Raw genomic sequence first — 48,157 nt, 5'->3', positions numbered from 1 at the left:
GCCGCCACCGACGCCGGCGATGTGATCATCGCCGAGAAGCCCGGCGTGGTGGAGGAGGTCTCGGCCGACTACATCACCGTGCTCAACGACGACGGCACCCGCATCACCTACCGGGTGGCCAAGTTCAAGCGCTCCAACCAGGGCACCTGCTTCAACCAAAAGCCCATCGTGGCCGAGGGCGACCGGGTGGAGACCGGCCAGGTCATCGCCGACGGCCCGTGCACCGACCAGGGCGAGATGGCGCTGGGCAAGAACCTGCTGGTGGCGTTCATGCCCTGGGAGGGCCACAACTACGAAGACGCCATCATCCTGTCCCAGCGGCTGGTCCAAGACGACGTGCTGTCCTCCATCCACATCGAGGAGCACGAGGTGGACGCCCGCGACACCAAGCTGGGCCCGGAGGAGATCACCCGGGACATCCCGAACGTGTCCGAGGAGGTGCTGGCCGACCTGGACGAGCGCGGCATCATCCGGATCGGCGCCGAGGTGGTGCCGGGCGACATCCTGGTGGGCAAGGTCACCCCCAAGGGGGAGACCGAGCTGACGCCGGAGGAGCGGCTGCTGCGGGCCATCTTCGGGGAGAAGGCCCGGGAGGTGCGCGACACCTCGCTGAAGGTGCCGCATGGGGAGTCCGGCAAGGTCATCGGGGTGCGGGTGTTCTCCCGGGAGGAGGGCGATGAGCTGCCCCCCGGTGTCAATGAGCTGGTGCGGGTGTATGTGGCGCAGAAGCGGAAGATCACCGATGGGGACAAGCTGGCCGGCCGGCACGGCAACAAGGGCGTGATCTCCAAGATCCTGCCGGTGGAGGACATGCCGTTCCTGGAGGACGGCACCCCCGTCGACATCATCCTCAACCCGCTGGGGGTGCCCGGCCGGATGAACGTCGGGCAGGTGCTGGAGACGCATCTGGGCTGGATCGCCGCCCAGGGCTGGGACATCAGCGAAGTGGAGGAAGCCTGGGCCGGCCGGCTGCGCGAGAAGGGCTTCGCCCAGGTCGACTCGCGCACCAACGTCGCCACCCCGGTCTTCGACGGCGCCGGCGAACAGGAGATCATCGGCCTTCTGGGCAACACCCTGCCCAACCGCGACGGCGACCGGCTGGTGCTGCCCAGCGGCAAGGCCATGCTGTTCGACGGCCGCACCGGCGATCCGTTCCCCTATCCGATCGCGGTCGGCTACATCTACATGCTCAAGCTCAACCATCTCGTGGAGGACAAGCTCCACGCCCGGTCGACCGGCCCGTACTCGATGATCACCCAGCAGCCGCTGGGCGGTAAGGCGCAGTTCGGCGGGCAGCGCTTCGGCGAGATGGAGGTGTGGGCGCTGGAGGCCTACGGCGCCGCGCACGCCCTGCAGGAGCTGCTGACCACCAAGTCCGACGACGTCATCGGCCGCGTGAAGGTCTACGAGGCCATCGTCAAGGGCGAGAACATCCCAGAGCCCGGCATTCCCGAGTCCTTCAAGGTGCTCATCAAGGAGATGCAGTCGCTGTGCCTCAACGTCGAGGTGCTCTCCAGCGACGGCATGTCCATCGAGATGCGCGACACCGACGAGGACGTCTTCCGCGCCGCGGAGGAGCTCGGCATCGACCTGTCCCGGCGTGAGCCGAGCAGCGTCGACGAGGTCTGACGTGCGGGCGCCGGCCCGCGCCGTCATCGGCCGCCGTCGTCGGCGTGGCCGGGACGGATGAGGCGCAGCGCCCGGTCCGGGTCTCCGGAGCGGGCCACGGCGCGGGACACCTCGGCCAGCGCCCACTCCCTCAGCTCCGGATCGGGCAGGGAGCGGGCCAGGCCGAGCGCCCGGGTGAGATCGCCGGCCCGGGCCAGGGAGACGGCGACGGCGGCCGTGGCCGCCACCTGTGAGTCGGCGCAGTCGGCGGCGAGGCCGAGGGCGTGGTCGTGCCGTCCCATCGCGGACAGCGCTTCGGCCACGTCCACCGCTGCCTGCCCGGGTAGGGGGACGCCTTCGGCGGCCAGCCGCTTGATCGTCCGGTCGGCCTGGCGGACGTCACCGGTCACGGCCCACGCCCGCGCCAACCGCGCCAGGAGCCGGATCCGCGGCTCGGGGCCGGTCACCGAGGCTGAGATCGCGTTGGCGTGGAGGAGCACCTGCGAGACGGTCTCCGGCCGGGCGCCCGCGGCGGCGTAGGCCTCCCCCACCGACGCCACCGTGCCGCACTGCTCCAGCGGATCGGCGACCTCCAGCGCCACCTGAAAGGCGCGGTCGAGCCGCCCGGACGCGACCAGGACCTCGGCCAGCGCGCCGGGGGTGCCCGAGGCCGCGGCCTCGGCCTGGCCGAGCACCTCGGCCGCCTGGTCGAGCCGCCCGACCGCGAGCAGCGACTCCACCAGGTCCCGCAGCAGCCGGTCGTGGTCACGGGAGTCGGCGACAGCGCGGGCGGCGGTCTCGGCCTGCCGCAGGAGCGCGAGGGCCCGGTTGAGGTCTCCCGCCCGCGTTCGCGCCTCGGCCACCGCCAGCAGCGCCTTCGCCCGCGGCGCCGCCTCCTCGATGGAGCGCGCGACGGATTCGGCCTCGTCGAGCCGCCCGGCCTGGGCGTGCCCGGCGGCCACCCGCTGCAGCGCCCATGCCCGCCGGTCCGGGTCCGGAATCATCGGGGCCCTCTCCTGCGCCTGGTCGAAGGCGCCGACGTCGCACAGCGCCCGCACCAGGTCCGGCCACGGCGACGGCCAGCGGCCCGCGGCGATCGCGTCGGCGCGGTCGAGCAGGCCCGCCCGCCCCAGCGCGCCGGCCAGGAGCCGCCAGGCCTCGTGGCGCTCCTGTTCCGCGTAGAGGGTGTGGACCAGCTGCTCGGCGCGGTGCAGCAGCTCGCCCGCCCGCTCCCGGCGGCCCGCGTGGACCATGGCGTCGGCGAGCTCCACCAGGCCGTAGATGTGCCGCATGTCGTCGGCGCCGTGGACGGCCAGAGCAGCGGCGGCGGCCTCGTCCAGAACCTCACCGGCGCGTACGGCATGCCCGGCCTCGGCCATCGATCGCGCCACCCGCGCCAGGGCCTGCTCGCGCCGGAAGCGGTCGGTGATCGCGCGGGCAAGGGCCACGGCGCGGTCAAGCCTGCCGGCCTGCGCCAGCGTGGCCGCGACATCGGCCGGCAGGTCGCTGTCCGGGTCCGCCGGGGCGGGGACGCCGTCGAGCACCTCCGCCGCCTGGTCGGATCTGCCCAGCTGGACCAGCAGCCGGGCCAGGGCCACGCGGGCGGCGCCACGCCAGCCGTTCCCCTCGATGGCGTCGACGGCGGCCAGGGCCCGGTCGAGCTCTCCGCGTTCGGCCCAGGCGAGGGCGAGGGCCCGCAGCTCGCCCTGGGGGGCGTTGGGGTAGGTGATGGCCCGGGCCACCGTCTGGGCGCGGTGGAGCAGCTCCGCCGCACGGTCGGGATCGTCCATCGCCAGGGCCGCCGCCCGCAACGCCCGGCTGCGGTCGGAGGGCTCGGCGATGTGCTCGGCGACCTCCAGGGCCTCGGCCCCGCGCCGGGACTCCGCCAGCGCCTCGGCGACGAGCAGCAGGGCGATGCCGCGCCGCAGCCGGTCGGTGACGAGGAAGCGGGCCGTGGCGCGGGCCTGGTCGAGCCGGCCGGCCCGGATGAGGCTCCGCACGAAGGCGTCCCATCCCCAGCTGGGATCGGGATCCCGGCCGGCCACCGTCACCGCGCGGTCGACGTCGCCGGCCATGACCAGCGCCCCGGCCAGTGCCCTCAGGCCCGTCGGGGACAGATCGCCGTCGTCGACGGAGGCCAGTACGGCTCGGCCCGGCCGCCCCGCTCGGGCCAGCGCGCCGGCCACCGATCCGAGCGCGCCGATGCGGTCCTCTGTCCGCCCGATGGCGTTCGCCGCCCGCAGCGCCTGATCGACCGGGCAGACCACGGCCATGCCCTCGGCCACCGCGATCAGGGAGCGGATCCGCTCCCGCGGGCCGGTCGTGCCGTGGGCGATCCGTAAGGCGCGGTCCATCGCCTCGGCGGCGCCGTCGATGTCGCCGTTCAGGGCCAGCACCTCGGCGGAGGCTCCCAGCGTGCGGATGCGCACGACCGATGGCGGGATCTCCACAACTTGAGCATAGTGACGACCGATGTGTCCGTCCCGGGCTGCTTTCCCCGGCCTCCTTTCCCGGGCCTCCGCCGTACGGCACGATGAGGTCGGGCCTGGCGGAGGCCGGTGTGTTCCGGCTTGGCGATGGATGGCGTTATGGCTGCGACCGAGATGGTGCTTGCCGGGTTGGCGGTCGGCGTCGCGGCGGCGGTCGTGGCGTGGCGCGGGCTGGCGAGGGCTCGGCTGCTGGCCGAGGCGCGGCGGCATCGCTCGGCGCTCCAGTCCTGGTCAGGTACGGCGCGCTACTGGTTCGATCGCGAGCGAGAGAGCTGGAGTCCGGAACCCGGCGCGGCGATGGCGGCCAAGCTGGAGGAGCTCGACCGGCGCAGGTCCGAGATCGTCGCGCTGCGGCCCGGCGACCCGGCCCTGGGCGAGGCCGCGAGCCGTCTGGGCCGCGCCTACGAGAGCTTCGGCGCCCTGGCCAGAGCGCTGTCGGAGTGCGAGACCGCCGCGTCCAAGCCGCGCCCGGACATCGACGATCTGCTCGCCGTACCCCCGGCCGATCCCGCATCGACGAGGCGGCCGCAGCCGCCGGGAAGGGCCGCGAAGCCGGGAAAGGCGGCCAGATCGAGCGGCGGCCGGTGTGGCGGCCGAGGCGGCGGCAACCCTCCGGGCCCGGCCGCCGTCGCCCGCCTCGGCGCCCGGCTGGAAGAGCTCGACGAGCGCCGCACCCGGCTGGTCCAGCGGATACGGGACTCCTCGCCGGACACCTGGGCGAAACTGGCCGGCAGCGCCACGGCGCTGGCCGCCGACTACAAGCGGCTGAGCGCGGACGCCACCCGGGCCTGGGAGCTGATGTTCCCCGACCGCGCCGCCGCCAGGGCCGCCGAGGACAGCGCGCTGTTCCAGCACATCCTGGACGACATCCGCCGCCGGAGCCAGGCCTCCCGGCGCGCCGCGCCCCCACGGCCGGACCGCACGCGCGGCCGTACTCCCCGGGAAGACCACATTCCTGGAGAAGACTCCGGCGATGACCGCCGTGGCGCGGACCTTTGACGTCCGTGCCTGATCAGGCGGTCCAGTCGGGCAGCCAGAAGTCGCGTGGGCCGTCGCTGCCGCGGATGAGGGCCTCGCAGAAGAGCCGGATCCTGAACTCGCCGCGGAAGCGTTCCATGGTGACGGCGATCGTGGTCTGCGCGGGCTCCCCGGTGGCGGGCAGGCGATGGCTGCGGTGGACGGGGCCGTCGACGGCGAACGACCGCCGGTCTCCCACGGTCGTGGTTTCTATGACGATATGTCCGGACATCGGCGGAAACGGGAGCGTCAGGTATTCGACGGTGGGCTCGGTGCCGGTGACGGTCGCCCGCCACGTCTCGCTCGCCGGCCGCCGAGGGGACAGGACGCGCAGGGCCTCCAGGCCGCGGCCCTGTGTCGCCTGGCGGACGTGGAGGTCGAAGCCGTGGGCGACGAGGAGTTCGCGGATCTCGGGCAGGGCGCTGGAGTCGTAGCAGTTCCAGCCGTCGTGATGGACCCGGTTGGGATCGGCGCCGCGGGAGAGGAGGAAACGGGCCACCTCGGCCTGCCCGGACTCGCAGGCCACCAGGAGCGCGGTCGTCCCGGTGCGGCCGCCGTCCTGGTCCACGTCCCATCCGGAGTCGGCGAGCTCGGCGAGGGCCGCCAGATCGCCGCGCCGCACCAGCCGGGCGATGGCGCCGAAGTCCATGCCGTCGTCCACGACGTCACGCTAGCCCCTGCGAGCCGTCCCGATACGAGACCCGATATGAGATTCGTCATGGGCGGACCGTGCGGAAGCGCATGCGAACTGGTGACCGCCCGCACTGCTGCGGAGCCGTACGGGACCGGACGCTGGACACATGACGAGATTCCCTCTGCTGTACGGCGTCGCGCTGGCGTCGGCGCTCGGGCTGGTCCTCGCCGCGGGTTCCGCGGCCGGGGCGACTGTGGCGCCTGTCCGGGCCGAGTCCGCAACCGGCCAGGCCCAGCCGGTCCGGCTCACGCTTCCGGCGCCGACCGGCCCGCACCGGATCGGCACGGTCGCCCTCCACCTGGTCGACCGTTCGCGCCGCGACCCGTGGAAGCCCGGCAAGCCCGTCCGGGAGCTCATGGTCCAGCTGTGGTACCCGGCCAAGGCGGTCGCCGGGTATCCCCGGGCGCCATGGCTCTCGCCGGGTGTGGCGGCGCTCGTCCTGCGCGGCCTTCCCGCCGGTGCCGTACGCCTGCCGGACACGCACGGACATGTCGGGGCACCGGTGGAGCGGCGGCGCGGCGGACGGCCGGTGGTGCTCTTCTCGCACGGGTTCGGCGCCGACCGCGCCTCCAGCACCGCGCTGGTGGAGGACCTGGCCAGCCACGGCTACGTGGTGGCGGCCGTCGACCACACCTACGACGCGGGCGCGGTGGAGTTCCCCGGCGGGCGGCTGGAGACCCATGCCGCGAGCCCGCCGCCGCCGAACTTCGACGATCCCTCGGACCCGGTCGCCACCAAGGCGGTGGCCGCCCGCCAGGCCGACGTCCGGTTCGTCCTGGACCGGCTGACCGCGCTCGACCGCGGGCACGACGCCGGCGTCGGCGAGCGGTCCCTGCCCAAAGGGATGAAGGGCGCGTTCGACCTGTCCCGGGTCGGCATGTTCGGGCACTCGCTGGGCGGCGCCACGAGCGCGGCCGCGATGCACGCCGACGCGCGGATCAAAGCCGGCGCCAACCTGGACGGCGGGATGTTCGGACCGGTCCTGCGGGCAGGGCTCGACCGCCCGTTCCTGCTGGTCGGCTCCTCGGAGCACGGGCGCCACAACGACCCCGGCTGGGCGGCCCTGTGGCCGCGGCTGCGCGGCTGGCGGCTGGAGCTGCGCCTGCAGGGGGCGGGACACTCCTCGTTCACCGACCTGCAGGTGCTGCTGCGGCAGCACCCGATGGGGCTGCCGCCCGAGCAGGTCGACGAGATGATCGGCGGCATCGGCGGGCCCCGTTCTGTCCTGGTCCAGCGCACCTACCTGCGGGCGTTCTTCGACCGGCACCTGTCGCACCGGCCGAGCCCGCTGCTCGACGGGCCGTCCCCGCGCTGGCCCGAGATGCGGTTCCCGGCGTAACGTCCCGGTGAGTGCGGATGAGGAGTCGGTTGCGGGAGTGGCGGCGGCGAGGTCAGGCGGAGCGCTTCGACCTGTGGATCCGCGTGTCCTCGTTCGGGATGTTCGCCGCGGAGCCGGTGCTCGCCGCCGCCATGGTCGGGCCCGAGGTCGGTACGCCGGCGCTGTGGGCGGTGGCGGCCGGCACCGCCGTACACGCCGGCGCGTGCCTGCTGCTGGTGCGCGCCGGGCTGGACCGCTGCCTGGCGCAAGACCGCGACGGGGCCGGACCCCCGCCGGTCGGGCTGATCGCCCTCGCCGCCGCGCTCACGGTGGCGGGGGCCGCGATCGGCGCGCTGGCGTATCCCGGCCCGACGCCCGGCCAGCCGGACGGCCCGGCCTCGGCCCTGCTGATCGTCCTGGTCGTCGCGTTCGTGACCGCACTGTCGGCGGCGGTGCCGCTCCCGGTGACCATGGGCGCCATCGTGGCGGGAGGCGCGGCCAAGCTCGCCGTGTCCGGCTTGGAGGGCGCGCCGGCGGACGCGGCGATCCCCGCAGCGACCGCGCTGTGCGGCCTCATGCTCGCCGTGGTGCTCGCCTTCCGCAGCTCGGTCAAGACGCTGCGGCTGGTCTGGGAGCTGGAGCGGGCCCGCAGGACCCAGGCGCGCCTCGCGGTCGCGGAGGAGCGCCTGCGCTTCGCCCGGGACCTGCACGATGTGATGGGGCGGAACCTGTCCATCGTGGCGCTCAAGAGCGAGCTCGCCGCCCAGCTGGTCAAGCGGGAGCGGCCCGGGGCGGCCGAGGAGATGCTCGAGGTGCGCCGGATCGCGCAGGACTCGCTCGCCGAGGTGCGTGCGGTCGTGCGCGGGTACCGCACCGCCGACCTGGACACGGAGCTCGCGGGCGCGCGTTCGGTGCTCGCCTCGGCGGGGATCCGGTGCGAGGTGCGCGGCGACGGGTACGGCCTGCCCGCCGACGTGCAGCGCACGCTCGGCTGGGTGGTGCGGGAGGGCACGACGAACGTGCTGCGGCACAGCGAGGCACGGGTGTGCACGGTGTCCCTGCGCCGCGTGCCGGACGGCGACGCCGGGCGGCTGATGCTGACCATGGAGAATGACGGGGTGGCCGGTCCGCGCGGGGAGCGGCGCGAGTGGACCGGCAACGGCCTGCCCGGGCTCGCCGAGCGGTTGGCGGCCGGCGGCGGCAGGATCGTCGCCGGGCACGAGCCGCCCGACCGGTTCCGGCTCACCGCCGAGCTGCCGCTGCCCGCCGTCGAGCAGGAGGACCTTCGATGACCGCCGAGGCGATCCGCGTCCTGCTCGCCGAGGACGAGCACCTCATCCGCGGCGCCCTCGCGGCGCTGCTGGCCCTCCAGGAGGATCTGCACGTGGTGGCCCAGGCGGCGACGGGCGCGGAGACGCTCGCGATGGCCCGCGCCGCCCGCCCCGACGTCGCCGTGCTCGATCTGCAGTTGCCCGACATGGACGGCGTGACCGTCGCCCGCATGCTCCACGAAGGGCTACCCGAGTGCCGCACGATGATCGTCACCAGCCACGGCCGTCCCGGGCACCTGAAGCGGGCGCTGTCCTCGGGGGTTCGCGGGTTCCTGTCCAAGACCGTCACCGCCGACGTTCTGGCCGAGGCCGTACGGACGATCCACGGCGGGGGCCGCTACGTCGACCCGCGGCTCGCCGCCGAGGCGATCAGCGCGGGCGACAGCCCGCTGACCCCGCGCGAGGCCGACGTGCTGGAGCTGGCCGCCGAGGGCATGCCGGTGGAGGAGGTGGCCCGGCGGGCGTCGCTGTCACCCGGCACGGTGCGCAACTACCTCCACTCGGCGGCCGGCAAGCTCGGGGCCGCGAACCGGCATGAAGCCGTGCGCATCGCCCGCCGTTACGGCTGGATCTGACCCCGCGGCCGTCTGTACTTCGCGCCGGGGCAAGGTAGTGCTGCGTGCGCCGATGAGTTTCGCCGCTCCCGCCGGTCTATAGGGCAGGCATTGACATCCTCCCCCGCTTGAAGGGCGGGGGATTCCAACCCATCCCCCTACGCGGGCAGGAGGACAGGTTGAGGTTCGCGGTTCACAGGCCCGGCAACCCGGTCGCCTCCCCGCGCATCCACCGCATGCCCTGCGGCGGCCATCCGGATGTTGCGGGCCGCGTTCACATCGGCGTTGCCGGCGTAGCCGCAGGACCGGCACCGGAAGCGCATTTGGCTCTCACGCGCCTGCCGGTCCACGGTCCCGCACGCCGAGCACCGCTGGCTCGTGAAACGCGGGTTGATCTTCACGATGCGGCCGGGAGCCTTGTGCTCCAGCCGCTCCACCAGCCGTCCCCACCCGGCCGCGAGGATGCCCCGGTTCAGGCCCGCCTTGGCGCGGACGCTCCGGCCGGGCGCATCCATCGTGCCCTTGGCCGAGCGGGTCATGGCCGGGATGTTGAGGTCTTCGACGGCGATCACGTCGAACTGCGACGCCAGGCGGGTGCTGGTCTTCTCGATCCAGTCCTTGCGCCGGTCGGCCTCGCGGGCCTTCAGCTTCGCGATGGCGGCCTTGACCTTCGCCCGCCGGTTGCTGCCGCGCTGGGCACGGGCCAGTTTCCGCTGCAGGCGGGCCAGCCGTACCGCCTCGGTCTCGCGCAGGCCGGGCACGGACAGCAACTCGCCGGTGGACAGCGCGGCCGAGACAGCGACGCCCCGGTCCACGCCCACGCTCTCGCCGGTCCCGGGTGCGCCGATCGGCGCCGGTGCGGCGGCGAAGGCGACATGCCAGCGGCCCGCCCGGTCGCGGGTGATCCGGTAGGACTTCACCCCCTCGGGTACGGCACGCGACCAGCGGAACCGCACCCACCCCACCTTGGGGACCTTCACCTCGCCGACGTTGCGGGACAGGCGGCGCACATCGGCCGGCTTGACGGCGACGATGCGGAAGCCCTCACCCCGCCCGGCCTTGCGCCACGTGGGGCGGCGGTGGGTGCCGTTGAAGAAGTTGGCCATGGCCTGGGCGAAGTCCTTGAGCGCCTGCTGCTGCACGATGATCGACCCGGCGCGCAGCCAGTCGAACTCGGCACGGGCTTCGGTCAGCTGGCGGCACTGCTCGGCGAACCCCGGCGCGCTTTTTCGTCCCGGCTTCCAATGCTGGTGCTGCTCGACGGCGAGGTTCCACACGAACCGGGCATGCCCGCAGTGCTCCAGCAACGCCTGCTCCTGGGCAGGCGTCGGCTGGAGACGGTAGCGGGACATGCCGATCAATCTACCGACCGGCACCGACAAAACCAGGAGATCAGCATGTCCGGCCGTTCCGGCTTTCCTCCCCGCCCTGAAGGACGGGGCCTCCAGCCTGCAGGTGCCCGGTGAGCAAGGAGCGATCATATGACCGAGCCCAAGACCTACACCCTCGAAGTGCCCGGGGCCGTCCTCACCTACGACGTCCGCGAGGCCGAGGCGACCACCGAGCCGGTCCTGCTGATGATCGGATCGCCGATGGACGCCGGCGGGTTCGCCAGCCTGGCCGGGCATTTCCAGGACCGTACGGTGGTGACCTACGACCCGCGCGGGGTCAGCCGGAGCAGGCGGACCGACGGTTCCATCGAGTCGACCCCCGAACAGCACGCCGACGACCTGCACCGGCTGATCGGCGCGCTCGGCGGCGGGCCGGTGGACATCTTCGCCAGCAGCGGAGGCGCCGTCAACGCGCTGGCGCTGGTGGCCCGGCACCCGGAGCAGGTGCGGACGCTCGTGGCGCACGAGCCGCCGGCCATCGAGGTCCTGCCGGATCGGGAGAACGCGCTGGCGGCGACCGTGGACATCCACCGGACATACCAGCGGGACGGCTTCGGGCCGGCGATGGCGAAGTTCATCGCGCTCACCAGCTGGCGGGGCGAGATCCCGGCCGACTTCGCCGATCGGCCCGTGCAGAGCCCGGCCGAGCTGGGCCTGCCGACGGAGGACGACGGCTCCCGCGACGATCCGCTGTTTGGCCAGAACATCACCGCGGGCACGCGCTACCAGCTCGACTTCGAGGCGCTCCGCGCGGCCTCGACGCGCGTCGTCGTCGGCGTCGGCGCCGAGTCGGAGGGAGAGCTGGCGCACCGCGCGGGAGTGGCGGTCGCCGAACGGCTCGGCATGAAGCCGGTCGTCTTCCCCAGCCACCACGGCGGCTTCCTCGGCGGTGAGTTCGGCTGGGCGGGCGACCCGGACGCCTTCGCCGTGACGCTGCGCCAGGTCCTCGCCGGCTAGGGCCGCCGCGGTTCCTGGACCTCGGAGGGCCGGTCGGGGGCCGGTCCTCCGGGCTTTTCCGTCAGAGAGACGGAGGTCACCGGTAGACGACGGTGTCTTTCCCCTTGCCGGGATACACCATGATCAGCAGCTCGACGGCGCCGTCCGGAGGATCGGGCTGCTGGTAGACGAGCTCGCGGCCGCGTAAGTGGACACGCACCCGGTACGCCCCGGGACCGCCCGAGGTGAGATCCGGCAGGCTCTTTCCTGACATGTCGGTGATGACGAGCGAACCCGTCGGGCTCTCGTAGGCGACGTCGACGACCTCGTGCCAGCCCTTCGTCTGCAGCGGCGGCCGCCTGGCGTAAGACTCGCCCGTCACGCAGGCGAATCCCACCTCGTCGGCGGCCCAGACGGACAGCACGCCCGGCGCGGTGCCGACCAGCTCCTCGATGAGAGTGGGCGCGGTGGCCCCGTAGCCATCCTCCCGCGCGTCGATCGTCCAGAACTCCGTCCACATGGTGGCGGACGCCTGCCGTACCGGCTTGATCCTGGGCCGGTGCCTCGGGCGCGCGGCGCAGGCCCGTTCCATCTCGGCCACGTACCGCTCCTCTTCCTCCCGTTGGCGCTGCGCCTCCGCCTCCTGGGCGCGGGCCACCGGAGGGCACAGCCTCGGCAGTGCCGAGGTCAGCGACGCATGCGGGGCATCCCGTACGGCTGGCGCGTTCACGTCGCCGCCGTGGCGCGTGGCCAGGTCGCACAGGTGGCGGCCCTGGGCCAGCACGATCCGGTCGGGCACGCCCTTCCACCTCTCGACGGCGGGGTCGTCGGAGGCGTGGCGGCGTACCTGGCACAGGAAGGACTTCTCCGCCTCGCCGAGTCCCGTGACGGTCCCGTCGCCGAACCTGCCGCAGTCGAGTTCGCGCTCCGTGCTCACCTTGCCGGGAGGGGTGGCCTGTGACGGGAGGAGCAGCACGGCGGTCGCGGCCACGACGGCGGCCAGCGCGCGGGCGGGGCGGCTCCGCCGTACGGGCAGCCGCCGGGGATCCCGGACGGCGTGCAGGATCAGGAGCGGGGGAACGAGGGAGTACAGGCCCATGCCGACCGTCCAGGTCAGCATGTCCGGCGGGCCCCAGGGATCCAGGCAGCCCGGGTCGAGCGCCGCGTCGACCGTGAGCAAGACCAGCTGGGGAAGGCAGAACGAGAGCAGCGTCGCGGCGGCGGAGCGGGCGGCGATCCGGCCGGCGCGGGCGCGTCGGATGCGGATGCCGATGTGCCAGGCGGCGAAGGCCAGGAGGATCAGGGGCGCGCCGCCGTACCAGAAGAGGGGGAAGTCGAGGACGGCCCACACCGGCTGCTCGATGAAAAGGTAAATGGAGTGGCCCGGGCAGGAACCGCCGGAGACCGCGGAGAAGTACAGCTCGTCGCCGGTCTCGGACCAGAGCCAGTCGTACAGGCCGGGACCCGCCGCCCAGGCGAGCGCCGTCCCCCAGAGAACCCATGATCGGCGGGACACGGGGGTGAACATTACCTGTCCAGAAATATGCCCGGAAATGTCGCCGGACGGCCTCCGATCATCCTCACGCGGCATCGGGCTTGGGGGTGGCGATGACGACGTAGCGTTCGTCGTGGACGGGCCGGCCCCACAGGCTCGGGTCGGTGAGCTCCGCGTGGTGCGTCACGCGGGCCAGCGGCCGCAGGGCGTCGATCACCTGGGCGGCCGTCGCCCCGCCGTACCACGGCAGCGCCGGGGAGCCGGGAGCGTAGGCGTCGCCGCCGGATGTCCCCCACCGGCCTTCGACGAGCACCAGGCGGCCGTCCGGGCGGAGCAGGCGCAGCCATCGGCGAAGGGCCTCGTGCGGGGCCGGGAGGGTCCACAGGAGGTGGCGGACGAGGAGCACGTCGAAGGACGCGCCGGGGGTGAAGGGCGGGTCGGCCGCGTCGCCGACGAGGAAGGGTACGGCATGGCCGGCGGCGGAGAGCTTGCGCCGGGCGAGCCCGATCATGCGCGGCGAGAGGTCGAGGCCGATCGGGCGGTGTCCGAGCCGGGCCAGGAGCAGGGTGAGCGATCCCGTGCCGCAGCCCAGGTCCAGGATGTCGGACGGCTCCCCGGGGAGCCACTCGGCGAGTCGCCGGGTCCAGGAGGCGCGCACGCCGGGGTCGCGCAGACCGTGGTCGGGCTCGTCGTCGAAGGAGGCGGCGCAGGCGTCCCAATGGGCGGCGATGGGGGTGAGATCGGCTTCCGGCATGGCCGGGACTCTGCCAGACGGCACCGACGAAAGCCGTCTGGGACTCTGCCGGCCGTACGTCGTGGCCGACGTGACCGCCCGCGCGCTCCAGAGCCGGGGTGAGGCGGTGCCGGATGGCCGGGCGGCCCGGCGTCCGGTCGCCGTCCGCCCACCACGGCGTCGTCATCGGCACGAAGCCCGGCCGGCGGGGCGGCGCCGTCTCGTCGCGTTCCAGCAGTAGGCGTCGAAGGCCGAAGGGTCGGCCGGCGCCTCGGGGTCGACGTCGGTGACGAACCAGGGGACCGGGTGGTCGCGGTCCGCGTGGAACTCGGCGATCGCCGACAGGAAGGACTCCCGAAGCCGGGCGGTGGGGGCGATCAGTTCCGGCACACCCCCATGATCCGTCACGCCCCGGCGAACTGTCGGTCCCGTCGCGTAGCCTCCCGGCGAAAGGAAGGGGGACCGCCATGGCCGAGGCGAGCGCCGGGTACGACCTGGAGGTCTACGAGCTGGAGTTCGAGGACTCCTTCGCGGGCGACCAGCTCGACGAGAGCCGCTGGGTCCCCTTCTACCTGCCCCAATGGACCACCCGCGAGGCCGCGGCGGCCCGCTACGAGCTGTCCGGCGGGTGCCTGCACCTGCTGATCGAGGAGGACCAGCCGCCCTGGTCTCCCGAGTTGGAGGGGCCGCTGCGGGTGTCCTCGCTCCAGACCGGGGTCTTCGCCGGGCCGGTGGGCAGCACGATCGGGCAGCACGGGCGGGGATCGCGGGCCGTCGTGCGCGAGGAGCAGCGCAACGTGCGCCTCTACACCCCGCACTACGGCCTGATCGAGATACGCGCCAAGGCGGTCGCCGATCCCCGGTGCATGGTCGCGCTGTGGATGATCGGGTATGAGGACCGGCCGGAGCGGTCGGCCGAGATCTGCGTGTGCGAGATCTTCGGCAGGGACGTCGGAAAGCACAGCGCGAAGATCGGGATGGGGGTCCACCCGTTCGGCGACCCGGAGATCGCCGACGACTTCACGGCCGAGACCGTGCCCGTCGACGCCACCGGGTTCCACGTCTACGCGGCCGAATGGACGCCCGATCAGGTCGCCTTCTTCGTCGACGGCCGGCGCGTCAGGACCGTGCGCCAGTCGCCGGGCTATCCGATGCAGCTGATGCTCGGCATCTACGAGTTCGAGCCGGGAGGCGACTACCCCAAGCGGTTCACGGTCGACTACGTGCGCGGGTATCGACCACGTCAGCCGGGCAGCGTCTCCCCGCCGACGGGCGCGAGGATCTCCCCGGTGTAGTACGACGACAGCCGCTCGGCCGCGAAGAAGACGTACGACGGCGCGATCTCGTCCGGGTCGGCCGCCCGCTTCATCGGCACCTGCTCGCCGAACTTCTCGACCTTCTCCGCCGGGAACGTCGAGGGGATGAGTGGCGTCCACACCGGTCCCGGCGCGACCGCGTTCACCCTGATGCCCCGGTCGACCAGCGCCTGGGCCAGCGAGTAGGTGAAAGCGTTGATGGCGCCCTTGGTGGCCGAGTAGTCGATGAGCGTCTTGTTGCCGCGCAACCCGTTGATCGAGGAGGTGTTGATGATCGCCGAGCCGCGCGTCAGGTGCGGCAGGGCGGCCTTGGTGATCCAGAAGTAGCTGTGGATGTTGGTCGCGAACGTGTTCTCCCACTGCTCGTCGCTGAGCTCCTCCAGCGACTGGACCGGGGCCTGGGTGGCGACGTTGTTGACCACGACGTCCAGCCCGCCCAGCTCGCCGACGGTCTGCTCGACCACGCGCACGCAGTGGTCCCGGTCGGACAGGTCGCCGGGCAGCAGCACGCACCGGCGCCCGGCCTTCTCGACCAGCTCGCGGGTGTGGTTGGCGTCCTCGTGCTCGGTCAGGTAGGCGATCGCGACGTCGGCGCCCTCCTTGGCGAAGGCGATGGCGACGGCGCGGCCGATGCCGGAGTCGCCGCCCGTGATGAGGGCCCGCTTGCCGGCCAGCAGGCCGCGGCCCTCGTAGTCGCGCATCTCGTCGCGCGGCTCCGGCGCCATCTCGCCGGTGCTGCCCGGGTACGGCTGGGTCTGCGCCGGTGGTGTCGTGTTCGGTTCCTGTGGCATGCACCCCGCGTACCCGTGGGTACGGCGAGCTAACGGTCCGGGTTGAGCCGTTCGCTCCCCCTATCCCATCCGAACGCCCGTTCGCCTACCCAGGCGGGCTAGGAAGATGCCTCCCGCAGCAGACCCTGCTCCACCACCGCGTCCAGCAGCAGCTCGCGATATCCGGCCGCCTCGAACAGCACGGTCACCCGGTCCTGCTCCCGGCTGATCACCTCACCCGGCCCCCACAGCCGGTGCTCCACTCGCGCGTGCACCGCGAAAGGCCCCCCACCCGTGACCCGTTCCCTGGCGCTGCCGGTACGGCACGCGTCGCAGTTCCCGCACGGCTCTTTCAATTCCTCACCGAAGTACGCCAGCAGGAAGCGCCTGCGACAGTCGTCGATCTCGGCGTAACGGCGCATCATCTCCAGCCGCGTCCGCTCGACGGCCTGCCGCCGCTCGCTCAGCGTCCGCGCCTCCTCGGCGGCGGCCCGGGGGTCGGTCCCCGCCACGGGCGACACCTTCCGGTGGCCCAGCCGTACGGCTCCCACCCGCTCGAGCAGGTCCAGCAGCGCCGTGAGGCGGCGGGGCGGCAGGCCCGTGCGCTCCCGGAGGGTCTTGCGGTCGACCTCGCCGGTCACGGCCGCGGCGACCCGCTCCAGCGCCTCCACGTCGGGCAACCCGCCGCTGAAGAACCGCTGCAGCGACAGGTCCTCGGGCCGGTAGAGCAGCACCGCCTCGGCGGGCTCGCCGTCCCGGCCGGCACGGCCGATCTCCTGGTAATAGGCGTCAAGCGAGCCCGGCACGGCCGCGTGTGCCACGAACCGCACGTCCGGTTTGTCGATGCCCATGCCGAACGCGCTCGTCGAGACCACCACGTCGATCTCGCCCGCCATGAAGCGCGCCTGGGTGCGGTCCCGTTCGCTTCGCCGTACGCCCGCGTGGTAGGCGGCGGCCCGCAGGCCCGCCTCGGCCAGCACCCGCGCCAGCTCCTCGGCCCGCCTGCGCGTGGAGGTGTAGACGATGCCGGGAAGCCGCTGCTCCCGCACGATGTCGAGGGCCGCCTGGCCGGGGCCGCCGGTGGGCCTGCGGACCGACAGGGCGATGTTGGGCCGGTCGAAGCCGCGCACGACCTGGAGCGGGTCGCGCATGCGCAACCGTTCGACGATCTCCTCGCGCACGGGCGGGGCGGCGGTCGCGGTCAGCGCGGCGATCACCGGGCGGCCGAGGGCTTCGGCCACCTCGCCGAGCCGCAGGTAGTCGGGACGGAAGTCGTGGCCCCAGGCGGAGACGCAGTGCGCCTCGTCGACGACCATGAGGGACGGCCGGGCCTCGGCCAGCTCGCGGACGACGTCCGGCCGGGCGAGCTGTTCCGGCGAGCAGAACAGGAACTCGGTCTCGCCGGCGCGCAGGGACTCGAAGGCCGCCGACCGATCCCGGGCCGCGGTGGAGCCGTCGACGCTCACCGCGTCCTCGTCGAGCTCGCGAAGCGCCCGCACCTGGTCCCGCTGGAGAGCGATGAGCGGGGAGACCACCAGCGTCGGGCCGGGGAGCAGCAGGGCGGAGACCTGGTACACAGCCGACTTGCCGCTGCCTGTGGGCATCACCACGAGCGTGTCGCGGCCCTGGGCAAGTGCGGCCATGGCCTCCAGCTGGCCGGGCCGCAGCCTCTTCAGTCCCAGCGCCCTGCGCGCGGCCCGCGCCGAGCGGGCCTTGGCGATCGCGTTCCGCATCCCGCCTCCTCCTCCCGGAGGCGTGGCGGCCCCGGGAGCACCCCTCTGCCCCGAAAGGGGCCCAATCACCCGTGGCGACCTTGCGTGCCAGCGGCAGGATAGTTAATTCTTAAGAAGGTTTACTTTTAATTTCACGTTCACCCCCAGGAGCCAACGTGCGGAAGAGATTCATCGCCGCCACCGCCGCGGCCACGGGAGCGTTAGTCCTGCTCCCCGCCGGCGCCGCCAACGCCCACGGCAGCATGTCCAACCCGCCCAGCCGCGTCTACACCTGCTGGAAGGAAGGCCCCGAGACGCCCGGCTCGGCCGCCTGCAAGGCCGCCGTCGCCGCCAGCGGCACCCAGGCCTTCTACGACTGGAACGAGGTGTCGCTGCTGGAGGCGGGCGGCAGGCACCGCGAGATCATCCCCGACGGCAAGCTGTGCAGCGCGGGGCGGGAGAAGTACCGCGGGCTCGACCTCCAGCGCGCCGACTGGCCGGCCACCTCGGTGCGGCCCGGGTCGTTCACGCTGACCTACCACGCCAGCGCCCCGCACTCCAACAGCAACTTCGAGTTCTACATCACCCGCGAGGGCTGGAACCCGACCATGCCGCTGAGGTGGTCGGACCTGGTCCACATCAGGACCTTCACCAACCAGAACCCCACGACGTTCACCAACTGGACGATCAACCTGCCGCAGCGGACCGGCCGCCACATCCTGTACTCGATCTGGCAGCGCGTGGTCGGCAGCAACGAGGCCTTCTACACCTGCTCCGACATCGACTTCGGCGGCGGCGGCACGCCCAGCCCGAGCCCGACGCCGACCCCGACGTCGAGCCCCACGCCCACCCCCACCCCGACACCGACCCCCACGCCGACCTCGTCCCAGCCGAGCGGCACCTGGCAGGCCGGCACCGCCTACAAGGCCGGCGACCGCGTCACCTACAACGGCGCGACGTATGAGTGCATCCAGTCCCACACCGCGATCCAGGGCTGGGAGCCGCCGAACGTCCCGGCGCTATGGCGAAGGCTCTGACAGCGCTGCTGGCGGCCCTGCTGCTCACCGGCTGCGGCGGGGCCGCCGCCCCCGCGCCCACCGAGGCGGTCGACGCCGACGACGTGATGTTCCTGCAGATGATGATCCCCCATCACCGGCAGGGCATCCAGATCGCCCGGCTGGCGCGCGAGCGGGCGACCCACCCCGAGGTGAGGACGCTCGCGGCGGCCATCGAGACGACGCAGGACGACGAGGTCGCGAGGATGAGCCGCTGGCTGTACGAGTGGGACCAGCCGCTCACGGCCGCCTCGGACGCGCACGCGGGTCACGAGGTGCCGGAGACGGACAAACGGCAGATCGCGGCGTTGCTGACCTCCAAGAGGTTCGACCGGGACCTGCTCAACGTCCTCATCGCGCACCAGGACGAGGCGGTCCAGCTGGCGGCGGCGGAGCAGGTCAACGGCGCGAGCCCCAAGGTGAGGGAGTGGGCCAGGCAGGTCGAGCAGTCCCGCAGGGGCCAGATCGCGCTCATGCTCGACCTGCTGGAGGAACTTCCCTAGCATCGCGTCCTATGATCACTCGCGCGTTAGCCGGCGCCGCCGCGGCGACCGTCCTGCTCGCCGCCCCCGCCGCCGCCTACCCGGTCAAGGGCGTGCCCGAGCTCACCCACAACGACCTCTACAAGGTGGGCAAGCTGCCCAAGGTCGCGTGCAAGCTCGAGAAGGGCACCACGAAGGCCTCGACGGTCAGGTACCTCACCAAGCTGGTGGACTGCTTCAACAAGGCGTGGAAGCCCGCCGTCCCCGACTACCAGCCGGTCGAGGTGGAGATCAAGGACAGGTACGAGTCCCACTGCCACACAGGCGTCAAGATCTCCGGCTCGTTCGCCGCCATCTGCGGGACGCAGATCGAGATCCAGCTCGGCGCCGACTGGATCAAGGCCAAGAACGACCTGCCGATCGTCATCCAGGTCGCGGACGCCTTCGCCGGGGTCGTCCAGGGCCAGACCGGCATCGGGGAGGCCTACTGGGGGATGCCGAACGACGCCGACGAGAAGCAGCTGGAGGAGCAGTCCCGCCGGTTCTCCATGCAGCAGGACTGCCTGGCCGGGGTGGGCGTGAAGGCGTTGGGCCGCACCGCGAAGAACTGGAAGCCCTTGCTGCGGGCCGAGACGCCGCAGCCCGTCGACGAGTACTACCGCAAGTGGTTCCCCACCAAGCCGACGGCCAACGAGCTGTACTGGTTCACCCGCGGCTACAAGACGGGCGATCCGGGGGCGTGCAACACCTGGAAGGCGCCGGAGGCTAAGGTCGCCTGACGAAGCCGGTCAGCGCCTTCTCGTAGCGGGCCGGGTCGACGTTCCACGATCCCGTGTGGCCGCCGCCGCTGGTCTGGACGAGCGTCACCAGATCCGGCCTGGCCTTGGCGAACGCCAGGGCGGGCGCGACCGGCACCGAGTTGTCGGTGGAGTCGGCGAACAGCAGCACCGGCGTCTTGAACGAGCGCGCGTGCCGTACGTGGTCCAGCTCGTCGAAGTCCAGGCCGGTGCGCAGCTCGATCACGAGCATGCCCACCGAGGCCAGCCACTGCGGCACGCCGCGCTGGGTGGCGCCGAGGCGGATGGGGGAGCGCCAGTCCAGGACCGGGCTGTCCAGGATGAGCCCCTTGACGGGCGCGCCGGGCAGGCGCCGCGCGGTCATGGCGGCGATGCCGCCGCCCATCGACCAGCCGTAGAGGTAGACGTCGGAGGCGCCCTGCGAGCGGGCCCAGGCGATGGCCCGCTCGACGTCCCGCCACTCGGTGTCGCCCAGGTGGAACTTGCCGTCCTCGCTGGGCGGCGCGCCCTCGTCGTTGCGGTAGCTGATGGCCAGCACCGGCATCCCCAGCCTGTGGAAGACCGGCACGACGCGGAGCGCCTCGGCGGCGTTGGCGTTGCGGCCGTGGACGGCGACGACCCAGGTCCGCGAGTCGCCGTCGGTGAGCCAGGCGGGATAGCCGGAGATGTCGACCTTCTTGTACGGCACGCCGACCGCGGACAGCGGATCCTCGTGCCCCCACATCCAGCGGTCGAAGTACGCGCGCACCCCTACGCGCAGCTCGCCCCGCCGTACCCGCACCACGGCACGGGTGACCGTGCCCGGGCCGGCGGACACCACCGGGCCGAGCACGGCGTTGCCGCCCGCCCAGGTCAGCCCGTAGGTCCCGGGAGCCGCGGTGTCGTCGCCGCCGCGCAGGGTGACCGTGCCGCCGGACACGGCGGTCACCTCCAGCGGATAGGAGCCGCCGCGGGAGGGGTCGATGACCAGGCCGGAGTAGTACCAGCCGGCGCCTCCCACGGCGAGCAGGGAGACAACGGCGAGGATCACGGCTAACCATCCCAGGACCCGTTTCATGGCTGAAGCATAGACGTAGCGTTCATCAGGTGATTAGATGACTTGATATGTCGCACAGTGAAGTGGCGCGGCCGACCCTGTCCGATGCGCTGACCGAGCGCATGCTGGAGCTCATCCGCGAGGGCGGCCACCGGCCAGGGGACAGGCTGCCCTCGACCAGGGAGCTGTCCCAGCGGTTTGCCGTCACCACCCCGACGCTGCGCGAGGCCCTGCGGCGGCTGGAGGCGACGGGCGCGATCGAGATGCGCCACGGCTCGGGGATCTACGTGGGCGCGGCGATCGAGCGGGTCGTCCTGCCCAACCCCAACGTCCGCGAGATCCACGGAACCCAGCTGCTGGACCTGCTGGACGCCAGGATCCTCATCGAGCCGCCGCTCGCGGCCCGGGCGGCCACCGCCGCCGGCGAGCAGGACCTCTCGCGGCTGCGGCGCCTGCTGGAGGAGGCCGCCCGCTACCTGCGCGGCCACGACGCCAGGCTGGCCGAGGTCAACATGGACTTCCACCGGTCGGCGGCCAGGGCGGCCGGCAACGGGGTGCTGGCCGAGGTGGTCGACTCGCTGCTGACGGTCCACGCCTCCGAGCAGCGCGAGATCCTGCGCATCTTCGACGATCGCCGCCGCGACTACGAGGAGCACCTGGCCATCCTCGAGGCGATCCAGGACCGCGACGCCGACGCCGCCGGCGAGCTGATGAAGGCCCACCTGATCGACGTGAAGACGGTCGTCGAGCGGAACCTCTCGTAACACAGCCTCTCGTGACAAAGCAAGGAGGCCGATCCATGAGTCGGTCGTTAACAGCCGCGCTGACCGCGGCGGTCCTGCTGGCCGCGGCCTGCGGCGGAGGCGGCGCCGAGGCGCCCAGGCAGAGCAAGACCGAGCTGTCCCTCTACAACGACAAGGGCGCCTGGAGCAAGTACTTCGAGGACATGGGCGCCCTGAGCAAGCAGCGGATCGGCCTGTCGGTCAAGCCCGTGGGCCACACGGACTCGGCCCAGTACCAGGCGCTCATCAAGGCCTCCTTCCGCGCCGGGGTCAAGCCCGACCTGTTCACCTGGCAGACCGGCGGCATGCTGGAGGAGATCGTCAAGCAGAAGCAGGTGGCCGACACGACCGCCATCTGGCAGGAGGCGATCAAGAACGGCGACCTGTCGCAGGACCTCGCCTCCTACTACACCTTCGGCGGCAAGCAGTACTGCGTCCCGCTCAACGTCGCCTACTGGGGCATGTTCTACAACAAGAAAATCTTCGACAAGTACGGCCTGCAGCCCCCCACCACCTGGGACGAGCTCGTCAAGATCGCCGACACGCTCAAGCAGAACAACGTCAAGGCGTTCTACCACACCTCCGTCCTGTTCTCGTTCGTGTGGTTCGAGCAGCTGCTCGCCGGCAGCGACCCGGACCTGTACGACCGGCTGTCCACGGGCAAGGCCAAGTACACCGACCCGGGCGTGGTCCAGGTGATGGAGCGCTGGAAGTCGCTGATCGACGCCGGCTACTTCATCAACCCCGGCGACAAGACCGACCCCGGCGACGTGCTCAAGAACGGCAAGGCCGCCATGGTGTCCTTCGGCACCTGGTTCAACACGAGCATGACCCAGCGCTCGATGCAGGCCGGGACGGACTACGGCTTCTTCGTCATCCCCAACGTCAACCCCTCGCTCCCGAAGACCTCGGTGGTCTTCGAGAGCGGCCCGCTCTGCTCGCTGGTCAAGGCGCCCGACCCCGAGGCCGGCATGAAGTTCCTCAAGTGGTGGACCACCACCGAGGCCCAGGAGAAGTGGTCGGCCAGCCGCGGCGACGTCAGCGCCAACCCCAAGGTGACCATCGCCGACCAGGCCATCGGCCAGATCACCAAGGACGCGGGCAGCGGCAAGTACCGGCTGGTCAACCGGTACTTCGAGGCCACGCCGCCGCCGATCCTCACCGCCGCGCTCGACGGCTTCGGGCTGTTCGTCACCAAGCCGGGCGAGTACCGCAAGGTGCTGGAGGACATCCAGAAGGCGGCCGACGACTACTGGAGCACGCACCAGTGACGCTCCAGCTCGAGCGGGCGCCCGGCAGGGCCGGCGGTGCCAGACGGCCCCGCCGGGCGCCACTGCACGGCCGGCTGCGCCCGGGGTACGTGGCGCCCGCGGTCCTGCTGGTCGCCGCGCTGCTCTACGCGCCGTTCCTGTGGACCGTCTACCTCAGCTTCACCAGCTACGACGGCCTGGCGCCCCCGGCCTTCGCAGGGCTGCGCAACTTCGGCGAGCTCCTGGAGGACCCGGCCCTGCTGACCTCGATCCGCAACACGCTGATCTGGGTCGCGGGCACGATGGTTCTGCCGGTCGGGCTCGGGCTGCTGGTCGCGGTGCTGTCCTACGACCTGCCGCGCGGCGCGTGGTACCGCCTGCCGTTCATGCTGCCCTACGCGCTCAGCGGGGCCGGGCTGGCCATGGTGTGGAGCCCGATCCTGTCCCACGACGGCATCGCCAACCGGCTCCTCGGCGTGGACACGGCCTTCCTCCAGGAGGAGCCGCACAACACGCTGGCCATGCTGCTGGTGTGGACCTGGCAGCAGCTCGGCGTCAACACGCTGCTGTTCGTGGTGGGCCTGCAATCCATCCCCAAGGAGCCGATCGAGGCGGCCCGGCTGGACGGGGCGTCGGGCTGGTCGCTGTTCCGCCACGTGATCTGGCCGCTCATGGCGCCGCTGACCGCGGTCGTCGTGGGACTCGCGCTGGTCGCCAGCCTGAAGACGTTCGACATCGTGTGGGTGATGACGCAGGGCGGCCCGGGGCGCAACTCCGAGACGCTGGCCGTGACCATGTACCGCGAGACTTTCGTGGCCAGCCAGTACGGGTACGGCTCGGCCGTGGCGGTGCTGCTGACGGTGGTCGCCGGGCTGGCGTCCTACCTCTACCTGCGCGGGCAGGTGAGGACCGCATGATCCGCCGCGCCGTGCTCCTGGTCCTCGGGCTGGTGTGGCTGGGGCCGACCTACCTGCTGGTGGTCAACGCCTTCCGGCCCGCCAACTCCTACGACGCCTCGCGGGCGTGGGCGCCCTCCGGAGACATCGCGATCTTCCAGAACTTCGCCCTCGCGATCGAGCGCGCCGACCTCGGCGGCAGCCTGGCCAGCACCCTGCTCTACAGCGTGGTCTCCCCGGCCCTGGCGGTGCTGATCGGCGCGCTGGCCGGGTACACGATCGTCGTCCTGCGCCTGCGCGGCGGCTTCTGGTGGTTCATGCTCATCTTCGGCGGCACGATCTTCCCCACCCAGATGCTGCTCGTGCCGCTGTTCGTGACCTACAGCGACGCCGGGCTGTACGACAGCAGACCCGGCATGATCCTCGTCTACACCGCCGTCAGCGTGCCGCTCGCCGCCTTCGTGCTGCGCAACTTCTTCACCGGCGTGGCCTTCTCGATCTTCGAGGCGGCCCGGATGGACGGCGCGTCCACGCTGCGCATCTTCGTCCGCATCTACCTGCCGCTCGCCGGCAGCGCGCTGGCCGCGGTGTTCATCCTGGAGTTCACCTTCATCTGGAACGACCTGCTCTTCGGGCTGGCCCTCACCCAGACCTCCGGAGTGCGCCCGGTCATGACCCAGCTCGCCGGGCTGATGACCGACGTCTACGCGGGCACGCCCGTGCCCGTGGGCCTGGCCGCCGGGCTGGTCGTCTCCCTGCCCACGGTCGCCCTGTTCCTCGCCACCCAGCGCCTCTTCGCCCGAGGCCTGTCCCTAGGGAGTGTGTGATGACGAGCCGGCTGCTGCAGCCGAGCCTTGGTTCGCCCGACTACGACGGCATCCGGCAGGCGCTGCGCCACGACACCTCCACGCCCGTGATCTCCGTCAGGGGCCTGGAGGTGCGGGTGTCGGTGCTGCCGCTGTTCACCCACGACGGCCGGCAGGCGGTCCGGGTGACGGCCACCGGCATGGTGCCCGACGGCCTGGTCTTCCGGCTGGGCGACCAGGAGGGCACCGGAGACTTCCTGGTGCCGGAGGTGTCCGAGCCGCGGCCGATGACCCTGGAGGCGCGCGACTCCCACGGCGTGATCGCCACCGCCGAGATCACGGTGACGCCGCAGCGCAAGTGGACCGTGTTCGTCGTGCACCACTCCCACCTCGACATCGGCTACACCGACCCCCAGGGCACCGTGCTGCGCCACCACCTGGACTACCTCGACGCGGCGCTGCGGCTGACGGAGGAGACCGGCGCCTGGCCCGACGACGCGAGGTTCCGCTGGACCGTCGAGTCGTCCATGCCGGTGCTCAGGTGGCTGGCCGCCCGTCCCCGCGAGCAGGCGGACGCCTTCGCCGAGCGGGTACGGCAGGGCCTGATCGAGGTGACGGCGCTGCCGTTCCAGCTGCACACCGAGGCGTGCTCGACCGAGGAGCTCTACCGGCAGCTGCGCTTCGCCGAGCGCTTCCCGTTCCCCGTGCGCAGCGCGATGCACACCGACGTGCCGGGCGCGGTCGTCGGCCTGGTCGACGCGCTCAACGCCGCCGGAGTGCGCTACCTGGCCGCCGCGCACAACTGGGCCGGGCGCAGCGTGCCGTACCTGCACGGCGGCGACACGCTCACCAGGCCGTTCCGCTGGCGGGCGCCCTCGGGCAACGAGCTGGTCGTGTGGTTCACCGACACGCCGCACGGCATGGCCTACATGGAGGGCAACACGGTCGGCCTGACCGACTCCTACGAGCTGGCCGAGGACCTGCTGCCGCGCTACCTGTTCGCGCTGGCGTCCCGGCCCTACCCGTACGGGCCCGGCACCTTCGGCTGGCTGGGGCCGGACGCGCCCAAGGACCCCTACGAGCTGGACGTGCTGCACCTGCGCGTGCAGGGCGCGCACGCCGACAACGCCGGGCCGTCGATCGTGCCGGCCTCGGTGGTGCGGCGCTGGAACGAGACGTGGGCCTATCCCCGGCTGCGCTCGGCGGTCAACAGCGACTTCTTCGACCACGTGGTGGAGCGCTACCACGACCGCCTCGCCGTACACGAGGGAGACTGGACCGACTGGTGGGCCGACGGGCTGGGGTCGGGCGCGCGGCCTCTGGGTTACGTACGGCGGGCGCAGAGCGCGCTGCGGGCGGCCGAGACGCTCCACACGCTGGCCGGGCAGGACGCCACCGCGCTGGTGGACGAGGCGTATGACAAGGTCGCGCTGTTCAACGAGCACACCTGGGGCGCGGCCAACCCGTGGGAGGACGCCGAGGAGGCGGGCGACTCGGGCGGGCTGCAGTGGACGCGCAAGTCGGCGGGCGCCTACCAGGCCCAGGACGACGCGGCCGACCTGCTGCACGCGGCGGTGCGGCACTTCGCGGCCCGGCTGGAGGGCCCGGAGGACTCGCTCGCGTCCTTCGCGGTGTTCAACCCGGGCACCTGGGCCCGCACCGACGTCGTGCGCGCCTTCCTGCCGCGCGACGTCGTCCCGCTGGACGCCCCGGTCGCGCTGGTGGACGCGCGGACCGGTAGGCGGGTGCCGCACCACGAGGAGATCGTCCGGCCCGAGGACTGGCCGACCCGGCCGATCGGGCGGCACCTGGAGGCGGTCGTCGCCGACGTGCCGGGCCTCGGCTACGCGCGGCTCGACGTCGTCCCGGGCGACGCGGCGGCCGCCGAGCCGGTCGACCTGGGCCTGGAGCCGGTGATCGAGAACGAGTTCTACCGCGTGACGTACGACCTCCGCGAGGGCTACATCAGCTCGGTCTTCGACAAGCGGGCCGGACGGGAGCTGGTCAACGCCGACGCCGCAGCGGGGTTCGGGCAGTACGTCTACGACCGCTACGCCACCGCCCCGCATTTCAACCACATGTCCGGACATGTCGGGGCGCACGACCGGACGCTCCTCGGCGACCGCGCCATCGCCAGGCGCGCGGCGGTCGTCAAGGCGACGCGGACCGCGGTCGGCGAGAAGCTGGTGGTCGAGCTGCAGGCCAAGGGCGCCGACTGGGTGCGGACCACGATCGAGCTGCACGCCGGGGTGCCGCGGCTGGACCTGCGCTATCAGATCGCCAAGCAGGGCACCCCCGCCAAGGAGGCGGTCTTCCTGGCCTTCCCGTTCGCGACCGCCGGCCCGCCGGCGGCGTGGGAGCTGACCGGCGGCGTGGGCGGTACGCACGTCCCGCGCGTGCCCGGCTCGGCCTCCTACATGCTGCCCATCCGCCACTGGCTGGCGTTCGAGGACCCGGAGCTCACGATCGCGTGGGCCACGCTGGAGGCGCCGCTGGTCCAGCTCGGGACCATCCACATGCCGTACGCGCCGTTCCCGCCGACGCTGGAGGAGGAGCACGGCACGGTGTACTCCTGGGCGCTGAACAACATCTGGGACACGAACTTCCCCGCCCAGCAGCAGGGCGAGACGACCTTCCGCTACGCGGTCACGTCGGCCCCCGGGGCCGCCGGGATCGGCGCCCGCCGCCTGGGCGCCGCCGCCGCGGCCGGGCTCACCGACCCGTTCATCGGGATCCTCACCCGATGTCCGGCAAGCGAGTCGTTCGTGTCCGTCGACCATCCGGACGTGCGGGTGACCTCGCTCGGACGCTTCGACGGCGGGACCGTCGTCCGGCTGCGGTCGCTCGCGGCAGAGCCCGTCGAGGTGGCGGTGCGGCTGCCCGGCCTGCGGTCGGCGCAGGTCAGCGCCGGGCTGACCGGCGGGCGAGCCACGGCTCCGGTGGCGGACGAGACGGTGAAGGTGCGCATTCCGGCGTGCGGGGTGGCCGCCGTCTGGGGGACTTGTGATGCGGGGAACTCGTGAAGATCGTTGACATCCGGGCCACGACCGTCGCCGTGCCGCTGGAGGCGCCGCTGCGGCACAGCAACGGCGCCCACTGGGGGCGGTTCGTCCGCACGCTCGTGGAGGTCGAGGCCGACAACGGGCTGGTGGGGCTGGGCGAGATGGGCGGCGGGGGCGAGAGCGCGGAGGCGGCCTTCCGCGGGCTCGTGCCGTACCTGAAGGGCCACGACCCCTTCCAGCTGGAGGCGCTCCGCTTCAAGATCGCCAACCCGACGGCGTCGCTGTACAACAACCGCACCCAGCTGCTGGCGGCCGTCGAGTTCGCCTGCCTGGACCTGATCGGCCAGCACCTCGGCGTGCCCGTCCACGACCTGCTCGGCGGGCGGGTGCGCGACGCCGTGCCGTTCGCCTCCTACCTGTTCTTCCGCTACCCGGGCGAGGGGGTGGAGGAGATCCGCACGCCGGAGCAGCTGGTACGGCACGCGCGGGCGCTGAAGGCCGAGCACGGGTTCACCGTCCACAAGCTCAAGGGCGGGGTGTTCCCGCCGGACTACGAGCTGGAGTGCTACCGGGCGCTGGCCGACGCCCTGCCCGGCGACCGGCTGCGCTACGACCCGAACGCGGTGCTGTCGCTGGCCGAGGGCGTGCGGTTCGGGCGCGCGATCGAGCACCTGGACAACGACTACCTCGAGGACCCGGTGTTCGGCCTGGAGGGCCTGCGGTACGTCAGGGACCAGGTCCGGGTGCCGCTGGCCACCAACACGGTCGTGGTCAACTTCGAGCAGCTGGCCGCCAACGTGCTGCGGCGCGGCGCCGACGTGGTGCTGCTGGACACGACGTTCTGGGGCGGGATCCGGCCGTGCGTCAAGGCCGCGGGGGTGTGCGAGACGTTCCAGCTGGGCGTGGCCGTCCACTCCTCGGGCGAGCTCGGCGTGCAGCTGGCGACCATGCTGCACCTGGGCGCGGTGCTGCCCAACCTGGGGTACGCCGCCGACGCCCACTACCACCAGCTGCGCGACGACGTCATCATGGGCGGCAAGCTGCCGTACTCGGGCGGGCGCATCGCCGTGCCGCAGGGGCCCGGGCTCGGGGTGCGGCTGGATCCCGAGCGGGTGGCGCGCTACGCCGAGCTGTACCGCGAGCAGGGCGGCTACCCCTACGACCGCGATCCCGGGCGGCCCGGCTGGTACGCCCAGGTCCCCAACGAACGCTTCGCAGATCCCACTATCTCCCTCTAATACTCTCTGGTTATGACAGACGCCCCCGAAGAGCAGTCCAAGCCCGCAAAGCCCACCGACAACCTCGTCACCACCCGGCACACCCTGCCTTCGGGGCAGGCCTACACGGCGACCACCGGCACCGTGGTGCTGCGCGAGGAGTCGTTCACCGACGGCAAGTTCGACGGCCACAAGCCCAAGGCCGAGGTGTTCGTCACCTCCTACACGCTCGACGACGCCGACCCGGGCAGCCGCCCGGTGACCTTCGCCTTCAACGGCGGCCCCGGCTCCTCCAGCGTCTGGCTGCACCTCGGCCTGCTCGGCCCGCGCCGCATCGTCATGGGCGACGCGGGGTCGCTGCTGCCTCCGCCGTACGGCCTGGCCGACAACGCCGAGACGCTGCTGCACGACAGCGACCTGGTGTTCATCGACCCGGTCTCCACCGGCTACTCGCGCGCGGCCGAGGGCGAGAAGCCGGAGGCCTACCACGGCTTCAAGGGCGACCTGGAGTCGGTGGGGGAGATCATCCGGCTGTGGGCGACGCGGAACGGGCGGTGGATGTCGCCCAAGTTCCTGGCCGGGGAGTCGTACGGCACGCTGCGGGCTTCGGCGCTGGCCGAGCACCTGCAGGAGAGGTACGGCATGTACCTCAACGGGCTCATGCTGATCTCGAGTGTGCTGGACATGGGCACGATCCGGTTCACCGAAGGGAACGACGTGCCCTACGCGCTGTTCCTGCCGACCTACGCCGCTATCGCGCACTATCACGGGCTTCATGGGGATCGGCCGCTTGCCGACGTGCTGCGGGAGGCGGAGGAGTACGCGGCCCGCGACTATCCCTGGGCGTTGTCGCGCGGCAACCGGCTCTCCGCCGAGGAGCGCTCCGCCGCCGTGGCGAAGATCGCCTCGTTGACGGGGTTGTCGGAGGACTACGTCGACCGGGTCGACCTGCGCATCGAGCACATCCGGTTCTTCACCGAGCTGCTGCGCCCGCAGCGGAAGATCGTCGGGCGTCTGGACGGCCGGTTCACCGGCTGGGACCCCGAGGCCGGGCGCGAGCAGTTCACCTACGACCCGAGCATGAGCGCGATCGTCGGGCCCTACAGCGCGGCGTTGAACCACTACCTGCGGACCGAGCTGGGGTACGCCAACGACCTGCCGTACGAGATCCTCACGCGGCGGGTGCAGCCCTGGTCGTACAAGGAGTTCGAGGGTGCGCACGTCAGCGTCGTCGGCAAGCTCAGCGCCGCCATGCGGACCAACCCCCACCTGCGCGTCCACGTGGCGTGCGGCTACCACGACGGCGCCACGCCGTACTTCGCCGCCGAGCACACCTTCGCGCGCCTGCAGATCCCGGCGGAGCTGGCAGGCAACATCGAGTTCAAGTACTACGAGGCCGGGCACATGATGTACGTGCACGAGGAGAGCCGGGTACGGCAGAGCGCCGACCTGGCCGCCTTCGTCCGGGGGTGATTCCCGGGTGAGGCGCTTCAGCAGGCGCTTCACCCCTCTCCCCACCGCCCCCTCCACGCCCCTTGTCGAATCCCGGTCGGACGCTTGGCCCAGGCAGAGGCGTGGCCTGGGCTGAAACCCTCAGACAGGCGGGCGTCGGCAGGACCTGTGGACGGTTGTCGCAGAGCCAGGCCCAGCCTCAAGGCCATGGTTCTGAGGCCAACTGAGAAGTGGTCGAAAAACTACACTTCTCAGTCGGCTCTCAGTTGAACCCGTCCCGCGACCGGCAACGAAGGCCCGGCCGACCCGCTGAATAGCGGTCATCTGACGCCCTCACAGACGGCCCCGCTATGCGCGGGCACGGTGTCGCGGCGCGCTGAGCCGCATGCCCCCGCCCGGTTACAAAGACATGCATGAACACCGTTGACCCGAGACCGTCCTGTCACGACGACTGCACGCTGCAGGCCGTCACGCAGGTCGCGACGCTGCTGCGGCACAGCGGGCACGAGGTGACCGTCGCCGGCGGCGTCACCGCGCTGACCGCCGCCGGGCTCGCGGCCTGGCTCCTGCTGGCCCGGCGCGACCCGGCCGGGGCCATGGTGGGGGTGCTCGTCATGGGCGGCCTGGTGCGCAGCCTGGCTCTCATCGTGCTCGCCCACCGGCCGCTGCTGGCCTCGATCGGCCGGATCCGCCAGGCGTTCGCCGCCACCGGCAACCCGACCTGGACCCCGGTGGCGGCCTTCGTGCCCCCGCCGCCCGACCGCAGGATGGCGCTCGTGCGAGCCTTCATCTCGGCCGCCTACGTACGGCAGGAGCTGTCCCGCCGGGCGTTGCGGTGGGCCGGTGGCACCATGGTGTGCTTCGTGCTGGCCGCCGGCGCCCTGTCGGTCTTGTGAACGCGCGGGGGCCCTTGTCCCTGAGGGCGGCAGCGGTTGCACTGGGAGGGGCGGGCGTGGCGTTTGCCGCCGTTCGCACCACAAGCCGGGCGATCACCCGCGAGGCCGACATGCCGGGAACGTTCTGGGACTCCCTCAGCGAGTCCTCCCGCACCATCCTGCTCACCTCGGGCGTGCAGCGGGTCTGGCCCCGGGGATACCACCTGACCAGCCAGGACCGCGTCCACATCGAGCACGTCTACGTGATCCTGGAGGGCCGGGCCCGCGCCTACACCACCACCCCGGACGGCGAGGAGACCACGCTGGACGTCCTCCACCAGGGCGAGGTGGCCGGGGAGCTGGAGGTGATCGACCCCAACCACCGGCTGGCCAGCGTGGCCGTCGTGAGCAGGCGTGCCCGCGTGCTGCAGATCCCGGCCGAGCGCTTCCACGAGATCGTCTTGTCGCATCCCGACGTGGCGCTCGAACTGCTGCGCAGCATGGCCCAGCGGCTCCGCCGGGCCAACGAGATGCGCGCGGCCACCCGCACCGAGGGGCGCGTGATGAGGGCTCTGCAGCAGCACGCCAGGTCGGGCGCCAGGACGAGCGACGGGGTGATCATCCACATCACGCAGGACGACCTGGCCAAGTTCGCCCAGGCCTCGCGCAAGACCGTGCAGCGGGTGATGGCCAAGCTGCGCAGGCAGGGGGTGGTGGACACCGACCGCAAGCGGATCGTGCTGCGCCGCTGGCATCGGCGGGACGACGGCTCCTGACCTGTGAACCGCAGGCCAGGAGCGCTGTTGTGCGGGACGGCCGAAGTCAGCCCGGCAGCCTCATCTCCAGGCCGTAGCGGGTTCCCACCTCCCTCATCGTCTCCAGGTCGGGCGGCGTCTCGAGCGGCGGCGGGAGCTCCCGGGCCGGGGCTCGCTCGCCCACTTCGGCGAAGAACTTGTCCAGTCCCCCCGGCGTGTAGACGACGAGCACCCGTATGGTGCCGGCCGGCTCGAAGTTCTCCCACGTCCCCTTGGGGATGTGGAAGAACGACCCGGGCCCGGCTTCGACGGTCTCGTCGCCGATGTGGTAGCGCACGGTCCCTTCGAGCACGTAGACCGTCTCGCCCCCGTCGTGCGTGTGCGGTGGCGGGCCCATCCCTTCGGGGATGGTCATCTGCATGACCGTCATGGCGCCGCCCGTCTCGTCGCCGGACGCCAGGACCTCGTAGAGGCCGCCGAGCACCCAGTACGCGTCGCCCGCTTCGCCTGGCTTTCGCACGACCACGTTGTCCGCCATCTCAGGCCCCCTTCCTCGATGGCTTCCGACCCCTTCACCTTCAGCCGACCAGGGTGGCCTGCCGCCGTCAAGGGCCTTTGAGCAGGGGCGGAGCAGGTCAGGAGGCGCCGAGGCGGCGGGTGCCGGGCAGGTGCCGTACCCCCCATTCCGCCATCGCGTCGACCACCGGCCCGAGCCGCCGGCCGCGCTCGGTCAGCCGGTAGCTGAACCGCGGGGGATGCTCGCTGTACGGCACGCGCTCCACGATGCCCGCGTCCTCCAGCCGGCGCAGCCGGTCGGCGAGCGTGTTGGTGGGGATGGCCTCGGCGGCCCGGGCGAAGTCCGCGTAGCGCAGTTCGCCGGCCATCAGCAGGTCGCGCACGAGCAGCAGCGACCACCTGTCGCCCACGATGTCCAGGGTGCCGGCGACGGCGCAGTCCGAGCGGCGGGGATTTCGTTCCGCGGTCACGGGACGATTCTCGCCCAGTCACTTGTGTTTTGCAAGCATCCAGCGTTATCGTCACTTGCAAAAGACAAGTCACTTGGAGAGGTGGCGCCCATGTCCGTTCCAGCGCCGGCGACCGGCCGGCTGACGTCAATGATGTGGTGGGTCGCGGCGGGCTGGGGTGCGGCGATCGCCCTGGCCGGGGCCGCGGAGGTCTTCTCGGCCCCCGGCGTGCCGCCGTTCGCCCTCGGCCTCGCGGTCGCCGCGCCGCCGCTGCTGGTGGTCGGGCTGCTGGCCTGGTCGGCGCCGTTCCGCGCGTGGGCTCGCGCGCTCGACCTGCGCGTGCTGACCGCCCTGCAGATGTGGCGGGTGCTCGGCTTCGGGTTCATCGCCGCGTGGGCCGTCGGCGGGCTGCCGGCCGGGTTCGCGCTGCCCGCCGGGCTGGGCGACGTCCTGGTCGGCCTGACGGCGCCGCTGGTCGCCGCCCGCTGGACGGCCCCGACCGCCTCGGCCAGGAGGATCTTCTACGGCTGGACCGCGTTCGGCGTCCTCGACCTGCTCCTCGCGGTCACGCTGGGCGTGCTGCACTCGCCCTCCATCCTCGGGATCCTCGCCACGACCCCGGACACCGCGGCGATGGCCCGGCTGCCGATGGTGCTGATCCCGGCGTTCCTCGTCCCGGCCATGCTGGCGCTGCACGCCATCTCGCTGGTCAACGCGCGCCGGAACTGAGGGGCCTCACTCGGCCAGGGCGGCCTCGCGGGCGGCCATGACCTCGGTCACGTTCTCCTCGGCCCAGTCCGTGATCGCCCGGATCGGGCCCTGGAGGGAGTGGCCGAGGGGCGTGAGGGAGTACTCGACCCGTGGCGGCACCTCGGGGTAGATCTGCCTGGTCACCAGGCCGTCGCGGGCCATCGCCCGCAGGGTCTGGGTGAGGACCTTCGGCGTGATGCCGCCGATGCGGTCGCGAAGCTGGGTGAAGCGCAGGGGACCGTCCTTGAGGATGAGGACGACGAGGACGGTCCACTTGTCGCCGATCCGGTCGAGGACCAGGCGGGTGGGGCAGTTGGGGTCGAAGGCGTCGCCGTTCCGCATAGTTTCCATAGGGTATCAAGGGTACGTTGAAGTAACCAGTATCCAATGGATACTGTCCCCGCATGAAGATTCTCCTCATCGGTGCAACAGGCATGATCGGAAGCCGGATCGCCGCCGAGGCGCGCGGCCGGGGGCACGAGGTCACCGGGGCCACCCGGAGCGGGGCGCAGGGGACCGTGGCGCTCCAGGCGAGCGACGCCGAGGCGGTGGCGGAGGCGGCCAAGGGGCACGACGCCGTCGTGCTGGCGGTCTCGCCGCCCAGGGACGGGTCGGACCCGAGCGGTCCGACGCTCGCCGCCGGGCGCGGCGTGCTCGACGGGGCACGCAAGGCGGGGGTGTCGCGCCTGGTCGTCGTCGGCGGCGCGGGCAGCCTGGAGGTCGCTCCGGGGCAGCGGCTGGTGGACCAGCCGTACTTCCCGGAGCTCTACAAGGCGGAGGCCCTGGCGGCCGCCGAACTGCTCGGCGTGATCCGGGCCGAGGCCGGCGACCTGGACTGGACCTACATCTCCCCGGCCGCCGTCATCGAGCCGGGCGAGCGCACCGGGCGCTTCCGGCTGGGCGGCGACCGGTTGCTCACCGACGCCGAGGGCAACAGCCTCATCAGCGCCGAGGACTACGCCGTGGCCCTGGTGGACGAGCTGGAGCAGGGCAACGCCATCCGCAGGCGCATCACCGTCGCCTACTGACTGACCGCGATCCGCTCCCCGTCCCGCCGTCCCCGGAGACCGGGGCCGGGGGGGTACTGCGGGGCGGGAGCGGGACGGACGGGCCGACGGCCACGAGTGCGACCACGACCATGACAGCGGCTGACAGCAGTTCGGCAGCGGCGCCCCGCATTCTCACCGCCATGACACACGTGCTCATCGCGGGCGGCGGCCCGACCGGGCTGACCCTCGCCATCGAACTCGCCCGCCGCGACGTCGACTTCCGCATCGTCGACAGGTCCCCCGAGCCTCCGAAGGGCTCGCGCGGCAAGGGCCTGCAACCCAGGACGCTCGAGGTCTTCCACGACCTCGGCGTGATCGACGAGATCCTCGCCACGGGGACGGTCTATCCGCCGATGCGCGCCTACAAGGGCGGCGAGGTCGTCTGGGAGGGCCGGATGCACGCGCCCAAGGAGCCCGATGACGCGGTGCCGTACCCGATGGTGATCATGCAGCCGCAGTGGCGCACGGAGCGGATCCTGCGGGACCGCCTCGCACGCCTGGGCAAGGAGGTCGAATTCGGCGTCGAGGTGACCGGCCTGGCCCAGGACCAGGACGGCGTGACCGTCACGCTGGACGGCGGTGAGACGGTCAGGTGCGCCTACCTGGTGGGCGCGGACGGCGGCCGCAGCACGGTGCGCAGGCTCTGCGGCATCGGCTTCCACGGCGACACCTTCGACAGCGAGCGGATGCTGCTGGGCGACGTGAGGACCGACGACCTGGACCACGACCACTGGCACGTCTGGGGCGACATGGCGACCAGGACGCTGCACGCGGGCCTGTGCCCGCTGCCCGGCACCGACCTCTTCCAGTTCTACGCGACCCACACCGGCGAGGAGGATTTCCAGAAGATCCTCGACCGGCAGGACGCCGGCGTCAGGATCAAGGAGGTGACGTGGCGGTCGGAGTACCGGGTGAACATCCGCATGGCCGAGCGCTTCCGTGACGGGCGGGTCTTCCTGGCCGGCGACGCGGCGCACGTCCACTCGCCCGCGGGCGGCCAGGGGCTGAACACCGGCGTCCAGGACGCCTACAACCTGGGCTGGAAGCTGGCGCACGGCGCCGAGTGGCTGCTGGACACCTACGAGGCCGAGCGCGTGCCGATCGCCGAGCACGTCCTGGGGCTCAGCACCCGGCTGCTGCGCGAGAAGGACCTGGAACGCGACGAGGAGACCCAGCAGCTGAACCTCGGCTACCGGGACAGCCCGCTGTCGGTGGGCGAGCGGGGCGGCGAGCGGCTGCCGGGGCGGCTGGAGGAGCTGCGGGGCACCCACTTCACGCTGTACGCCGACGGCGTGCGGGTGGACGATCCGCGGGTCAGGACCCTTCCCGCCATCACCGACGGCGTCCTGCTGGTCCGGCCGGACGGCTACATCGGCTACGACGGCGACGGCAGCGACCTGAGCGCGTACCTCTCGGGGCTCGGCATCTCCACGGGCTGACCCGCATGCCCCTCGGGGCTCGGCACCTCGACGGACTGGCCGAGGCCGCGCAGCGCCCGGGCCGCCGCCAGCAGGACGCGCGCGTCCTCCTCGCGGCACCACCCGGCCGCCGCCTCCAGGATCGCCGCCCGCACGGTCTTGTCCGGGTTGCCCTCCATCAGCTCCAGCGCGTGGCGGATCGGCCCCGGCTCCCCCAGGGCCGCGGCCAGCTCGGCGTGGACCAGGGCGAGGAACTGCGCCGGAGCGTCCCCGGCAGCCTCCCCCGCCAGGGACAGCGCCCGGCGCAGCAGCTCGGGGTCCGGCTCGCCGGCCCTCCTGGCCAGCTCGGCCCGCCCGTGCAGGACCCGGGCGAGGGCGAGCGGGTCGCGGGTCCGCTCGGCCGCCTCCTGGGCGCGCTCCAGCTCGAACCGCGCGCCGTCGAAGTCGCCGACCCGGGCCCGCAGCTGGCCCAGCCGGATGCGCAGCATGACGGGCCCGGGCAGCGCGTCCACGCCGTTGATCTCCGCCGCCGGTCGCCTGGACTCCTCCGCCAAGGCCAGCGCCTCCACCGCGTCCCCGCGGTTCTCCGCGGCCAGCGACAGCCAGTACAGCGCGACCGCCGTGCCCCAGCGGTCGCCGATCTCGCGGAAGCCGGCCAGGGCGGCGCGCAGCATCGGCTCGGCGGGCGCGGCCGTGCCGTACTCGAACTCGACGATGCCGCCCATCAGCCGCGCGGCGGCCCGCGTCCACGGGCCCGGACGCTCCACGGCCGCGGCGGCCCGTCCCCGGGCCAGCGCCTGATCGGGCGAGCCCAGTCCACCCGGCGCGAGCATCCAGGCGGCCATCTCCGCGGGCCCGTCTCCCTCCGGTACGGCGGAGCCGTCCCCGGCGATCAGGCGGCAGAGGGCGCCGGCGGGACCGCGGCCGAGCACGAACCGCGCCCACGTGCCGGCCTCGGCGCGCATGCCGCGCATCACCCAAGGCCACAGCCGGGCCAGGAACAGCCGCTCGGGCTCCTCGGCGGCGGCCATGGCCGCGTCCAGGTTCGCCTGCTCGGCGTCGAAGACGGCCAGCCACCGCCGCTGCCCGGCCGTGCGCAGCCCGGGGTCGGCGCGCTCGGCCAGCCGGGTGTAGTAGCGGGCGTGCGCGGCCTCGACGCCCGGCGGCCGGTGCCCGGCGGCGTACTCGCGGACCGTCTCGAGCATCGTGTACCGCTCGCCGGAGACGGCCACCAGCGACTTGTCCACCAGCGAGGACAGCGTCTCCAGGTCGTGCCCGCACACCTCGAGGACCGCCTCGGCCCGTGCCCCGCCCGCGAAGACCGACATCCTGGCCAGCAGGTCCCGCTCGGCGCTGGCGAGCAGGTCCCAGCTCCAGCCGATCACCGCGCGGAGCGTGCGGTGGCGTGGCTGGGAGGTACGGCTGCCGCGCCAGGACAGCCGATCCTCGATCTGCGCGGCCAGTTGGTCCGGCGACAGGGTGCGCAGCCGGGCGGCGGCCAGCTCGACGGCCAGGGGGAGGCCGTCGAGGCGCCGGCACAGCGCGGCCACCCGGTCCTCCTCCAGCGCCAGGCCGGGCCTGGCCGCGGCGGCCCGCTCGCGGAACAGCCGCACCGCGTGCTCCTGCGCCAGCGGGCCGACGGGATGCAGGTGCTCGCCTGGCACGTCGAGGGGCTCGCGGCTGGTGGCGATGATCCGCAGCCGGGGCGCCTGGGAGAGCAGCCGCTCGGCCATGCGGGCGGCCTGGTCGATCACGTGCTCGCAGTTGTCCAGCACGATCAGCGTCGACGCGCCGCGCAGCGTGCCTTCCAGGTCGCCCACCTTGAGCGTGGCCTGGAGCGCGGCCCTGACGTCGGTGGCGGAGGCCAGCTCCACCAGCCACGCGCCGTCGGGAGCCGGAAGCGTCGCGGCGGTCTCGATCGCCAGGCGGGTCTTGCCGGCCCCGCCGGGCCCGGTCAGTGTCACCAGCCGCGCCCGCTCCAGCAGCCCGCGCAGCGTGGCCACCTCCGCCTCGCGGCCCACGAAGCTCGTCAGCGGCGCCGGCAGGTTGCCCGCGGCCTCCTCCCGCAGGGCGAACAGGTGAGCCTCGCGCAGCTCGGGGCCGGGATCGGCGCCCAGCTCCTCGGCGAGCGTGCGCCGGATCCTGTCGTAGGCGTCCAGGGCCTCGCCCCGCCGCCCGCCGGCCGCCAGCGCCCGCACCAGCAGCGCGTGGAACGGCTCGCGCAGCGGGTGCTCGGCGACCAGCTCCTCCAGCTGTGCGACGGCCTGCGGGCCGGGCTCGATGGAGGCGGCCAGCGCCTGCAGGCGCAGCTCGGCCAGCCGGGCTGAGGGGGCGTGGGCGAAGGGCCAGCCGGAGGCGTCGGCGAGGGCGGGTCCCCGCCACAGGGCCAGGGCCGCGCGATGCTCGCCGGCGCGGACCAGCCGCTCGAACTCCCAGGCGTCCACCTCAGAACGCGGCACGTCGAGCACGTAGCCGACGGGGTGCGAGGCGATCAGGCCGGGGGCCTTCCGCCGGGCGCGCGACACCAGCGACTGCAAGGCGGCGAGGGGATGCTCGGGCGGCTCGCCCGGCCACAGGTCCTCGGCGAGCCGCTCGGCCGTCACCACGCGCCCGGGATCCAGGGCCAGCCTGACCAGCAGGGCCCGCAGGCGCGGGCCGTCGAGACCGCCGCCCGCCACCTGGAGCGGCCCCAGGATCCCGATGCGCATACCACGCAAGTCTGCCGTAAGCCTCACGCGGGCCCGGCTCGGAGGCGGATCACTCGGGCAGCGCGGCCGGGTTGCGCGCGAGCAGCCCGCCGTCGACGCGGTGCTCGGCGCCGGTGATGAACGACGACCGGTCCGAGGCCAGGAACGCCACCAGCTCGGCGACCTCCGAAGCCCGCGCGACCCGGCCCAGCGGGTGCGCCCGTCCCCAGGCGGCGACCTGCTCCTCCTGCGAGAGCGGCCCCCGCCACAGGTCGGCCGCCCACCGCAGCATGGGCGTGTCGACCGAGCCGGGGCAGACCACGTTCACCCGGATCCCGTCGGCCGCGTGGTCCAGCGCCATCGCCCGCGTCAGGCCGTTCAGCGCGGCCTTGCTGGCGGTGTAGGCGGCGACCCTGGTCTGGGAGGCGAACGCCTGCACGGACGAGACGATCACGATGGAGCCGCCGCCGCGTTCGCGCAGCGCGGGGATCGCCGGCCGGCAGGTGAGGTAGACGCCCTTGAGGTTGATGTCGAGCACCTCGTCCCAGACGTCCTCCGGGGTGTCCTCGACCGTGCCGTAGCGCTGCACGCCCGCGCAGGTCACGACGATGTCGAGCCCGCCGTACGCGGAGACGGCCAGCTCCACCGCCTCCCGCATGCGGGGCCCGTCGCGGACGTCCGCCTCGAACGGCGTGACGCCCGGACGCCCGGACGGCCGTGCCGACACGTCGCACGACACCACCCGCGCCCCGGCTGCGGCGAGCCGTTCCACCACGGCCTCGCCGATGCCCGCCGATCCGCCCGTGACCAGCGCCACCTTGCCCGAGAACTCGCTCAAGGTCCGATCACCTCCGCACGCAACCTCATCACCCTGGTCTCCCGCGGCGCCAGCGCCATGGCCGTGCCGTTCCCGACGGCCGCCGCGAGCCCGTCGGTCGGCATGCTGGAGAAGGGTTCGAGCCCCAGCACGTAGGCCCGCCCCCACCACGGGTAGCCGGCGGAGGCGCCGAACTCCTGCCACATCCACAGGTAGGGCAGCACGGCGGCCTCCCACTCCACCCTCATCCCGAAGTCCCGGGCGTCGACGATCTCGTACCGGCCCAGGTCGCCGAAGCCCGTCAGGTACACGATGTCGCTCGGCGTCCCCGCCGGGGGCACGACGCCGAGGTCGACGTCGCCCGCCGGATGCGCCGGGACCACCGGCCACGTCCCGGCCCCGCGCACCCGCCGCCCGCCGGGGTTGAGCGGCGTCTCGTGCGGGATCACCCGCACCCCGCCGGGCATCCGGATCCGGCAGCCCGGCTCCAGGAACGGCGCGCCGTACACGATGTGCTGCCCCCACATGGCGTGCAGCGCGAGCCCCGACTCGTTGGTGACCCGGCCCTCCACCTCCAGCGCCGCCTCCCCCGACCGGAGCCGGAAGGTCTTCTCCACCAGGTACGGCAGGCGCCTGGTGCGGACGGCCAGCCGTACCGCGACCTGCCCGGGGGAGTCCTCCGCCACGGTGGCCTGCCACGGCAGCGAGGCGACCTCCCCGTGCTGGGCCAGCCGGGCGCCCCGGTAGACGCTGGGCGCCCCGCCGTTGGGGAAGACCTCCTGCCAGCCGCCCTCGTAGTGGTCCACGAAGGCCCCCACGTCGTCGGCGGCCGGGCTCAGGTGCTCGCGCGGGTCGCGCAGGCCCTGGGGCGAGAGCCACACGAAGTCGGTGTCGGTCGGCTTGTGCAGGAACTCCACCACGTCGCCGCCCTTGCCGGCCAGCACGGTCACGCGCAGCCGCTCGTTCTCCAGCACCACGGCCCGCATCCCGGAGATCGTGATCTCCCGGACGCGGGCCGCCCAGTTGCGCCTCATGCTCACCCGAAGCTCACGTCGAGGAACCGGGGCCGGTAGATGGTCACGTCGCGGTAGTGGTCGGTGTTGACGAAGCTGTTGACGTTGTAGGAGATCGTCAGCGTGCCCGGGGCGGAGATCTCCGGGTGGGCGTGGGCGTTGTAGGTGAAGATGTTCCCGCCCGTCTCCGGGGTGGTGTAGAGGAGCGTCTTGTTCCCGAAGGGCCCGTACGGCGTGCAGGAGAAGTAGGCGACGATCCGCGCGCTCAGGACCTCGGTCGTGTCGTGGGTGACCAGGACGTAGGAGCCGCCGATCCTGCTGACCGAGTACTCGTTGGCCACGCCGTTCATGACGCGGGCGGAGCGCGCCTCGTCGGGGGACCAGGTGCCGTCGGCGGTCAGGTACTCCCACGTGCCGAGCAGGCTGCGCCCGGCCACCCGCGCGATGTGCATGTACTTGACCGAGCCGTGGTCCTCGACCCCGTAGACGTAGGTGTGGGTGCGGTCGCGGTGGATGCCGGACGCCCAGGACACCCCGTGCCCGCTGGGCAGGTCGTGCACGCTGAGCGGCCGGTCCAGCCGCCCGGGCGCGAACCGGGCGACGACGTTGCGGTGCCAGCGCCAGTCCCACGGCCCGGTGCCGAACCGCTCGTACTCCTGGTAGGTCACCTCCAGCAGGCCGCCCGCCACGGTGGCGTCGCCGGCCCAGTACCAGTGGTTGCGGTCGCGGGGCGGCATGATCGCCTGCGGCTTGTCCGGGGTGCCGCCGTAGATGGTCCGCAGCCTGCCGTCGCGCTCGACCGCGAAGGTGTTGTTGAGGAAGACCGTCGTGCCGCCCTCCTCGACGACCGGCGGGCGCGAGCCGTCGGGGTTGACCTGGCCGAGGAACGTGTCGGAGAAGATCCACAGCTCGCGCCCGCCCGGCAGCCTGACGGAGTAGGTGCCGTCCGCGCCGGTCCAGTCGTCCAGGCGGCTGTTGTCGTTGCCCTGGGCGGTGAACAGGGCGGTGAGCCTGGCGTTCGTGGTCGCGGCGGAGGGCGCCAGCGCGCAGTTCGCGCCGGTGGGCGGGGTGGCGGTGGCGGCCTGCGCCGGGACGGGCGGCGCGACCAGGCTGACGAGGGTGAGGACTAAGAGGATGAGTCGCTTCATGGAGCGTCCTTCGCGGCTGGGAGCTTGGATTACAGTTCTAGTCATCAGATCACTTGCTGTCTAGAGCACCTGCGCGGCGAAAATCGGATGACCGCGCGACCGGGTCGTGGGTAGCCTGCGCCAGGATCCGGGGAGGGCGTCGTGGGACATGTCGAAGTCAGCCGGTTGACGTACGTGCTGCCGGACGGGCGGCCCCTGCTCACCGACGTCTCCTTCCGCGTGGGCGACGGGGCCAAGGCCGCGCTGGTCGGGCCCAACGGCGCGGGCAAGACCACGCTGCTGCGGCTGATCGCGGGCGACCTGGACCCGGTGGACGGCGGCGTCGCCAGCTCGGGCGGGCTCGGCGTGATGCGCCAGTTCATCGGCAACGTCCGCGACCGCTCGACGGTCCGCGACCTGCTGCTCGGCGTGGCCCCTCCGGCGGTACGGCAGGCCGCCGAACGCCTGGAGCAGGCCGAGCTGGCGATGATGGAGCGCGACGACGAGAAGACCCAGGTGCGCTACGCCCAGGCGATCGGCGACTACACCGACGCGGGCGGCTACGACATCGAGGTGCTGTGGGACACCTGCACGGTGGCCGCGCTCGGCCTGCCGTACGACATGGTGAAATACCGCGAGGTGTCCACCCTGTCGGGCGGGGAGCAGAAGCGGCTGGTCCTGGAGGCGCTGCTGCGCGGCCCCGACCAGACCCTGCTGCTCGACGAGCCGGACAACTACCTGGACGTCCCCGGCAAGATCTGGCTGGAGCAGCAGCTCAGGGAGACGCCCAAGACGGTGCTGCTGGTCAGCCACGACCGGCAGCTGCTGGCCGACGTCGCCGACCGCATCATCACCGTCGAGTCCGGCAACGTCTGGATCCACGGCGGCGGCTTCGCCACCTACGCCGAGGCCCGCAAGGCGCGCAACGAGCGGCTGGAGGAGCTGAGACGCCGCTGGGACGAGGAGCACGCCAAGCTCAAGGCCCTGGTCGCCATGCTCAAGCAGAAGGCCTCCTACAACGACGGCATGGCCCCGGCCTACCATGCCGCCCAGACGCGGCTGCGCAAGTTCGAGGAGGCCGGGCCGCCCGAGCTGCCGCCCCGCGACCAGAGCATCAGCATGCGCCTGAAGGGCGGCCGCACCGGCAAGCGGGCCGTGATCTGCGAGCGCCTGGAGATCACCGGCCTGCTCAAGCCCTTCGACCTGGAGGTCTGGTACGGCGAGCGCGTCGCGGTGCTCGGCTCGAACGGCTCGGGCAAGTCCCACTTCCTGCGCCTGCTGGCCGGGGAGGGGATCCCGCACACCGGGACGGCGCGGCTGGGCGCCCGGGTCGTGCCCGGGCACTTCGCCCAGACCCACGCGCGTCCCGACCTCGCCGGGCGCACGCCCTGTGAGATCGTCATGACCGAGCACGCCAAGCTGAAGAACGAGGCCATGCGGGCGCTGGCCCGCTACGAGCTGGCCGGGCGGGTGGCCGAGCAGCGGTTCGAGACGCTGTCCGGCGGCCAGCAGGCCAGGCTGCAGATCCTGCTGCTGGAGCTGTCCGGCGCGACGCTGCTGCTGCTCGACGAGCCGACCGACAACCTCGACCTGGCCAGCGCCGAGGCCCTGCAGGAGGGGCTGGACGGCTTCGAGGGCACGGTCGTGGCCGTCACGCACGACCGGTGGTTCGCCGCCGACTTCGACCGCTATCTGGTGTTCGGCGCCGACGGCAGGGTGTACGAATCGCCCGAACCGGTCTGGGACGAGCGGGCACGATAAAGAGTTGGTACGGCAGGCGCGTGTCCCGCGCCTGCCGTACCGGCGGACCGGCTAGGACCGTTACGTGCGAACCGTCACACTTACCGGAACCGTCCTGGCCGCTGTGCTGCTCGCGGGCTGCACCAGCGAGAAGGCGCCTGCGAAACAGCTCAAGCCGCTCGCCCTCGCCGAGCAGACCTCGACGATCGTCAAGTCGCGCGACGGCTACGTCGTGAACTGGGCCGGAGTGCTCAGCAACGCCAACCCCTGGCACTTCGGCGAGCACGTCGTGGCCACGGTCGTGGGGCGGGACGCCAAGGGCGCCGAGGTGGTGCGCATGGACCAGCCGCTGGACGCCGTGCCGCCGGGCGGCAGGCTGGCCTTCACCGGGCAGGCCACGGCGGCGGCCAAGCCGGCGAAGGTCACCATCGAGTACCGTCCGGCGCGGTGGCGGCAGGCCGCGCGCATCGTGTCGGCGTTCAAGCCGTTCCCGGTCTCCCGGGTGCAGACGATCCGGCAGAAGGACGGCCGCTACGTCATCACGGGATTCGTGAGCAACCCCTACCGGACGCCCGCGGCCAGCCTCGTCGTCAGCGCCTTGCTGCGCGACGCCTCCGGCAAGCTGCTCGGCGGCGGCACCGCCTTCGTCGACGACGTCAAGGCCGGCAAGACGCCCCGCTTCGTCATCACCGTCGAGGGAGTCCCGAGCTCGGCGCGCGTCGGCAGGACCGACGTCACGGCGCGCACGTGGGGGGCGACGGCCCGGCCGTACGAGGAGCTGGCGCTGGGCGGCATCGTGCCCGTCCACACGGTCAAGCCGACCACGGAGCCGTTCGCCAAGGACCGCGGGGGGCACCAGATGCCCACGGACCAGTAATCACGAGCAAATAGCGCGAAAAATCGGGGCATTGGGAGAAGTGCGGCGCGGCAAGCCTGCGAATTCGCTGAAGGCTTTGTCATTCACGTCGAATCGGTAGAACTACAAGTTACCAATCCATTACCTTCGGTCACATGAATGACCGCGTCCTGGTCGAGGCGCTGCGCGCGCATGACCCGGGTGCCCTCGCCGCGCTGTACGACTCGCACGCCGAGAGCATCTATAGATACTGCTGGTCCCTTCTCCTCAGCTCCGACAGCGCCCAGGTGGCGCTGCGCGAGACGCTGATCGCCGCCGAGGCGCACATCAGGCGGCTGGCCGATCCCGGCCGGCTGCGGACGTGGCTTTTCGCGCTCGCGCGCACGGAATGCCTGCGCAGGCGGCAGGCCGTGGCGCCGGAGGACGCCACGGCCGAGCTCCCGGCCGTCGGCGACCCCGAGGACGCGGACCTGCGCGTCATGGCCTGGAACGCGGTCCGCGGCCTGGCCGAGGAGGACCGCGAGCTGCTGGAGCTGGCCACGGTCCACCGGCTGCCCGCCGCCGAGATCGCCGCGGTGCTGGGCACGAGCCCGCGGCGGGTGGAGCCGGCGCTGGAGGAGGCGCGCGAGCGGCTCAGGGACGCGATCACCGCGGAGGTCCTGGCCAGGAAGGGCCCCTACGACTGCCCCCGCCGGGCGCTGATCCTCAGCGGGTTCTCCGGCGAGCTCACCGACGACATGCGCGCCCACCTGGTGCGCCACGTGGCCCGCTGCGAGATCTGTGCGCCGCACCGCAGCCGCCAGGTGTCCGCGGCCAAGGTCTTCGAGCTGCTCCCGGCCGTCGGGCTGCCGGAGTCGCTGCGCGTGCGGGTGCTGAGCTGCTTCATCGACCCGGAGCTGACGCCCTACCGCCGCTACGTCGCCCGCCGCTCGGCCGCGCTGGACGCCGCCGGATTTCCCGTCGCGGGGGATCGGCCGGCTCGTCGCCGGCCGCGGGCGCTGGCGGGTGCGGTGGCGGCCGTCGCGGCCGTGATCGCCATCGTGGGCGCCTTCCACTTCTTCCGGCCCGAGCCCGGCGCCCTGCCCGGCATCGCCTCGGGGGCGTTGCCGGCGCAGGGCGATCCGCCCGGGATCAGGCTGCCGTGGCAGCCCGCCCCGGAGGAGCACGCCTTCCAGGTGGAGCCCATCGCCGACCGCCCGCAGGCGCCGCCGGTGACCTCCTCCGCGCGCCCGTGGGAGATCGCCGCCGAGGCGCGGGACGCCCACGGCACGACCGGTCCCTCCCGCGCCCCGGCCACGAACGCCCCGAGGACGCCCGCCCAGCAGGAGCCCGAGGGGCAGGACGAGCCCGGCTCCGGCCCCGTCCTCACGCCGCAGGACCCGCCGCGGCGGGACCACCACGGCCGCCCGACCAGGACGCCCTGCCCGAGCGGCAAGCCGGGCCCGACCGGGAAGCCGCGCCCGTCCGGCAAGCCGACGCCTGCGCCGAGCCCCACCCCCACGCCCACCTCGGCCCCCACCCCGGCGCCCACGGGAACGCCCACGTCGGCGCCCTCGTCCGCGCCCTCCCAGAGCTCCTGAGCCCGTGCCGGCCTTCGAGCTCCGCCACGACCCGCACCTCGGCGACCGCGTCTGCCCGCATCCGCTGCGCCGGGCGCTCGCCGACCTGGTGCCCGGGAGCCGGCGGGTCCCGTGGCCCACCTGGCTCGATCCCGGGCCGCGCCTGCTGCGCGAGGTGCTGGACCTCGCCCGCCTGCAGACCGCACGCTGCCTGGCCGTCCTGTCCTGGCTGGCCGGCGCCGACCCGCCCGACGGCCACCAGGCCGCCCACGCCGCCATGACGCTGCTGCAGATCCACGACCGGCACCCGGAGGCGCGGCCCGCCATGGCCGCCGCGTGGGCCGCCGCCAAGGTCGGCGCGGACTGGTGCAAGGCCGCCGAGTTGCGCGCCGCCTACGCCAGGCCGGCGCCCGTCTTCACCTATCCCCGTGCGGCCGACCCGCCGCCGCTGGGCGTGCGCCCGTGGATCGAGCGCCTGTTTCGCCTGCGACGATTACATTAAGTGAGTTTCATGTGTGCTCAGAGTGACGGATGGGAAACGAGTACACATGAGCCTGATCAGAGCCGGACTCCTGGCCTCCTGCCTGATCCTGGGCGCCTGCCTGCCCGCCGTCGCCGATCCCGCGCCCTCCTCCGACGACGTGGCTCGGGCACGCCAGGAGGTCGGGGAACGCTCCAGAGCGCTGGACGCCGTCGCCGCGCGCCTGGCCGCCGCGCAGGCCCGGCTCGACGCCCTCGCCGCCACGGCCGAGCGGCTGGTCGAGGCCTACAACGGCGAGAGGGTACGGCTGGCCCACGCCGCCCAGGCCTACCAGGAGGCCCGAGCCCGGGTGGCCTCGGCCGACCAGCGGGTGGAGGAGGTGCGCGCCGAGGTGGCCGTCATCGCGGCGCAGAGCTACGGCGGCTACGACATCACCCGCCCGGCCTTCGGCCTGCTGTCCAGGGAGGACTTCCTGCACCGCGTGAGCGTGCTGCGGGAGCTCGGCGGCGAGCGCGCCCTGGTGCTGCAGCGCATGCGCGACGCCCAGATCGTCGCCTCCGTGGTGCGGACCCAGGCCCAGCACGCCTACGACGCCCAGCGGGCCGCCGCAGAACGCGCGGAGGCGGCCAAGGAGGCGGCCGAGCGGGCGGTCGCCGAGCAGATCCGCGAGACCGAGACCCTCAAGGCGACCGAGGAACGCCTCCAACGCCGGCTCGACGCCGCACGCGGCAAGGCCGACCGGCTGGCCAGGGCCCGCGCCGCCGCACTGTCGGGCGCCTCCGTCCGCAACCTGCCGCTGTCCTACGGGTCCAGCAGGGGCGAGATCGTCGCCCGGTGGGCGCTCAGCCAGCTCGGCAAGCCGTACGTGTGGGCCGCCGCCGGACCCTCCAGCTACGACTGCTCGGGGCTGACGATGCGGGCCTGGGAGCGGGTGGGCATCCGGCTGGACCACTGGACGGGGACGCAGTGGACCTCCGGCCCGCACGTGCCGCTGAACCAGCTGCGCCCCGGCGACCTGCTGTTCTTCGGCTACCTCAGCCGCGACCCCGGCACGATCCACCACGTGGGCATCTACATCGGCATGGGGCTGATGGTGCACGCCCCGCAGACCGGGGACGTGGTGCGCGTCGCCTCGATGTGGCGAAGCGACCTCGTCGGGGCGACCCGCCCGGCCGGCTAGTGGCTCTCCTGGCGGCGGGCGCGCTCGAAGGAGCGGCGGATCTCGGCCTCGGCCTCCACGCGGCCCACCCAGTTGGCGCCCTCGACGGACTTGCCGGGCTCCAGGTCCTTGTAGACCTCGAAGAAGTGCTGGATCTCCAGCCGGTCGAACTCGGGAACGTGGTGGATGTCCCTGATGTGCTCCATGCGCGGGTCGGTGGCCGGCACGCACAGCACCTTGTCGTCGCCGCCCTTCTCGTCCGTCATGCGGAACATGCCGACGGCGCGGCAGGTGATGTAACAACCAGGGAACGTCGGCTCCTGCAGCAACACCAGGGCGTCCAGCGGGTCGCCGTCCTCGCCGAGCGTGTTCTCGATGAAGCCGTAGTCGGCGGGATACTGCGTGGAGGTGAACAACAGCCGGTCGAGCCTGATCTTGCCGGTCCTGTGGTCCACTTCGTACTTGTTCCGTTGTCCCTTGGGAATCTCAACGACAACGTCGAACTCCACGTCTGTCCCTTCCTAGTCGCCCCCGGCACCCCCGGCAGGGCGTAATGTTCGTAAGCGATTCTTACTGCGGGTGGAGAGGTCGGATGCGCGAGCGGTGGGTGGCGTTGTCCACACTCGCCATGCTCCAGATCGTGACGATCGTCGCGGGCAGCTACGCGCTGACTCACGAGGACTTCACGCTGAGCGCGATGACCAGGCAGACGCCGCCGCCGGTTGTGCCGGCCGAATCCCCCTCCGCGCCCGTCTTCACCTCGGGAC

The 48,157-nt window shown here is 72.6% G+C and carries 45 protein-coding genes (1 of these 45 cut by a window edge); 28 read left to right on the top strand and 17 right to left on the bottom strand.

Features of this window, described 5'->3' with window-relative positions; translation table 11 throughout:
* A partial coding sequence (locus BSB02_RS12085; protein ID WP_476756180.1) for a DNA-directed RNA polymerase subunit beta occupies positions 1 to 1,629 on the top strand: 1,629 nt, incomplete at its 5' end.
* A 23-nt stretch (positions 1,630 to 1,652) separates the two neighbouring features.
* Here BSB02_RS12085 and BSB02_RS12080 read toward each other — a convergent pair.
* On the bottom strand, positions 1,653 to 4,058 hold the full coding sequence (locus tag BSB02_RS12080; RefSeq protein WP_143590518.1) for a tetratricopeptide repeat protein: 2,406 nt from the start codon (positions 4,056 to 4,058) through the stop codon (positions 1,653 to 1,655).
* A 138-nt stretch (positions 4,059 to 4,196) separates the two neighbouring features.
* Between BSB02_RS12080 and BSB02_RS12075 the strand changes: the two genes are divergently transcribed.
* The gene (locus BSB02_RS12075; RefSeq protein ID WP_084958837.1) at positions 4,197 to 5,096 is read left to right on the top strand and encodes a hypothetical protein; all 900 of its coding nucleotides are present in this window, start codon (positions 4,197 to 4,199) and stop codon (positions 5,094 to 5,096) included.
* Between the two features lie 13 nt (positions 5,097 to 5,109).
* Here the strand turns inward: BSB02_RS12075 and BSB02_RS12070 are convergent, their stop codons facing one another.
* On the bottom strand, positions 5,110 to 5,775 hold the full coding sequence (locus BSB02_RS12070) for an ankyrin repeat domain-containing protein (protein WP_084958836.1): 666 nt from the start codon (positions 5,773 to 5,775) through the stop codon (positions 5,110 to 5,112).
* A 139-nt stretch (positions 5,776 to 5,914) separates the two neighbouring features.
* Here BSB02_RS12070 and BSB02_RS12065 point away from each other — a divergent pair, with 139 nt between their 5' ends.
* Genes BSB02_RS12065 through BSB02_RS12055 form a run of 3 tightly spaced genes read left to right on the top strand, consistent with a single transcriptional unit; the run spans position 5,915 to position 9,032 of the window.
* Positions 5,915 to 7,147 (top strand): alpha/beta hydrolase family protein, encoded by a 1,233-nt coding sequence (locus BSB02_RS12065; RefSeq protein WP_084958835.1) that lies wholly within the window; start codon positions 5,915 to 5,917, stop codon positions 7,145 to 7,147.
* 17 nt (positions 7,148 to 7,164) lie between these two features.
* Entirely contained in the window at positions 7,165 to 8,418 is a 1,254-nt protein-coding gene (locus BSB02_RS12060; RefSeq protein WP_206184637.1) for a sensor histidine kinase, read from the top strand.
* The gene (locus BSB02_RS12055; RefSeq protein ID WP_084958834.1) at positions 8,415 to 9,032 is read left to right on the top strand and encodes a response regulator transcription factor; all 618 of its coding nucleotides are present in this window, start codon (positions 8,415 to 8,417) and stop codon (positions 9,030 to 9,032) included. Before BSB02_RS12060 ends, BSB02_RS12055 begins: the two co-directional genes overlap by 4 nt.
* Before the next feature lie 137 nt (positions 9,033 to 9,169).
* On the opposite strand, the gene BSB02_RS12050 is transcribed toward BSB02_RS12055, so the two are convergent.
* Positions 9,170 to 10,363, bottom strand: coding sequence for an RNA-guided endonuclease InsQ/TnpB family protein (locus BSB02_RS12050; protein ID WP_084958833.1), 1,194 nt, complete (start codon positions 10,361 to 10,363; stop codon positions 9,170 to 9,172).
* A gap of 129 nt (positions 10,364 to 10,492) precedes the next feature.
* Here BSB02_RS12050 and BSB02_RS12045 point away from each other — a divergent pair, with 129 nt between their 5' ends.
* Positions 10,493 to 11,359, top strand: a complete 867-nt coding sequence (locus tag BSB02_RS12045; RefSeq protein ID WP_084958832.1) for an alpha/beta fold hydrolase — start codon at positions 10,493 to 10,495, stop codon at positions 11,357 to 11,359.
* A 76-nt stretch (positions 11,360 to 11,435) separates the two neighbouring features.
* Here the strand turns inward: BSB02_RS12045 and BSB02_RS12040 are convergent, their stop codons facing one another.
* The 3 genes from BSB02_RS12040 to BSB02_RS12030 all read right to left on the bottom strand — a co-directional run bounded on the left by BSB02_RS12040 (position 11,436) and on the right by BSB02_RS12030 (position 13,956).
* On the bottom strand, positions 11,436 to 12,854 hold the full coding sequence (locus BSB02_RS12040; RefSeq protein WP_143590516.1) for a hypothetical protein: 1,419 nt from the start codon (positions 12,852 to 12,854) through the stop codon (positions 11,436 to 11,438).
* A 64-nt stretch (positions 12,855 to 12,918) separates the two neighbouring features.
* Positions 12,919 to 13,587, bottom strand: coding sequence for a class I SAM-dependent methyltransferase (locus BSB02_RS12035; RefSeq protein WP_084958830.1), 669 nt, complete (start codon positions 13,585 to 13,587; stop codon positions 12,919 to 12,921).
* A 162-nt stretch (positions 13,588 to 13,749) separates the two neighbouring features.
* The gene (locus tag BSB02_RS12030; protein ID WP_084958829.1) at positions 13,750 to 13,956 is read right to left on the bottom strand and encodes a hypothetical protein; all 207 of its coding nucleotides are present in this window, start codon (positions 13,954 to 13,956) and stop codon (positions 13,750 to 13,752) included.
* A gap of 77 nt (positions 13,957 to 14,033) precedes the next feature.
* Here BSB02_RS12030 and BSB02_RS12025 point away from each other — a divergent pair, with 77 nt between their 5' ends.
* The gene (locus BSB02_RS12025; protein WP_084958828.1) at positions 14,034 to 14,861 is read left to right on the top strand and encodes a glycoside hydrolase family 16 protein; all 828 of its coding nucleotides are present in this window, start codon (positions 14,034 to 14,036) and stop codon (positions 14,859 to 14,861) included.
* On the opposite strand, the gene BSB02_RS12020 is transcribed toward BSB02_RS12025, so the two are convergent.
* The gene (locus BSB02_RS12020) at positions 14,810 to 15,607 is read right to left on the bottom strand and encodes an SDR family oxidoreductase (protein WP_240506374.1); all 798 of its coding nucleotides are present in this window, start codon (positions 15,605 to 15,607) and stop codon (positions 14,810 to 14,812) included. The two genes, BSB02_RS12025 and BSB02_RS12020, sit on opposite strands and share 52 nt — an antisense overlap.
* A 164-nt stretch (positions 15,608 to 15,771) precedes the next feature.
* Complete coding sequence (locus tag BSB02_RS12015; RefSeq protein ID WP_084958826.1) at positions 15,772 to 17,385, bottom strand: RecQ family ATP-dependent DNA helicase; 1,614 nt, start codon at positions 17,383 to 17,385, stop codon at positions 15,772 to 15,774.
* Positions 17,386 to 17,540: 155 nt separating this feature from the next.
* Between BSB02_RS12015 and BSB02_RS12010 the strand changes: the two genes are divergently transcribed.
* From BSB02_RS12010 to BSB02_RS39520, 3 genes are read left to right on the top strand one after another with little or no spacing between them, the layout of a single operon-like run.
* Complete coding sequence (locus tag BSB02_RS12010) at positions 17,541 to 18,401, top strand: lytic polysaccharide monooxygenase (protein ID WP_206184636.1); 861 nt, start codon at positions 17,541 to 17,543, stop codon at positions 18,399 to 18,401.
* Positions 18,386 to 18,922 carry a DUF305 domain-containing protein gene (locus tag BSB02_RS12005; RefSeq protein ID WP_084958825.1) on the top strand — a complete coding sequence of 179 codons (537 nt, stop codon included), beginning with the start codon at positions 18,386 to 18,388 and terminating at the stop codon, positions 18,920 to 18,922. The genes BSB02_RS12010 and BSB02_RS12005 overlap by 16 nt, the downstream gene beginning before the upstream one ends.
* Positions 18,923 to 18,933: 11 nt before the next feature.
* Entirely contained in the window at positions 18,934 to 19,680 is a 747-nt protein-coding gene (locus BSB02_RS39520) for a neutral zinc metallopeptidase (RefSeq protein WP_143590514.1), read from the top strand.
* Here the strand turns inward: BSB02_RS39520 and BSB02_RS11995 are convergent.
* Positions 19,667 to 20,755 (bottom strand): alpha/beta hydrolase, encoded by a 1,089-nt coding sequence (locus tag BSB02_RS11995; protein ID WP_084958823.1) that lies wholly within the window; start codon positions 20,753 to 20,755, stop codon positions 19,667 to 19,669. The genes BSB02_RS39520 and BSB02_RS11995 overlap by 14 nt on opposite strands.
* A 47-nt stretch (positions 20,756 to 20,802) precedes the next feature.
* On the opposite strand from BSB02_RS11995, the gene BSB02_RS11990 reads away from it, so the two are divergent.
* The 9 genes from BSB02_RS11990 to BSB02_RS11950 all read left to right on the top strand — a co-directional run bounded on the left by BSB02_RS11990 (position 20,803) and on the right by BSB02_RS11950 (position 31,790).
* A complete protein-coding gene (locus BSB02_RS11990) occupies positions 20,803 to 21,498 on the top strand; it encodes a FadR/GntR family transcriptional regulator (RefSeq protein WP_084958822.1) in 696 nt (231 codons plus the stop codon).
* Between the two features lie 35 nt (positions 21,499 to 21,533).
* Positions 21,534 to 22,787, top strand: a complete 1,254-nt coding sequence (locus BSB02_RS11985) for an ABC transporter substrate-binding protein (RefSeq protein ID WP_084958821.1) — start codon at positions 21,534 to 21,536, stop codon at positions 22,785 to 22,787.
* The gene (locus BSB02_RS11980) at positions 22,784 to 23,683 is read left to right on the top strand and encodes a carbohydrate ABC transporter permease (protein ID WP_240506369.1); all 900 of its coding nucleotides are present in this window, start codon (positions 22,784 to 22,786) and stop codon (positions 23,681 to 23,683) included. The genes BSB02_RS11985 and BSB02_RS11980 overlap by 4 nt, the downstream gene beginning before the upstream one ends.
* Complete coding sequence (locus BSB02_RS11975; RefSeq protein WP_084958820.1) at positions 23,680 to 24,489, top strand: carbohydrate ABC transporter permease; 810 nt, start codon at positions 23,680 to 23,682, stop codon at positions 24,487 to 24,489. The genes BSB02_RS11980 and BSB02_RS11975 overlap by 4 nt, the downstream gene beginning before the upstream one ends.
* On the top strand, positions 24,489 to 27,491 hold the full coding sequence (locus BSB02_RS11970) for a glycoside hydrolase family 38 N-terminal domain-containing protein (RefSeq protein ID WP_084958819.1): 3,003 nt from the start codon (positions 24,489 to 24,491) through the stop codon (positions 27,489 to 27,491). The genes BSB02_RS11975 and BSB02_RS11970 overlap by 1 nt, the downstream gene beginning before the upstream one ends.
* Positions 27,488 to 28,708, top strand: coding sequence for an enolase C-terminal domain-like protein (locus tag BSB02_RS11965; protein ID WP_084958818.1), 1,221 nt, complete (start codon positions 27,488 to 27,490; stop codon positions 28,706 to 28,708). The genes BSB02_RS11970 and BSB02_RS11965 overlap by 4 nt, the downstream gene beginning before the upstream one ends.
* A 12-nt stretch (positions 28,709 to 28,720) precedes the next feature.
* Positions 28,721 to 30,160: a S10 family peptidase gene (locus tag BSB02_RS11960; protein ID WP_084958817.1), complete on the top strand. Its 1,440-nt coding sequence runs from the start codon at positions 28,721 to 28,723 to the stop codon at positions 30,158 to 30,160.
* 392 nt (positions 30,161 to 30,552) lie between these two features.
* A complete protein-coding gene (locus tag BSB02_RS11955; protein ID WP_084958816.1) occupies positions 30,553 to 31,035 on the top strand; it encodes a hypothetical protein in 483 nt (160 codons plus the stop codon).
* Positions 31,036 to 31,091: 56 nt separating this feature from the next.
* Positions 31,092 to 31,790 (top strand): Crp/Fnr family transcriptional regulator, encoded by a 699-nt coding sequence (locus BSB02_RS11950; protein WP_084958815.1) that lies wholly within the window; start codon positions 31,092 to 31,094, stop codon positions 31,788 to 31,790.
* A gap of 46 nt (positions 31,791 to 31,836) precedes the next feature.
* Here BSB02_RS11950 and BSB02_RS11945 read toward each other — a convergent pair whose 3' ends face one another.
* Both BSB02_RS11945 and BSB02_RS11940 read right to left on the bottom strand, forming a co-directional pair.
* Positions 31,837 to 32,307, bottom strand: a complete 471-nt coding sequence (locus BSB02_RS11945; RefSeq protein ID WP_084958814.1) for a cupin domain-containing protein — start codon at positions 32,305 to 32,307, stop codon at positions 31,837 to 31,839.
* Between the two features lie 97 nt (positions 32,308 to 32,404).
* A complete protein-coding gene (locus BSB02_RS11940) occupies positions 32,405 to 32,755 on the bottom strand; it encodes a winged helix-turn-helix transcriptional regulator (protein WP_240506368.1) in 351 nt (116 codons plus the stop codon).
* Between the two features lie 90 nt (positions 32,756 to 32,845).
* On the opposite strand from BSB02_RS11940, the gene BSB02_RS11935 reads away from it, so the two are divergent.
* Complete coding sequence (locus tag BSB02_RS11935) at positions 32,846 to 33,463, top strand: hypothetical protein (protein ID WP_143590512.1); 618 nt, start codon at positions 32,846 to 32,848, stop codon at positions 33,461 to 33,463.
* A 6-nt stretch (positions 33,464 to 33,469) separates the two neighbouring features.
* On the opposite strand, the gene BSB02_RS11930 is transcribed toward BSB02_RS11935, so the two are convergent.
* Entirely contained in the window at positions 33,470 to 33,835 is a 366-nt protein-coding gene (locus BSB02_RS11930) for a winged helix-turn-helix transcriptional regulator (protein ID WP_338064335.1), read from the bottom strand.
* Between the two features lie 53 nt (positions 33,836 to 33,888).
* Between BSB02_RS11930 and BSB02_RS11925 the strand changes: the two genes are divergently transcribed.
* Together BSB02_RS11925 and BSB02_RS11920 are read left to right on the top strand one after the other, a co-directional pair.
* Positions 33,889 to 34,512 carry an NAD(P)-dependent oxidoreductase gene (locus tag BSB02_RS11925; RefSeq protein ID WP_084958811.1) on the top strand — a complete coding sequence of 208 codons (624 nt, stop codon included), beginning with the start codon at positions 33,889 to 33,891 and terminating at the stop codon, positions 34,510 to 34,512.
* A gap of 161 nt (positions 34,513 to 34,673) precedes the next feature.
* A complete protein-coding gene (locus tag BSB02_RS11920) occupies positions 34,674 to 35,972 on the top strand; it encodes an FAD-dependent monooxygenase (RefSeq protein ID WP_084958810.1) in 1,299 nt (432 codons plus the stop codon).
* Here the strand turns inward: BSB02_RS11920 and BSB02_RS11915 are convergent.
* From BSB02_RS11915 to BSB02_RS11900, 4 genes are read right to left on the bottom strand one after another with little or no spacing between them, the layout of a single operon-like run.
* A complete protein-coding gene (locus BSB02_RS11915) occupies positions 35,909 to 38,659 on the bottom strand; it encodes an AfsR/SARP family transcriptional regulator (protein WP_084958809.1) in 2,751 nt (916 codons plus the stop codon). The two genes, BSB02_RS11920 and BSB02_RS11915, sit on opposite strands and share 64 nt — an antisense overlap.
* A gap of 49 nt (positions 38,660 to 38,708) precedes the next feature.
* Positions 38,709 to 39,476, bottom strand: a complete 768-nt coding sequence (locus tag BSB02_RS11910) for an SDR family NAD(P)-dependent oxidoreductase (protein ID WP_084958808.1) — start codon at positions 39,474 to 39,476, stop codon at positions 38,709 to 38,711.
* Entirely contained in the window at positions 39,473 to 40,489 is a 1,017-nt protein-coding gene (locus BSB02_RS11905; protein ID WP_084958807.1) for a DUF4432 family protein, read from the bottom strand. Before BSB02_RS11905 ends, BSB02_RS11910 begins: the two co-directional genes overlap by 4 nt.
* A 2-nt stretch (positions 40,490 to 40,491) precedes the next feature.
* On the bottom strand, positions 40,492 to 41,616 hold the full coding sequence (locus tag BSB02_RS11900; protein WP_084958806.1) for a DUF5005 domain-containing protein: 1,125 nt from the start codon (positions 41,614 to 41,616) through the stop codon (positions 40,492 to 40,494).
* Positions 41,617 to 41,757: 141 nt separating this feature from the next.
* Between BSB02_RS11900 and BSB02_RS11895 the strand changes: the two genes are divergently transcribed.
* The 5 genes from BSB02_RS11895 to BSB02_RS11875 all read left to right on the top strand — a co-directional run bounded on the left by BSB02_RS11895 (position 41,758) and on the right by BSB02_RS11875 (position 47,411).
* Positions 41,758 to 43,356 carry an ABC-F family ATP-binding cassette domain-containing protein gene (locus tag BSB02_RS11895; protein WP_084958805.1) on the top strand — a complete coding sequence of 533 codons (1,599 nt, stop codon included), beginning with the start codon at positions 41,758 to 41,760 and terminating at the stop codon, positions 43,354 to 43,356.
* A gap of 64 nt (positions 43,357 to 43,420) precedes the next feature.
* Positions 43,421 to 44,212 carry an FxLYD domain-containing protein gene (locus BSB02_RS11890; protein ID WP_084958804.1) on the top strand — a complete coding sequence of 264 codons (792 nt, stop codon included), beginning with the start codon at positions 43,421 to 43,423 and terminating at the stop codon, positions 44,210 to 44,212.
* A 134-nt stretch (positions 44,213 to 44,346) separates the two neighbouring features.
* Positions 44,347 to 45,771: a sigma-70 family RNA polymerase sigma factor gene (locus tag BSB02_RS11885; RefSeq protein WP_084958803.1), complete on the top strand. Its 1,425-nt coding sequence runs from the start codon at positions 44,347 to 44,349 to the stop codon at positions 45,769 to 45,771.
* A 4-nt stretch (positions 45,772 to 45,775) separates the two neighbouring features.
* The gene (locus BSB02_RS11880; RefSeq protein WP_084958802.1) at positions 45,776 to 46,252 is read left to right on the top strand and encodes a hypothetical protein; all 477 of its coding nucleotides are present in this window, start codon (positions 45,776 to 45,778) and stop codon (positions 46,250 to 46,252) included.
* A gap of 46 nt (positions 46,253 to 46,298) precedes the next feature.
* A complete protein-coding gene (locus BSB02_RS11875) occupies positions 46,299 to 47,411 on the top strand; it encodes a C40 family peptidase (RefSeq protein ID WP_084958801.1) in 1,113 nt (370 codons plus the stop codon).
* On the opposite strand, the gene BSB02_RS11870 is transcribed toward BSB02_RS11875, so the two are convergent.
* Complete coding sequence (locus BSB02_RS11870; RefSeq protein WP_084958800.1) at positions 47,408 to 47,899, bottom strand: inorganic diphosphatase; 492 nt, start codon at positions 47,897 to 47,899, stop codon at positions 47,408 to 47,410. The genes BSB02_RS11875 and BSB02_RS11870 overlap by 4 nt on opposite strands.
* An 83-nt stretch (positions 47,900 to 47,982) precedes the next feature.
* Between BSB02_RS11870 and dacB the strand changes: the two genes are divergently transcribed.
* A protein-coding gene (gene dacB / locus BSB02_RS11865; protein ID WP_084958799.1) for a D-alanyl-D-alanine carboxypeptidase/D-alanyl-D-alanine endopeptidase crosses the window boundary here: on the top strand, positions 47,983 to 48,157 show its 5' end (the start). It continues 1,226 nt past the right edge of the window; the window shows 175 of its 1,401 coding nt (coding positions 1–175); it begins with the start codon at positions 47,983 to 47,985; its stop codon lies beyond the right edge, outside the window.

The organism is Thermoactinospora rubra, assembly GCF_002093975.1.
Taxonomy (GTDB): Bacteria; Actinomycetota; Actinomycetes; order Streptosporangiales; family Streptosporangiaceae; genus Nonomuraea; species Nonomuraea rubra_A.
The sequence above is the reverse complement of the archived record's forward strand: the minus strand, read 5'-3'. Positions and strand labels throughout refer to the sequence as shown.

Coding starts and splice junctions, on each gene's coding strand:
- BSB02_RS12075 (WP_084958837.1), top strand. CDS start 4,197: ATGGCTGCGACCGAGATGGTGCTTGCCGGGTTGGCGGTCGGCGTCGCG.
- BSB02_RS12065 (WP_084958835.1), top strand. CDS start 5,915: ATGACGAGATTCCCTCTGCTGTACGGCGTCGCGCTGGCGTCGGCGCTC.
- BSB02_RS12060 (WP_206184637.1), top strand. CDS start 7,165: ATGAGGAGTCGGTTGCGGGAGTGGCGGCGGCGAGGTCAGGCGGAGCGC.
- BSB02_RS12055 (WP_084958834.1), top strand. CDS start 8,415: ATGACCGCCGAGGCGATCCGCGTCCTGCTCGCCGAGGACGAGCACCTC.
- BSB02_RS12050 (WP_084958833.1), bottom strand. CDS start 10,363: ATGTCCCGCTACCGTCTCCAGCCGACGCCTGCCCAGGAGCAGGCGTTG.
- BSB02_RS12045 (WP_084958832.1), top strand. CDS start 10,493: ATGACCGAGCCCAAGACCTACACCCTCGAAGTGCCCGGGGCCGTCCTC.
- BSB02_RS12035 (WP_084958830.1), bottom strand. CDS start 13,587: ATGCCGGAAGCCGATCTCACCCCCATCGCCGCCCATTGGGACGCCTGC.
- BSB02_RS12025 (WP_084958828.1), top strand. CDS start 14,034: ATGGCCGAGGCGAGCGCCGGGTACGACCTGGAGGTCTACGAGCTGGAG.
- BSB02_RS12020 (WP_240506374.1), bottom strand. CDS start 15,607: ATGGCGCCGGAGCCGCGCGACGAGATGCGCGACTACGAGGGCCGCGGC.
- BSB02_RS12015 (WP_084958826.1), bottom strand. CDS start 17,385: ATGCGGAACGCGATCGCCAAGGCCCGCTCGGCGCGGGCCGCGCGCAGG.
- BSB02_RS12005 (WP_084958825.1), top strand. CDS start 18,386: ATGGCGAAGGCTCTGACAGCGCTGCTGGCGGCCCTGCTGCTCACCGGC.
- BSB02_RS39520 (WP_143590514.1), top strand. CDS start 18,934: ATGATCACTCGCGCGTTAGCCGGCGCCGCCGCGGCGACCGTCCTGCTC.
- BSB02_RS11995 (WP_084958823.1), bottom strand. CDS start 20,755: ATGAAACGGGTCCTGGGATGGTTAGCCGTGATCCTCGCCGTTGTCTCC.
- BSB02_RS11990 (WP_084958822.1), top strand. CDS start 20,803: ATGTCGCACAGTGAAGTGGCGCGGCCGACCCTGTCCGATGCGCTGACC.
- BSB02_RS11985 (WP_084958821.1), top strand. CDS start 21,534: ATGAGTCGGTCGTTAACAGCCGCGCTGACCGCGGCGGTCCTGCTGGCC.
- BSB02_RS11975 (WP_084958820.1), top strand. CDS start 23,680: ATGATCCGCCGCGCCGTGCTCCTGGTCCTCGGGCTGGTGTGGCTGGGG.
- BSB02_RS11970 (WP_084958819.1), top strand. CDS start 24,489: ATGACGAGCCGGCTGCTGCAGCCGAGCCTTGGTTCGCCCGACTACGAC.
- BSB02_RS11960 (WP_084958817.1), top strand. CDS start 28,721: ATGACAGACGCCCCCGAAGAGCAGTCCAAGCCCGCAAAGCCCACCGAC.
- BSB02_RS11955 (WP_084958816.1), top strand. CDS start 30,553: ATGAACACCGTTGACCCGAGACCGTCCTGTCACGACGACTGCACGCTG.
- BSB02_RS11945 (WP_084958814.1), bottom strand. CDS start 32,307: ATGGCGGACAACGTGGTCGTGCGAAAGCCAGGCGAAGCGGGCGACGCG.
- BSB02_RS11935 (WP_143590512.1), top strand. CDS start 32,846: ATGTCCGTTCCAGCGCCGGCGACCGGCCGGCTGACGTCAATGATGTGG.
- BSB02_RS11930 (WP_338064335.1), bottom strand. CDS start 33,835: ATGGAAACTATGCGGAACGGCGACGCCTTCGACCCCAACTGCCCCACC.
- BSB02_RS11925 (WP_084958811.1), top strand. CDS start 33,889: ATGAAGATTCTCCTCATCGGTGCAACAGGCATGATCGGAAGCCGGATC.
- BSB02_RS11920 (WP_084958810.1), top strand. CDS start 34,674: ATGACACACGTGCTCATCGCGGGCGGCGGCCCGACCGGGCTGACCCTC.
- BSB02_RS11915 (WP_084958809.1), bottom strand. CDS start 38,659: ATGCGCATCGGGATCCTGGGGCCGCTCCAGGTGGCGGGCGGCGGTCTC.
- BSB02_RS11905 (WP_084958807.1), bottom strand. CDS start 40,489: ATGAGGCGCAACTGGGCGGCCCGCGTCCGGGAGATCACGATCTCCGGG.
- BSB02_RS11900 (WP_084958806.1), bottom strand. CDS start 41,616: ATGAAGCGACTCATCCTCTTAGTCCTCACCCTCGTCAGCCTGGTCGCG.
- BSB02_RS11885 (WP_084958803.1), top strand. CDS start 44,347: ATGAATGACCGCGTCCTGGTCGAGGCGCTGCGCGCGCATGACCCGGGT.
- BSB02_RS11875 (WP_084958801.1), top strand. CDS start 46,299: ATGAGCCTGATCAGAGCCGGACTCCTGGCCTCCTGCCTGATCCTGGGC.